Here is a 55830-nt window from a genome sequence, read left to right as displayed (position 1 = left end):
GTCGGTGTAGCGCAGGTTGGACGCCTGCGACTCGAACGACAGGTCGGGGCCGTTGATGATCCGGGTGGTGTCGTTGAGGCCCGTCACCGGCGAGACGCCGGAGTCGATGAGCGCCACGCCGACGCCCGTGCCGGCGATGTTCCGGCCGGTCGAGTCGAGCTTCTTCCATACGTCGAGGGCGCCGGTGGCGCGCACGACGCTGAACATCGAGTTGGAGTCGCCGTCGGCGCGCCATCGGGCGGCGGAGAGGGAGACCGTGCCGTCCACGGTCACCCCGCGCACGCCGGGCGCGGTCTTGAGTGCGGACAGTCGCTGACTTGGTACCTCGGCCACGAAACCGTTCACGACGGACAGCGGCCGCCCGACCTTGCCGCCGGCGCGGGAGACCGCGAGGGCGGCCGCGTCGGGATCGTCGTACTCGACGATGACGCGGATCAGGCCGGCGGCGGTGGCCGTCGGGGTGGTGGCTGCGACCGCCGGCCCGCCCGGCGCGAACGCTCCGGCCGCGATCGCGAGGATCGCGGCAGATGCGGCGCCCAGTGCGCTCCGGTATCTGCTCGGCATGCGGGCCCCTTCCATGGGTTCATGACTAGCCGTGATCCATGGTTGGGCAGCGCGTAGCGTTCCGTTGTCAACAGATCGGTCGTACTTCACGCACGGTGCGTGACACCGAGCACTAGACCTCAGCCGGCGTACGCCGGATCGCCCCCGGTCCCGGCCGCGGGACGACGTCGCGGGGAGCGACCTCGTGGTGCCCGGCCTCGCAGACGAGCGTGGCGTGCACGTGGGCGCCGCAGTCGCGATGGACGGTCTCGAGGGGCGGGCCGCCCGGGTCGGCGAGGTAGCGGTCGCCCCATTCGCGGACGGCGACGATCAGCGGGTAGAGGTCGAAGCCCTTCTCGGTGAGGCGGTATTCGTCGCGGGCCCGGGACCCGGGCTCGCGGTAGGGCACCCGGCGCAGGATCCCGTTGTCCACGAGCACGCCGAGCCGGTTGGTGAGCACCTGCCGGGGCATGCCGGTGCGCTCCCGCATGTCGTCGAAGCGGAAGATGCCGTTGAAGACCTCCCGGAGCACGACGAGCGTCCACCGCTCCCCGAGGATCGCCATCGCGCGCCCGATCGTGCAGTTCTCGACGGACCACTCGAGTGCCCTAGGTCTCATGCAGTCAGGCTAACCCGGGGCTGAGTCCTGTTGACAGACCTAGCCTCGGGCCGCGACGCTGGCTCCATGACCCAGACCGAGGGCGACCTCCGCAGCCGCACGTTCTCGTGGTCCGACCCGATGCTCAACGCGGAGCAGCTGGGCCGGCGCAGCGGGCTGGAGCTGTTGCAGGCGATGCAGCGCGGCGAGCTGCCGGCCCCGCCGATCATGCACCTGCTCGGCACCGGGCGCCTCGACGCCGAGGAGGGGCGCGTCACGGTGACGCTGGAGCCGCAGGAGTACCACTACAACCCCCTCGGCACCGTGCACGGCGGGGTGCTGGCCACCCTGCTGGACACCGCCACGGGCTGCGCGGTCCACACGACCCTGCCGGCGGGCGTGGGGTACACGACGCTCGACCTCACCACCAAGTTCCTGCGCCCGGCCTCGATCGCCTCCGGCGTGCTGACGTGCGAGGGAACGGTGCTGTCGAAGGGGCGGCGCACGGCCCTGGCCCAGGCCCAGATCACCGACGGCCGCGGCGCGCTGATCGCCCACGCCACCTCGACGTGCATGCTGTTCGACATGCCGTGATTTGCGACAAGTCGGGCGCTTCGCGCCGCGACTTATCGGACTTATACCCCGGTCGGGCATAAATGCGAAATGTCGCGGCGCGGAGCGCCCGACATTTCGGTCACGAGCGGGACGACGACACCGGGTCGCGGCGGCCGGCCGGGACCAGGCTCTGGCCGGGGGTGATCACGATCTGGCGGGGCTGGGCGATCTGGGCCACCAGCAGGGTGCCGACGAGGCCGAAGAGCGCATAGCCGCCGAGCACGATCGCCGCGCGCTGGACGCCGGCGCCGTCGAAGTACACGATGCCGCGGATCGCCTCGGTGCCGAGACCCGGCGGCAGCCACTGGCCGATCGCCCGCCAGAACGGCGGGAGCAGCGGGGCCGGGTAGGCGCCGCCCGCGCTCGGGTTGCCGAGGACCACGAAGAGCAGGACCGTCAGGCCGGTACCGACGAAGCCGAACGCCGCCTGCAGCGCCATCGTGCAGCAGCCCGCGGCGAACACCAGCAGCGCGCCGAACCACCACAGCTGCGCGAAGTGGCCGTCCAGGGCCCCGAACAGCGAGCCCGCGACGAGCGCGCCGCCGACGCCGGACACGGCCGAGTAGACCGCCAGGGACAGCAGCCGGACCAGGGCCCGGTGCGGGTTGGCGGGGCGGGCGCCCTTGCTCATGCTCACCGCGAGGGCGACCAGGTATCCGCCCACGACCCAGCCCAGCGCGAGGTAGAAGCCGGAGAGGCCGCGCGCGTCGCCGAGCAGGGCCGGGCGAGCGTCCTCGGTCGTGAAGGCGCGCTCCTGGGCGTCCTCGAGCGGCGTGATGATCTGCTCGAGCACGGTGGCCACGCTCGCGCCGGCGGCACTCGCGACGATGAGCCGATCGGTGGCGTCGGTGTTGGAGACGACGAACGCCCCGTACACCTCGCGCTGGTCGATCATCCGGCGTGCGGCGTCCTCGCTGAACGCGGGTCGCGCGTCCAGCGGCTCGCCGGGCAGCCGGTCGAGCTTGCCGACCAGGTCGTCGAGCGCCTCGGGGGGCGCGGCGACGGCCACAGGAATCCGGTGCGGGGTCGGCTCGTGGAACGCCCCGATGTAGCTGGCGATGAACGCCATCTGCAGGGCCAGGACCGCGAGGACCAGCGCACCCGCGCGCGGCGTGACGCCGTCGCGCACTTCATGAAGAAATCCCGCTTTCACCACATTTGACGGTATCGTACGGGCGACTCCGGCGTGTCAGACTTGATCACTTTTGTCGGGAAGCGCCGTGGCCGGCAGGCACGGTTCGTCAGGAAGCGCGGAAGACCCACACCCGCATCAGGATGAACCGCAGCAGCGTGGTGACCGCGTTCGCGACCAGCAGCACGGCGAGCTCGGCCGCGTGCGCGTGCCCCGGCGCGGCCATGTTCAGCGCGGCCAGCGCGGCCGCGTTGAGCGCCAGCCCGAGGGCGAAGAGCAGCAGGCCCTGGAGCTGGTGGCGGATCGCGCCCTCACTGCCGCGGATGGCGAACGTGAGCCGGCGGTTGAGCGCGGTGTTGGCGATCGCGGTGCTCAGCAGCGCCACGAAGTTGGCGGCCTGGGCCCCGAGCGCCGGGCGCAGGAGGGCGTAGAGGGCCAGGAACGCCACGGTGGAGAGCACGCCGATGCCGCCGAAGCGCAGCAGCTGCGGCAGCATCCCGGCGGGGACGCCCTCGACCAGCGGGGCCCGCCCGAGCCGGCTGCGCAGCGCGGCGACCGGCACCTTCCCGGTGACCAGCGCCCGGCCCAGCCGCACGATGCCCTTGAGGTCGGCGACGGCGGTCGCGGCGATGTCGACCCGGCTGTCGGGGTCGTTGATCCAGTCGACCGGCACCTCGTGGATGCGCAGTCCGGCGCGCTGGGCGAGCACGAGCAGCTCGGTGTCGAAGAACCAGCCGGTGTCCTCGACGAGCGGCAGGAGCTGCTCGGCGACCTCCCGGCGGATGGCCTTGAAGCCGCACTGGGCATCGGAGAAGCTGGCGCTCAGGGTGGTACGAAGGATGCGGTTGTAACTGCGGGAGATGAACTCGCGCTTGGGCCCCCGCACGACCCGCGACCCGCGCGCGAGGCGGGTGCCGATCGACACGTCGGAGTGGCCCGACAGCAGCGGCGCGACCAACGGCAGCAGCGCGTTGAGGTCGGTGCTGAGGTCGACGTCCATGTAGGCGAGCACGGGCGCGTCGGAGGCGGACCAGGCCTGCTTCAGCGCGCGGCCGCGGCCCTTCTCGGCGAGCCGGAGCACCTCGACGCCGTCCAGCTCCAGGCTGAGCGCCCGGGCGACGGCGGCCGTGGCGTCGGTGCTGGCGTTGTCGGCGACGGTGATGCGAAAGGGGTACGGGAAGCTGTCCGCCAGGTGCCGGTGCAGGCGGCGCACGCAGGGCCCGAGATCGGCCTCCTCGTTGTAGACCGGGATGACGACGTCGAGGACGGCGCCGGTGTTGCGGGCGCCCGCGCCGACCGCGCGAGGAAGCGTCACACTGCTCATGCCCCGAAGCCTCCGGTCCGCACCTTCCGGCAACGTCCGGCGAACCTGTGCCCCGGCTGTGAGTGTCCGGGCCCTACCCGCTCGTGGCCTGGGCGAACTCGTCCGGCATCGGGGCCTCCACGGTCACCCGCGCGCCGTTGTGGTCGAACGACAGGCGCCACGAGTGCAGGAAGGTGCGGCCGGCCGGGCTCTTCTCGAACAGCGGGTCACCCACGATCGGGTGACCGATCCAGGCCAGGTGCACGCGGATCTGGTGGCGGCGGCCGGTGTGCGGATACGCCTCCAGCAGCGCGCGCTGCGGGGTCTGGTCGCGCACGGTGAAGGTCGTCGTCGACGGGTACGTCGGCACGGTGTCGAACACCGCCGACGCCGGCACGCTCCAGGTGCCGTCGGTGAGCACGATGCTCTCCCGGGGCGCCGCGATCCGGACCCGGTTCTTGCGCCCGACGCTCAGCGGCAGCTCGACGCGGCCGGACGGCGGCAGGTCGCCCGGGGCCGTCACCGCCAGATACGCCTTCTCCACCGTGCGCTTGTTGAACTGCCGCGTCAGGCCCCCGTGCGCGGCCAGGTCCTTCGCGAACAGGATCACGCCCGAGGTGACCTTGTCGATGCGGTGCACCGGAAACAGCTGCTCGCCCGCGTCCGCGGCCATGCGGACCAGGTCGGACTCGTGCCGCTCGCCCATCACGGAGACGCCCACCGGCTTGTCCAGCACCAGGATCGCGTCGTCCTCCAGCAGCACGCGCTCACGAAACTCGGCCCACATCGTCCTAATCTCGCACGGAGGGAAGAGGGGGCTCGCATGGACCTGAGCGAAATCGAGCCGCACCGGCGGGAGCTGGAGCTGCACTGCTACCGGATGCTCGGCTCCTATCACGAGGCCGAGGACCTGGTGCAGGAGACGTTCCTGCGCGCCTGGAAGGGCTGGGACGCGTTCCAGGGGCGCTCGTCGGTGCGGGCGTGGCTCTACCGCATCGCCACCAACGCATGCCTCGACGTGCTCAAGAGCGCCCAGCGCCGCATCCTGCCGATGGACCTCGGGCCGCCGTCCGGCCCCGGCGACGACCGGCCCCCGCGCGCCGACGTCGCCTGGCTGGAGCCGCTGCCGGACCGGGTGCTCGACGCCGACCCGGAGACGCGCGCGGTCGCCCGGGAGACGGTGGAGCTCGCGTTCCTGGCCGCGTTGCAGCACCTGCCGCCGCGGCAGCGGGCCGTGCTCATCGCGCGGGACGTGCTCGGCTGGTCGGCGGCCGAGACCGCGCAGCTGCTCGACATCACGGCCCCGGCGGCCAACAGCGCCCTGCAACGGGCCCGGGCGACCCTCCGCGAGCGACTGCCGGAGCGCGGCGACGACTGGACGCCCGACCGCGCGCCCGACCCGGACGAGCAGGAGGTGCTGCGGCGCTACGTCGACGCGTTCCAGCGCGCCGACGTGCGGGCCATGGCGCGGCTGCTCGCCGACGAGGCGCGCGCGGTGATGCCGCCGCTGCCGATGTGGTACCTCGGCCGGGACGCCATCGCCGCCACGCTCGCGCAGAGCGTCCCGCCCGGCTCGCCGTTCCACGTCGGTCGGGTCCGCGCCGAGCTCACCCGCGCCAACCGCGACCCGGCGATGGTCGTCTACCACACGCCGCCGGGCGAGACGGTGGAGCGCCCCTTCGCCGTCGGGGTCATCCGCGTCGAGGGCGGCCTGATCACGGAGCTGACCGCCTTCCACGACCCGCGCGTGTTCGAGTCCTTCGTGGCCAAGGACGCACTGGGCCGCCTCCGGGGGTAGGGGAAACCCCCCTGCCGTTCGGCGGGTTGGCACCGCTGATTTCGCGGCCCCCGGACGGCAGGGTTGGTGGCATGGAAGCGATGGCCGGCTGGGCTTACCTGGTGATCTTCGTGCTGCTCGTGCTGGACTGCCTGATCCCGGCGGTACCGGCGGAGACGAGCGTGATCGCGGGCGGGGCGCTTGCCGCGAGCGGGCACCTGCACCTGGCCGTCGTGCTGCTCTCCTCGATCACCGCGGTGTTCGTCGGCGACGTGCTCATGCACGAGGTGGCCCGGCGCGGCGGGCGGCGCCTGGTCGAGCGGCTCCTGCGCGGCGAGCGCTCCTGGAAGGCCGTCGGCTGGGTCTCGCGGCTGCTCGACCGGCACGGCGGCGCGATCGTCGCCGGTGGCCGGTTCGTGCCCCTCGGGCGCACCACGGTCGCCCTGGTGAGCGGCTACGCGCAGTTCCCGCGGCGGCGCCTGCTGCCCGCCCTGGCCGTCGGTGCGGTGTTGTGGAGCGTGTACATCGCCGGCCTGGGCTATCTCGGCGGGAACGTCTTCACCGACAACCCGCTCGCGGCCGCGGGGCTGGGGATCGCGCTGTCGTTCACCGTGACGGGCGTGACGACGCTGGCGCGGCGGCTGCGTTTGCGGGCGCGCCAAGGCGGGCAACCAGTTATCAGCAAGGCGTGACCGGAAAACGTGGAAGGGATGTGCAATGAGTTTCACGGACAAGGTCGAGCACAAGGCCGACGAGTTCAAGGGTGCCGCCAAGGAGAAGTACGGCGACATGACCGACAACGAGCGACTTCAGGCCGAGGGCGCCGCTGAGCGCGCCGCCGCGAAGGCCAAGCAGGCCGGTGACCACGTGAAGGACGCCGGGCGCAACGTGGCCGACGCGTTCGACCGCTGATCGCACTCGCGACGGAGGATGGGCCGCCCCGACTCGGGGCGGCCCGCCTGCGTTTTCAGGAGCGTTCCTCGGGGCCGAACGCGGCACACGTGAGGATGAGCAGGCCCACGGCGACGTCGTTGGCGGCGGAGGCCGACCAGCCGAACCGCAGCACCAGCGGCGCGGCGAGCACCCAGCCGGCCAGCCCGCCGATGATCGGGGTGAACCCGGCCGCGCTCGGCTTGAGCAGCCGGATCAGGGTCGCGACGGCCAGCGCGATGCCGGTCACCGTGTCGCTCCAGAAGATGTCGTAGCGGCCCGCCCCGATGTAACCGAACGGCACCGCCGACACCACCAGCCACACCGCCGCCAGGAAGACGATGGTCAGCGGCAGGGTCCGCGTCGTGCGGGCGGCGGCGGGCCGCTCGGGCGCCGCGACCGGATCCAGGCGGATGTGCGCCGGCGTCGTGAAGTCCTGTTCCGAGATGAAGCTGCTCATGGCCGACAGCCTTCGGGGCGGCCGGATGAGCGGTGATCACCCCGCCGGAGGGCTTTCGTTCCAGGAGCGGTCGAGCGCGGTGACGCAGTACGTGCCCTTGGGGCCGGTGAACTCCCCGTCGCCGCCGCGCCGGGTGGCGACCAGTTTGGCCGCGCCGCCGTCGACCCGGTAGACCGCCGCGGAGACGCCCTGGCCCTTCCAGGTCAGCTTCACGTTGTCGCCGTCGGCCGCGGTGGACAGGGCGGGTGCGGCCGGGGCCTTGTTCGGCAGCCACTTCATGAGCGGCGGCAGCGCGGGCGTGTTGTAGAAGTCGCCGGCGTACTTCGAGACGGAGCCGAGCGCGTCCGCCCGCAGGTTCTTGGCGCTGAAGTGGACGCTGCCGGTGACCTGGGCGTACTTGCGGTTCAGGGCGAGCTGGCGGTCGAGTTCGGTGGGGTCGGACCACGGGCCGGCCTGCCCGACGCGGTAGTCGGCCTGCCCGATGTACAGCTGCACCCTCGTGTCCTTGACGACGTCGACCCACCAGGGCACGAGCTTCGCGTAGTCGGCGACGTCGAAGCCGATGTTCCAGTAGAGCTGCGGCACGATGTAGTCGAGCCACTGCTCGCGCACCCACTTGCGGGTGTCGGCGTAGATGTCGTCGTAGCTCTGCAGGCCGCGGGTCGGCGAACCGGCCGGGTCGGTGCCGTTGTTGCGCCAGATGCCGAAGGGGCTGATACCGAACTTCACCCACGGCTTGAGCTGCTTGATCCGCTGGCCCATCTCCTTGACCAGCAGGTTCACGTTCTCGCGGCGCCAGTCGGGCTTGCTCTTGCCGCCGCCGTACTGCCGGTACGCCGCGTCGTCGGGGTAGTCCTGCTTGCCGACCGGGTACTGGTAGAAGAAGTCGTCGAAGTGCACGCCGTCGACGTCGTACTTCTGCACCGCCTCCAGCATCGAGTCCTCGACGAACTTGCGCGCCTCGGGGATGCCCGGGTTGAAGTGCAGGCGGCTGCCGGTGGTGCCCACCGACGGGTAGACCACCGCCCACTCCGGGTGCTTGCGCAGCGGGTGGTCGGGGGCGAGCGCGTTGATGTCCGGGCCGGCTCCGGAGGGCGCGGGCTGGCTGCCCCGGTAGGGGTTGAACCAGGCGTGGAACTCGAGATCGCGCCGGTGCGTCTCGTCGATCATCCACTGCATCAGGTCGAAGCCGGGGCCCTGGCCGCGAACCCCGGTGATCCACTCCGACCAGGGCGCGAAGTCGGACGGCCACAGCGCGTCGCCGCTGGGCCGGACGTGCACGAAGACCGCGTTGAGGTTGCGCCGCTGGGCGAGGTCCAGCCAGCCGAGGTACTCCTGCTTGACCTGGTCCGCGGGCAGCCCCGGCCGGCTGGGCCAGTCGATGTTCTCGACCGTGGTGATCCAGACGCCGCGCAGCTCCCGGGGCGCGCTCAGCGGGACGCCGCCGCAGCGGGACGCGCGCGGGTCGGTGGCGCGGTCGGCCCGGTCCGCGGCGCGGTCGATCCGGTCCGTGGAGGGCGTGCCGGCCGAGGCGTTGATGGCGTCGTCCCAGACCATGCGGGCCAGCCCGACGCCGCCCAGGAGCACCAGGACGAGGCCGATGACGAGCGGCAGCACCGACGTGCGGGCGGGCAGGCGGTTCTGCACCGGCCCAGTCTGCCCGGAGGGCGGGGGCCGAAGGCAAGTCATCGGGGCAACTTCTGCCCTAACGGACCAGTCGGGACTGGTCCTCCAGTTCCGCCATCAACCGCTCGGTGGCCCGGCTCACAGCGGCGTCCATGAGCCGCCGCTCGGTCACCACGGTCTCGAGGCCTTCCCCGGCCAGGCCCTGCGCCCGGTCGGTGACCAGCAGCTCCTGCTCGTGACGGCGGGTCTCGGAGAGCTCCTTGCGCCGCGCCTCGCGGGCCTCGGTGCGCTCGTAGCCGTTGCCGTGCGAGACGAGCTTGAGCCAGACCGCGGCGCAGTCCAGGCAGACCAGCAGCGCGGCGACGCCGAGATAGAAGAAGCCGAAGCCCCAGAAGTCGCTGGTCACCAGGTGCCACATCGCGGTCGTGCGGGCCCCGAAGCCGGCCCCGGCCTCCACCGAGGTCCGGTTTGCCGTGCGCTGCTCGGCGATCTGCGCGAGCAGCGACTTCACCTGGTCGGCCCGGGACTGCCGGCCCGGCTCCTGACCGGCGCGCAGCGTCGCGGCCTCGCCGTCGAGGCGGGTGGCCTCGTCCATGAGCGTGCGGGACTGCTGCACGAGCGTGTCGCAGTAGCCGCCGGCCGGGCAGCCGGCCCGCCGGGTCACGCCGCCGGCGCGGGAGTCGGCCAGCGCCTGGTCGTAGATCGACGCGGACTCCTTGCGCTTGTCCGCGGCGAGCTGGTGCAGGTCGGCCACGGCCTTGTCGTCGGCGGCGTCCTGGGCCCGCAGCGCGTCGACCTGGCGCTGGAAGGTGGCGATGGCGCCGCTCTGCTCGAGCCGGGTGAGCTGCTGGTTGTGCACGGTGCCGAGGTACGCGTCGATCTCGCCCTTGTACCGGGCCAGCATGAGCGGCTCGGTGATCACCACGGCGAACAGCAGCGCGAGCAGGATGCGCCCGGCGTAGAGCCCGAACGTGCGCCGACGCAGCAGCTGGTGCGGGTCGGCCGAGTCCAGCTGTTCGAAGTTCACCGCGACGCGCCCGACCACGGCCCGGTCGTAGGCGATGACCGCCAGCGCGACCGGCGGCCCGACCAGCCACTGCCACCACGGGTGCGCGTAGTTCGTGGACGCGTCGACGAAGCTCGCCGCGCCGACGATCGCGTACACGCCGTACAGCAGGATGAAGACCCCGATGGAGCTGTAGAGCGCCCGATCGGTGTGGGTCCGCACGCTCGCCGGGTTGACGTTCGCGACTCTCAGAAGCGCGGATCCCCCTGCCATGCTAGCGACGGTACGCGAGGATAAGTCGCATTTATGGCCGTTTGACGAAACGGCAAGGTCACCTCCGACCCGATGGAGGTCGGCTACAACGCGGTCCACCGTCCGTGCGTCAGCTGCTCACGGCCTGAAGGCTCTTGATCATGATGAGGCAGGGTTCGGTACCGACACTGCGGACGCCCTCGTCGTCGTACTCGACGACGAGGGCGTTGATCCGGCCGCGGCCCCAGTCCGCGTATCCCAGCCGCTCGTAGCGGCTGTAGGCGGCCCGGTCGCCGGGCCGGACGCCGAGCACGATCCGGTGCCGCTGACGGGCGCGGGCCTCGGACTCGGCGGCCTGGATGATGGCGGTGCCCACGCCGTTGCCGCGATAGTCCGGCGCGACCTCCACGTGTGAGAGCACCGGCACCTTGGGCAGCCACTCACGAAGCTGCCACTCCTCGGCCGGGGCAAGGCGCAGGAACGCGCTGCCGACCACCGCCGCCGCGCGCTCCGCCACGAGCAGGATGCCCAGACCGGGCTGGCGGGCGAGGCGCTGGGCGAAGTAGTGGGACTGCTTGTGGACGGCGACGAGCCCGGGCAGGTCGTCGGGGCGAGCCGGGCGCACCAGCACGGCCCCCGCGTCGGCCGTCGCACCGCTCAACGCCGGACCCCACCTCAAGCGCCGTGGTTGCCAGTCGGCGCCGCTGCCTCAGGCGTATTGGAGGAGGCCAATCATAGTCCGCGATCTCTACCTGCGGGTAACCGCCAGCTTCCGCTCCCGGGCCTCGTCCGCGGCGTCGAGCCGCTTGCGCTGCTGGCGGAGCCGCGGCTCGCGCGGCGCCGGGCCCGTGCGGTTGAGCCTGATCGCGGCCGATCGACGGAGCCCGAAGTAGCCGACCGCGCCGTGGATTCCGAGGTCGACGCCGGTGTTGTCCATCGCCCGGCGCCAGACGGTCTGGTCGCGTTCCCAGGCGCGCAGGAAGCGGGCACACCCGTGCGGCTCGATGAGGAACGAGCGGCCCCGGGCGGCCTTGAGCGCGATGATCATGTTGTCGCGCCGCTCGCCCGGCTCGGTCGCCTCGGCCCGGCGCAGCAGGTCGGTGATGAGGCGGCGGCGGACCTGCAGGAAGTCGACCCAGTAGCCGGGGCGCAGCGCGTCTTCGAGCTTGCCGTGGCTCAGCGCGGCGAAGACCCCCTCGGCGAGGGTGTCGCCGAGCTCCTCGCCGCGCGCCCGGTCCGGGTTGACGAACGGGTCGTACCACTGCTGCAACGCCCGGCCCGTGCGCGCGACCGGGCGGATGCCGGCCTCGTCGAGCAGGAAGAACCAGTCCTCGTTGTAGATGTTGGGGAAGTACGCCCCGTCGTTGCGGTCCACGGGCACGAGCAGCGCCCCGCCGCCGACGAAGGTGCCCTGCTTGTCGCCGAGCTCGCGCCGGGCGTGGCAGACCACCGAGTTGTCCCACATGCCACCGATGTGCAGCCCGACGGCGGCGTGGGTGGGCAGCCGGTCGGCGGCCCGGCGCAGGTCGAGCGCGTCGGGCACGGTGATGTCGTCGTCGAGGAACATCACCTGCCGCCAGCCGATGGCCCGGGACAGCATGAGCGCGAGGTTGCGCTTCATGCTCACGTCGGTGCCCCGGCGGAACGGGGTGCGGTCGAGCAGGCCGGCGGTCTCCAGCGCCGGCATCCGCTTCGGCACGCTGTCGACGTCGATCGCCACGACGTCGGCGACGATGCCGTTGTCCTCGATCTCCCGGACGATCGCATCCGCGCGGGCCTTGCGGCTGGCCAGCACCATCAGCGGCGCGTTGAGCTCCTCGGCCAGGCCGGCGGCGTGCACGAGCGACGAGGGCGGGCGGGCGCTCGGCACCACGATCGCGTCGAGCCGCCGACCCCCGGGGCCGGGCGTGTCGCCGGTGGACAGCAGGCCCTCGTGGTCGAGGAGCTGCTCCTCGGTGGTTGCGCCCATCCCGTTCACCCCGCGTCCGGCCACTCGTGGAACCTGTTGCGCGCAACGGTCCAGTCAGGGGTCAAGGTCTCTCCCGCGAAAACGGTGACGCGGAACAGGAGGCTGTAGCTGACGGCCTCGCCGAAGCGCTTGGTGAGGTAGTCCTCGTTGCGGTTGCGGAAGCTGCGATCGGTCAGCGCGCGCACTGCCCCGTAGGTGCCACGGCCAAACATGCCGTTGCACAAGGTCACGGTGCGCTTGACGTTCATGGGGCTCGGGCCGCGGAAGAAGTAGGCCACGTCCTCGAGCAGTGTGCGGGCGCCGGTCTCCTCGTCGACCTCGACGACGGGCGCGTAGCGGCGGCCGCCGACCTCGAAGTAGCCGTTGTCCTCCTCGGCGCTGCGGGCGTGCTGACGCACGGGCAGGTCGGCGAAGGCCTGGACGAGCTCGCGGGTGACCGGGTTGAAGTCGATGCCGCCGAGCAGGACCAGGTGGCTGTGGTAGTCGTCGGCGAGCAGCCGGTCGTGGGTGCGGATGCGCACGTCGGCGGTGGGGTTGACGGCCCGGATGTGGCCGAACAGCTCGATCACGCTGTCGGCGTCGGCATACGTGTAGGCGCGCACGTAGTCCGGGTCGCTCTTGTGCGCGTAGGGCATCCGCTCGCGCAGGTCCTCGGGCAGCCGCGCGCACACGATGACGATGCGCTTGGCGTCGGGGCCGAAGTACCACGTCCCGCCGCCGATGGTGTCACCCGGGCCGAGCGGGATCTCGCCGCCGTCGCGGAGCACCGCCTGCGGGTTCGCCGCCGCGGGCGCCCCGGTGTCGCTGGGTTCCGGGGTGCGCAGCCGCGCGAGCGCCGCGTGGATGGCGTCCTCGTTACTGCGCTCCTCGTCGGTGAGCTCGTCCTCGTCGAGCAGCCGCGCGGGGTCGGAGTCGATCGAGCGGCGGGTGGCGAAGAAGCGCGCGTAGCCGGCGAGGCGGCCCTCGGGCGGTGTGACCGGAGTGCGCTCGTGCTCCCACGAGGAGATGACGGACAGACTCAGCGGCTTGGCGCCGCCCAGGGCTTCGGCGATCTGGCGCTGGGTGACCTGAAGTTGCGGCCAGTGGCGCTTGCGAAGGTCGCGAAGGTACCGCGCCAACGCGCGGTTCGGTGGGGTTTCGCTCGGCTGCACCGTCTCACCTTCATTCGCCGAACTTCGGTCGACTGATGAGTATACGGGGACCGCAAACCGGCGGGCCACGGGATAAGCCCGTCGTTTCGGATGGTGGGAGGCATACAGAGGGATCGCTTGAAAGCTTGTGCGGGGGATGCCCTGCGCCTACCGTGTCTGGTAGGGAGGTGAACTTCACCGAAGTGCAGAAGATCGGACGAAGTCCAGAAGAAGACACTCCACAGAAGACCAGGCTCGTGGCGCCCTCTCCCGGCAAGGACCAGGCACCACGGGCCCGTCGGAACCGATTCCTGAGGAGGAATGGCTCATGTCCAACCTAACGCGCCGCGAGCACCGAGTAAACAATCGCCGTGTTGCGATTGGGTTCTGGGCGTGCAACACCGTCCTGGCGCTCGGCGGCTGTGCGACCGACCCCGGCTCGGGCGCCGGCGGGGGCAACCCGGTCTACCCCGCGCTGACCGTGGTGGCCTTCGTGGCCGCGATCTACCTGCTCAAGAACTGGCTGACCTCGGCGCGGGAGGTGGCCCGCAACGAGTGGAACCTGGCCCTGGCCAAGGTGCGGGCGGCGGTGTGGTCGACCCTGCTCGGCGCGGTGCTCTTCGCCGGCGTGATCTTCCTGGTGCTGAGCACCCACTGAAGCGACGAACGAACTTCACCGAAGTCCAGGGCGGCCGTCCCCCGACGACCGCCCTTCCCAGGGACCCCGCCCGCTGGCGGCGCTGACCGGACAGGCAGGAGTAAAAAAGCGCGCATCGTGGTATGCCAGAGGGCACGGCTTCCCCACGCGGAGGTGCACCCCCATGGGCAAGGACGTCGAGTCGACCGTGTTCAGCCGGGAAGACCGGATGCGGTACCGCGACAAGGTCCGCCGCTGCCTGGACGCGTTCGCCCGGATGCTCGCCGAGAACCCGTTCGAGGCCGGCGAAGGCATGAGCGGCCTCGAGATCGAGCTCAACCTCGTCGACGAGCACTACGATCCCGCGCTGCGCAATCAGCGCGTGCTCGACACGCTCGCCGACCCGGCGTTCGTGACCGAGCTCGGCCAGTTCAACATCGAGATCAACGTGCCGCCGCAGCGGCTCGCCGGGGACGGGCTGGCCCGGTTCGAGGCTCAGGTGCGGGAGAGCCTCAACGCGGCCGAGGAGCATGCGGCCCAGGTCGACACCCGGCTCGCGATGATCGGGATCCTGCCGACGCTGCGCCGCGACCTGCTCACGCCCGACGTGCTGTCGGCCAATCCGCGGTACGCGCTGCTGAACGAGCAGATCTTCGCGGCCCGCGGCGAGGATCTCATGATCGCCATCGACGGGGTCGAGCGGCTGCACGTGCGGTGCGACTCGATCGCGCCCGAGGCGGCCTGCACCAGCGTGCAGTTCCATCTCCAGGTGGCGCCGCAGCAGTTCGCGTCGTACTGGAACGCGGCCCAGGCCATCGCGGCCGTGCAGGTGGCGCTCGGGGCGAACTCGCCCTACCTGTTCGGCCAGGAGCTGTGGCGCGAGACCCGCATCCCGCTGTTCGAGCAGGCCACCGACACGCGCGCGGAGGAGCTCAAGAGCCAGGGCGTGCGGCCGCGGGTCTGGTTCGGGGAGCGCTGGGTCACCTCGATCTTCGATCTGTTCGAGGAGAACGTGCGGTACTTCCCCGCCCTCCTGCCCATCTGCGAGGACGAGGACCCCCTCGACGCCCTCGAGCGCGGCGAGGCGCCGCGGCTGGGCGAGCTCAAGCTGCACAACGGCACGATCTACCGCTGGAACCGGCCCATCTACGACGTCGTCGACGGCCGGCCCCACGTGCGGGTCGAGAACCGGGTGCTCCCGGCGGGCCCGACGGTCGTGGACAGCATGGCCAACGCGGCGTTCTACTTCGGCCTCGTGCACCGGCTCGCGAGCCAGGACCGGCCGGTGTGGACCCAGATGTCGTTCGGCGCGGCCGAGGAGAACTTCCACACCGCCGCGCGCCTGGGCATCGAGTCCTCGGTGTTCTGGCCGGGCCTGGGCTCGGTCCCGGTGACCGAGCTCGTGCTGCGCCGGCTGCTGCCGCTGGCCTACGAGGGCCTCGACGACTGGGGCGTCGACCCGCACCACCGCGACCGGCTGCTCGGCATCATCGAGCACCGCTGCCTCGCCCAGCGCAACGGCGCCGCCTGGCTGGTCGAGGCCGCGCACGCGATCGAGGGCAGCGGCCCGGTGCAGCGGGACGACACCATGCGCAAGCTGCTCGCGGAGTACCTTCCGAGGATGCATTCGAACATCCCCGTGCACGAATGGTGAGCGGCGAGCTCGTCCTGACCCAGGACGGACCGCTCGCCACCCTCGTGATCACCAACCCGGCCAAGCGCAACGCGATGAGCGCCGCGATGTGGACCGCCCTGCCCGAGATCCTCGACACGCTCGCCAAGGACGACTCGGTGCGCGTGCTGGTGCTGGCCGGGGCCGGGGGCACGTTCTGCGCGGGAGCCGACCTCACCGAGGCCGCGGCGATCGCCCGGGCCGGCGACGACAGCGTGGCGGTCGCGGCCGAGCGGGCCCTCGCGGACTTCCCGCGGCCGACGATCGCGCGCATCGACGGCTTCTGCGTCGGCGGGGGCTGCCAGCTGGCCGTCGCCTGCGATCTGCGGGTCGCGGGCGAGTCGGCGCGCTTCGGGGTCACGCCGGCCAAGCTCGGCATCGTGTACCCGCCGGTGCCGACCCGCCGCCTGGCCGCGCTCGTCGGCCCGGCCCGCGCGAAGCTGCTGCTCTACACCGCGGACCTGTTCGACGCGCGGGCCGCCGAGCGCTGGGGCCTGGCCGACCTCGTGGTCCCGGACGGCACCCTGGCGGCGACCGTCGACGACCTCGCCGCGACGATCGCCTCCCGCTCCCGGCTCACCCTGCGCGCCGCGAAGGCCGTCCTGGGCGGTCTGCCGGTTCCGGAGCAGGACGAGGCCGAGATGGCGGAGGGCATCGGCGCCTTCCGGGAGCGCCGGGCGCCGAGCTGGACCTGACTCACAGCCGGCCCACAGCTTCTCCCCACGCCGCCGGAAGGGTCGGGCCGCAGCGTAAGGGGCATGACAACCACGCTGACCCCGCCGGCCGCGCCCCCGGCGCCCGCCGCGGCCCGGGCCGAGACGCGGGCCGGCGATCCCGTCTGGGTGCGGCCCGCGCTCGTGCTCCTGCTGCTCGCCACCGGCGGGCTGTACCTGTGGAACCTCAGCGCGTCCGGCTGGGGCAACGCGTTCTACGCGGCCGCGGCCCAGGCCGGCGGCGAGAGCTGGAAGGCGTGGTTCTTCGGCTCCTCGGACGCCTCGAACTTCATCACGGTCGACAAGACGCCGGCCGCCCTCTGGGTCACCGGTCTCGCGGTGCGGATCTTCGGGCTCAGCTCGTGGAGCGTCCTCGCCCCGCAGGCGCTGATCGGGGTCGCGACCGTCTGGCTGCTGTACCTCACCGTGCGCCGCTGGCACGGCCCGGCCGCCGGCCTGCTCGCCGGGGCGGTGCTCGCGACCACGCCGGTCGCCACCCTGATGTTCCGGTTCAACAACCCGGACGCGCTGCTCATGCTGCTGCTGGTCGCGGGCGTCTACGGCATGCTGCGGGCGATCGAGCGCGGCAGCACGTGGTGGCTGGTCTTCGCCGGCTCCGCGGTCGGCTTCGGGTTCCTGACGAAGATGCTGCAGGCGCTGCTCGTGGTGCCCGCGTTCGGCCTGGCCTATCTGCTCTTCGCCCCGACCGGGTGGGTGCGCCGGCTGGTGCAGCTGCTCGTGGCGGGCGCGGCGGTCATCGTCTCGGCGGGCTGGTGGGTGGCGGTCGTGTCGCTCACCCCGGCGTCGTGGCGGCCCTTCGTCGGCGGCTCGCAGACCAACTCGATTCTGGAGCTCACCCTCGGGTACAACGGCTTCGGCCGGCTCACCGGCAACGAGACCGGCAGCGTCGGTGGCGGTGGCGGCGGCGCCGGCGGCGGCTGGGGTGAGACCGGCTGGTCGCGCCTGCTCGACGGGCAGACCGGCGGCCAGGCGTCCTGGCTGCTCCCGGCGGCGCTGATCCTCACCGTCGCGGGCCTGGTCTGGTCGGCGCGCAAGGCCGCCTACGTGCTGTGGGGCGGCTGGCTGGTCACCACCGCGCTCGTGTTCAGCTACATGCAGGGCATCTTCCACGACTACTACACGGTGGCCCTGGCCCCGGCGATCGGCGCGCTGGTCGGCATGGGAGCGGCGACCCTGTGGCGGCGGCGCTCCGACCTGTACGCCCTGCTGGTGCTCGGCGCCTCCGTGGCGGTGACCGCCGTGTGGTCGTACATCCTGCTCAACCGCGCGACCGACTTCCACCCGTGGCTGCGCGTCGCCGTGCTCGCCACCGGGGCCCTGGGCGCGGCCGGCATCCTGCTCAGCCAGCAGCTCGGCCGCGGCCTGCGCCTGGCCGCCGCGGCCCTGGCCCTGTTCGCGGTCCTGGGCGGCCCGGTCGTCTACTCGCTGAACACGGCCGCGACCGCGCACACCGGCTCGATCGTCACCGCCGGCCCGGCGGTCGCGGGCGGCAACGGCTTCGGCGGCGGGGGCCGCGGCTTCCCCGGCGGCGGGGGCGGCACCTTCGGCGGTGGCTTCACCGGCGGGGGCCGCGGCATGGGCGGCGGCGGCATGGGCGGCCTGCTCAACGCCACGACCCCGAGCTCCGAGGTGGTCGCCGCGCTGCGGCAGGACAGCGCCAAGTACGCCTGGGTGGCCGCGGCGGTCGGCTCCAACAACGCCTCGGGCTACCAGCTGGCGACCGAGCTGCCGGTGATGGCGATCGGCGGGTTCAACGGCAGCGACCCGGCGCCGAGCCTCGCGCAGTTCCAGCAGTACGTGCGGGAGGGCAAGATCCACTACTTCATCGGCGGCTCGGGGCTCGGCGGGCGCAGCAACGGCGGGAGCAGCGTGAGCGCGGAGATCGCGGCCTGGGTCGAGGCCAACTACACCGCCACCACGATCGGCAACACCACCCTCTTCGACCTCACGAGCTGAACCCCCCTCCCAACCGCGAAGCCCCGCCGGGACCCCCGCCCGGCGGGGCTTCGCCTATCGGAGCACCGCGGCCAGCGCCAGCAGGATCGCGAGGCTGTTGGTGAGGCAGTGGGCGGCGATGCTGATCCGCACGCTGCGCACCCGCAGCATCACGGCGATGAGCAGGAGCTGGGCCGCGAAGACGAAGAGGAACCGCTCGGGCTGCCAGTAGTGCTGGGCCGCGAACAGGCCGGCCGAGGTGACGACCGCGAGGGCGCCGCGGACGGGGAGTCGCGGCAGGAGGTACGCGCGGAAGTACAGCTCCTCCACCGCCGGGTTCACGAGCCCGTCCACGGCCAGGGCGAACAGCAGCGTGGCGACCATGGTCGAGACCGGGAACGCGCCGGAGTCCGGGGGCGGCAGCCACGCCGCCGGGTAGACGTCGAGGATGCGGTGCTCCAGGGGCGCGAGCAGGATGACCAGGCCGAAGGCCATCGCGATCAGGCAGGGCAGGATCGTGAGGTACAGCCGCAGCGGCAGCCTCCGCCGGAACGCCAGGATGCCGGGCAGGCCGCGCCAGGACCAGCCGGCCGCGCGCAGCAGCAGGCCGAGCTCGATCGGGGTCAGCACGAACGCGAAGGCCAGGGTGAGCGCGAACTGCGGCGGCAGATGCCAGGCCCGCACGACCGGCCCGAGCGCGAGCGCGGCCGCGAAGGTCACGGCGGCCGGGAGCAGGTGCAACGCGAGGACCGCGGGCCAACTCAGCCTGGTCCGGGGTGCGGCCCCGGCTCGGGTCAGGACGGTCGTCGTCATAGACGTGACGCTATGGAATCGCGTGCGGCCGGCCCATCCCGCTGGGCGGAGTCTTCGGGGTAGTGCAGGCCCTACCGTCCGCTGTTGGTGACCGCCCAGTCGATCAGGGGCGTCAGCGAGTCCATGAGGGCCGCACCCCTCGGGCTCAGCCGGTACTCCACCGAGGGCGGCACGGTCGGGAACACCGTCCGCTCGACCAGCCCGTCGGCCTCGAGCGTCCGCAGGGTGCGCGTGAGCATCCGCTGGCTGATGCCCTCGATCGCCCGGTGCAGCTCGTTGAAGCGGTAGGCCCGCCGCGCCAGCAACGAGAGCACCAGCAGCGTCCAGCGCTCCCCCATGCGGCGCACGATGCCGGTCACCGGGCAGGCGTCGTACTCGGCCACGGGCACACGGGTGTGCGTATCCAACATTGAAGTGCCTCCTTACGCGCCTGCCGCCAGCGTACTGAGATGGAGGGCATGAGCCCGAAAACTGTGGTGGTCGCCGGTGGGACCGACGGGATGGGGCGGGCGACCGCGCTCGCCCGGCACGAGCGCGGCGATCGTGTCCTGGTCATCGGCAGCAACGCGGAGAAGGGGCGCACGCTGCCGTCCGGCGTCGAGTTCCTGCCGGCCGACCTGAGCTCGGGCGCGGCCGTGCGGGAGGTGCTCGGCGAGCTGAACGCGAGGCTGACGTCGCTCGACGCGCTCGTGTTGTGCGCCAACCGGGTCAGTCCGGCGCGGCGGGAGACGGCGGAGGGGCTCGAGTACACCTTCGCCCTGTACTTCCTGGCCCGCCATCGCCTCGCCGAGGGCCTGCGCCCGGTGCTGGAGGCGGCGCCGCGGCCGGTCATCGTGAACGTCGGCGGGGTCGGCGTGACCAAGGGCGAGATCGCTTGGAACGACCTGCAGCTGCGGGCCGGCTACTCGATGGTGCGCGCCCAGTTGCAGGCGGGCCGGCTCAACGACCTGCTCGGCGCCGGGTACTCGGGCAAGGCGCGCTATGTGCTGTACCACCCGGGCTTCACCGACAGCGGGGACCGCACCCCGCTGAGCGCGCCGCTGCGGGTCGCGCTCGGCCTGCTCGCCCGCGTGGCCGCCCGCCCGGTCGCCGAGTCGGCCGCCCCGATCGTGGCGCTCGTCGACGACCCGCCCGCGGCCCAGCTCACGGCGCTGGACCGCGGCAGGACGCTGCCGCCGTCGCTGCCGACCCTCGACCCGGCCGCGGCCGCGCGCCTGCGGGCGGTGGTGGACGGCCTCCACCGAACGGCCTGACCTTCGGGCCGTTCGCGCACCGTTCACGCGGGGTTAGCGCTGGTACCCGACGCTGCGCTCGTGCGCACCAAACTCCTCTTGCTCGCCGCGGCGCCGCTGCTGCTGATCGGCCTGAGCGTGTCCGCCGCCCAGGCCGCCGACGCGCCGACCGTCCACATCAACGAGGTCGAGTCCAGCGGCGGTACGCCGGGCGACTGGGTCGAGCTGGTCAACACCGGCCCCGCCGCCGTGGACCTGTCCGGCTGGATCGTCAAGGACAACGACGACACGCACGTCTTCACGATCGCCGCCGGGACCACGATCGGCCCGGGCGCCTTCCTGCCGGTCGACGTGGAGAGCTCGTTCGGGCTGGGGGCGGCCGACTCCGCGCGGCTGTACCTGCCGGACGGCACGACGCTCGTCGACTCCTACTCGTGGACCGCGCACGCGGCCACCACCTACGGCCGCTGCCCCGACGGGTCGGGCGCGTTCGTGACGACCGCCTCGTCGACGCGCGGCGCGGCCAACGACTGCCGCGAGCCCGGCACGGCGACCGTGCGCGTCAACGAGGTCGAGTCCAACGGCGGCACCCCCGGCGACTGGATCGAGCTCACGAACACCGGCTCCGCCGCGGTGGACCTCTCCGGCTGGGTGCTCAAGGACAACGACGACACCCACGTCTTCACCATCGGGGCCGTGTCGATCCAGGGCGGCGCCTTCGTCGCGTTCGACGTCGAATCGGCCTTCGGGCTGGGCAGCGCCGACTCCGCGCGGCTGTTCACGGCGAGCGGGGCGCTGGTCGACTCCTACTCCTGGACCGCGCACGCGGCCACGACCTTCGGCCGCTGCCCCGACGGCACCGGCGACTTCGCCACCACGACGGCGAGCACGAAGGGCGCCGCCAACGCGTGCGCGGGCCAGACGCCGGCGCTGCCCTGGCCGGGCGGCTCCGCGGTGACGACGGTCGACGCCGCCAACGTCCTCGGCGGCAACATGAGCGGCCTGGCCTACGACGGTGCCTCGCTCTGGGCCGTCAAGAACGGACCGGGCACGTTGTACCGCCTGAGCTGGGACGGCACCCAGTGGAACCCGGCCGCGAGCTACGTGCTGCACTACCCGAACGGCACCGGCGACCCCGACGCCGAGGGCGTCACCCTCGCGAACGGGGCCGTCTACATCTCCACCGAGCGCGACAACAGCAACGGCGGCGTCAGCCGGCCCGCCGTCGAGCGCTTCGACCCGGCGACGGGCGCGATCACCCGGGAGTGGAACCTGACCGCGGACCTGCCGCCGGTCGCCGCGAACAGCGGCCTGGAGGGCATCACCTTCGTCCCGGATTCGTACCTGACGGCGAAGGGCTTCCGCGACGAGCACACGGGCGCGGCGTACAACCCCGCGACCTACCCGAACCACGGCGGCGGGCTGTTCCTCGTCGGGCTCGAGGCGAACGGGTCCATCTACGCGTACGCGCTGTCGGACGACGGGTCGTACACCCGGATCGCCACGATCGCGAGCGGCTTCGTGAGCGTGATGGACCTGCAGTACGAGCCGGAGACGGGCCCGATCTGGGCCGTGTGCGACGACACCTGCGGCGGCCGCACGGCCACGCTCGACGTCGACGCCTCGGGCAAGCTCGCGGTCACGAAGGTCTACGAGCGCCCGGCGGGCATGCCGAACTACAACAACGAGGGCTTCCAGATCGCGCCGCAGTCGGAGTGCGTGGCCGGCCAGAAGCGCGTCTGGTGGTCGGACGACACCAACGACGAGGGCCACGCGCTGCGGGCCGGCACCATCGCCTGCACGGTGCTCGACCCCGACGCGGACGACGACGGCATCTACGACGCGGTCGACCCGCACCCGAACACCGCGGGCGACGACTTCGCCGGCGGGCGCATCCTCGACCGGGCGGGCCGCACGGTCACGGTGTCGCCGGGCCTGACCTTCACGGTGGGCGCCGGCACCGCTGCGCTGCTCGTGCGCCTCGACGGCAGTGCCGCGACGATCGCCCTGGGCGCCGGCGTCTACTCGCTCTCCTCGTTCACGGTCGCGGTGACCTCGGGCGAGCCGGCCGTCGTGACCGTCTCCGTGAAGTCGCAGCCGATCCTGCTCACGGTCGCGGCCGGGGGCTCGGTCACGTACAACGAAACGCTCACCGGCATCTCCTCCACCGGCCCGGTCCAGGTCCGGGCCGCGAGCCAGCCGGCCTCGGCCTGCGCGGGGATCGCGGTGCAGAACGTCATCGTCGGCGCCACGGGCAACGACCGCCTGGCCGGCACCGCGGGCAACGACCTCATCCTGGGCCGCGGCGGCAACGACGTGGTCGAGGGCAACGGCGGCACGGACTGCATCACGACCGGCCCGGGCAACGACACCATCACCACGGCCGACGGCAACGACTGGATCGACGCCGGCGGCGGCAACAACGTGGTGAACGCGGCCGGCGGCGACAACACGGTCCTGACCGAGTCGGGCAACGACACCATCACCACCGGCGCGGGCAACGACCACATCGACGCGGGCGGCGGCAACAACGTGATCCGCGCCGGCGACGGCGACAACACGGTCCTGACCGAGTCCGGCAACGACACCATCACGACCGGCTCGGGCCGCGACACGATCGACTCCGGCAACGGCAACAACGTGATCTCCGCGGGCGCGGGCGACGACACGGTGACGTCGGGCAGCGGCAACGACACCGTGGACTGCGGGACGGGCACGGACGCCGCCCACCCGGGCCGCGGCAACAACACCAATTCCGGCGCGCGCTGCGAGTCCTTCACCGGCTGAACGGCCGCGCGCCCGACATAGAGAAACGGCCTCCGACCGGGTGTCGGGGGCCGTTTCGTCATCCCACCGATATGTCGGGCGCTCCGCGCCACGACATATCGGATTTTTCTCCTGACAGGGTGTAAGTCCGAAAAGTCGTGGCACGGAGTGCCCCGACTTTTCGATCAAGACCGCAACCAGCGCAACCACGCCGAACTCTGACGCCGCTCTTCCGCAGCGCCGCCGTGGAAGTCGCACGCAGCAACAGCGCCGCACCCGCGATCGGCCCGCCTTCCGCCAGGCCCGCGACCCACGGCCGCGCCGCACCAATCGACGCGCTCCGCGCGGCCGGTGATCGCAGAAACGCCGGCCCGCCGCCGCAGCCATCGGCAAGCGCCCCCGGCACCCACCGCCCACGGCGCGAACGCCACCCGAGAGGTGCCGGTGGACGAAGCCGCTACCCGGGAGCGAGCGAAGCGCCCCTGGCGCCACCACCCCGCCCCGCGACGCGAGCACCGGCCCCGGGAGGTGCGCGAGGGTGTAGCCCCCGCTGAGGGCGAGCGAAGCGAGCGCGAAGAACCCCCGAAGCGCCCCTGGCGCGACCACCGCTGACGACGCGAACGCCGGCCCCGGGGGGTGCGGGTGGGCGGAGCCCCCCGCTGGGGAGCGAGCGAAGCGAGCGCGAAGCCCCACCGAAGCCCCCGGCAAGCGGCCCCCGCCGCGAAGCAGGGGCCGCCGAAGAGGTGGCCCCGGCGCGAATCGAACGCGCGACACCCGCTTTAGGAGAGCGGTGCTCTATCCCCTGAGCTACGAGGCCGTTGTGCTGCTGCTCCGAGTCTAGGGGAACCATGGCATCGACCGAAATCGCGTATCCGTGCAACCTTGCCCCGGCCCCGCTCGTTTCAGTCCGACCGATGGGGGAGGGCGATGCGCGGACAGGTGCGGGACGAGTACGTCGAGTACGTCACGGGGCGGATCGCGCCGCTGCGGAGGCTTGCGTTCCTGCTGTGCGGCGATGAGCACCACGCCGACGACATCGTGCAGCTCACGATCGAGAAGCTCTACCGCCGCTGGGCACGGGTCAGTGGGATGGAGCACGTCGACCAGTACGTGCGGCAGATGCTCGTGCGCACGTTCCTCGACGAGCGGCGGCGGCCCTGGGCCCGGGTGCGGCTGTTCGACCGGGCGCCCGAGCCGGCGCCGGTGCCGGTCGACGGCGAGTCCGAGACCGCGCTGGCCGTGCGGGCGGCGCTCGCTCGGGTGCCGAAGCGGCAGCAGGCGGTGCTCGTCCTGCGGTACCTCTGCGATCTGCCCGTCGACGAGGTGGCCACGATCCTGAACTGCTCCCCCGGCACGGTGAAGAGCCAGTGCTCGCGCGGGCTGGCGGCCATGCGCCGGCTCGTCGGTGACGACCTGCAGAGGACGGTGTGAGATGGATGACGACGACCGGTTCGGGACCGATTTGCTGGCGCCCCTGCGGGCGGAGCCGCGCGGCCCGTCGGCCGTGGACGTGCGCCGGGCGGTGGTCCGGGGCGAGCGGCGGCAGGCCACGATCCGCGCGGCGGGCGCGGCCGCGGCGGTGCTCGTGGCGCTCGGCGGCGGCTGGGTGCTGACCGGCCCGCGCGCGTCCGGGCCGGCCCCGGGGCCGGCGGCGACCCCGGCCGGGCCGCCGGTGCCCAGCGCCTGCGTGCCGAAGGCGCTCGGCACCCCGCCCGAGTTCACGAAGATCGCGCAGGTGGACGGCGGGGACCCGACCGGGCGGTATCAGGTCGGGCTCGTCGCCAACGGCCAGACCGGCATCTGGGTGCTGTGGGATCGGGGCGAGGCGCACCCGCTCGACCCGCGGGCGCTGTACGCGGCGGACGTCAACGCGAACGGGGCGGTGGTCGGCACCAGCTGGGCCGACGAGAACCAGAAGGACGGCGTCGCCTGGACCGAGCGCGACGGCCGGTTCCAGGAGCTGGCCGGGGCGCACGCGACCGCGGCGGGCATCAACGACCGTGGTCAGATCGCCGGCACCGTCGCCGGCAAGCCGGTGACCTGGGCGAGCGCGGACTCTCCCCCGGTCGAGCTCGAGGTGCCGGCCCCCTACGACACGCCCGCGCGGGTGAACGGCATCGACGAGGACGGCACGGTGGTCGGCGGGCTGTTCCGGAACGGCTTCTACGTGCCGGTCGTGTGGACCTCGGACGGACGGTTCCAGGCGCTCACCGTGCCGCGGGGCGACGGGGTGTTCCCGAACCTGACCGCCGACGGCATCCGCAACGGCTGGGTGATCGGCCGCAGCGGTGACAAGACGGTGCGGTGGGACCTCCGGTCGGGGGCCCGGCCGACGCTGGTCTCCGGCGGGTACAACGCGATGGGGCCGAACTCGTCGGGCTGGCTGGTGTGGCAGGTCTTCCCGGGCGCGGAGCTGCGGGCGGGCGACGCCCGGATCTCGTTGCGGATGCCCGCGCAGACCTCCGGGACCTCGCTGATCCAGCCGAAGACGATCAGCGACGACGGGCGGACGATCGCGGGCGAGGTGCCTAACGATCAGAGCGGTTCGACGGCATACCTGTGGACGTGCCGATAAGGGCACGGGCCCGGGCCACCTTCACCGCCTCGGTGAGGGTGGCCAGGTCGTAGGCGCCGTAGTGGCGCTGGCCGTTGATGAAGAACGTGGGCGTGCCGCCGACACCGCTCAGGTCGGCGGACTCGACGTCCTGCGCGATCCGGGCCGTGTGCGCGTGGCGGATGAGGTCCTTGTGGAAGCGCTCGCGGTCCAGGCCGAGCTGCTCGGCGTACGCCACCAGCGCCATCGGCTTGAGCTCGTCCTGGTGGTCGAGCAGCAGGTCGTGCATGGGCCAGAAGGCGCCCTGCGCGGCCGCCGCCTCGGACGCCTCGGCCGCCAGCTGGGCCTGCGGGTGCACGTCGGTCAAAGGCAGGTGCCGCCACACGTACCGCAGGTCGGCGTCGGAGAGCAGTTCGCGCACCACGGGCTCGGCCTGGCCGCAGTACGGGCACTGGAAGTCGCCGTACTCCACGATCGTCACGGACGCGCCGGCCGCCCCGCGCACGTGGTCGACGCTCACGTCCACCGGCGGGATGAGGTCCACGAGCACCTCGGCCTCGCCCAGCAGGGCCCGGGCCCGGCGGTGCTTGGGCATGAGCGCCGTCACGCGGTACACCACCCAGGTGAGCAGCGACGCGAGCACCGCCGCCGCGAGCACGCCCAGCTTCGCCTCGGCGAGCGTGTCGCCCGTGAACGCCAGGCTGGCGATCAGCAGCGACACCGTGAAGCCGATGCCCGCGATCGTGCCGCTGCCGAGCACCGCCGCCCACCCGGCCCCGGGCCGCACCCGGCCGCCGGACAGGCGCGTGACCAGCCACGACGTGCTGACCACGGCGACCGGCTTGCCGACCACGTAGCCGGCGAGCACGCCGAGCGTCACCGGCGAGGTGAACGCCTTCGCCAGGAACGCCCCGTCGATCGGGATGCCGGCGTTGGCCAGGCCGAAGAGCGGGACGATCAGGTAGCTGCTCCACGGGTGGTACATCCGCTGCAAGCGGTCGTTCGGCGACAGCGTGCGCGTCAGGCCCAGTGACGCCGAGCGGGCCAGCTCCGCCGTCGGCTGCTCGCGGAAGAGCTTGAACAGCCCGCTCGCCGCCTCCAGCGCGCCCCGGGCCGGGGTGTACGCGGTCGCGGTGAGGCCGATGGCCAGACCGGCGACGACGGGGTCGACGCCGGAGCGCAGCAGCAGGTACCACAGCACAATGCAGAACGGCGCGTAGACGGCCCCCGAACGCACCCCGAGGGCGCGCAGACCGAGCAGCGCACCGAACACCGCCACGGCCAGGACCAGCGGCATCGCCGAGATGTGCTCGGAGTACGCCACGGCGATGACGATCAGTGCGACGAGGTCGTCGACGACGAACACGGTCAGCAGGAAGACCCGGGCCTGCTCGGGCACGCCCCGGCCGACGAGCGCCAGCAGGCCCAGCGCCAGCGCGGTGTCGGTCGACATCGCCACGCCCCAGCCGTGCGCGCCCGCGCCGCCGGCGTTGAACGCGAGGTAGATGCCGACCGGCAGCACCATGCCCGCGACCCCGGCCGCGAACGGCAGCAGGAACCGGCGCCGGTCGCGCAGGTCGCCCAGGTCCAGCTCGCGCCGCGCCTCCAGGCCGACGACGAGGAAGAACAGGGTCATGAGCCCGCTGTTGACCCAGGTCCGCAGATCGTGGGCGAGCTCCCAGCCGCCGACCTTGAGCGCGAGCTCGGTGCGCCAGAACCGCTCGTACCCCTCCGCGTCGACGTTGGCCCAGACCAGCGCGGCGACGATGGCGGCCACGAGCACTCCCGCGCTGCCGGACTCGGTCGCGATGAAGCTGCGCAGCGGTGCGGCGATGTCGCTGCGCCAGAGGGACTTGCCGCCTTCGGACGACGGGTCGGCCATATCGGCAAAGTCTAGGCTCAATGATCGTGGGCATTCGGGTGGTGATCGCCGACGACCAGGCGATGGTGCGCGACGGGCTGCGGCGCATCCTCGGGGCCGCGGGCGACATCGAGGTCGTGGGCGAGGCCGCCGACGGGGTCGAGGCGCTGGAGCTGGTGCGCGCCGAGCGGCCCGACGTGGCACTGGTCGACATCCGGATGCCCCGCATGGACGGGCTCACCCTCACTCGCGAGCTGGCCGGCGGCCCCACCCGGGTCGTGGTCGTGACGACGTTCGACCTCGACGAGTACGTGTACGCGGCCCTGCGCAACGGGGCGGCCGGCTTCCTGCTCAAGCGCTCCGGCCCGGCCCTGCTCACCGAGGCCGTCCGGGCCGCCGTCTCCGGCGAGAGCCTGATCAGCCCCGCGATCACCGTCAAGCTGCTGCGGCACCTGTCCGGCCCGCGCCCGGAGTCGCCGGAGCCGCTGACCGAGCGCGAGCTGGAGATCGCCGCGCACGTCGGGGCGGGCCGCACCAACGCCGAGATCGGCGCGGAGCTGTTCATCTCGGCCGGCACCGTGAAGACGCACGTCGCCGCGGTCCAGCGCAAGCTCGGGGTCCGCAACCGGGTGGGCATCGCGGTCTGGGCCTGGAACCACGGGGTCGTCGCGCCGTGAGGGCGCTCTGGCTGCTGCTGCTGCTGATCGTCCCGGTGCTGTGCGGGCTGCCGTTCACCCGCGCCGACGGCGTGCTCGTGAGCGTCGCGGCCATGCTCGCCGTGGCGGCGGCCGTGCGCCCCTCCCTCGCGCTCTGGGCGGCCGCGGTCTCGATCGCCGTGACCGCGATCTATCGGGGTCCGCCGCAGCCGCCGGGCCTCTGGTTCATCTTCGAGTTCACCCCGCTGCTCATCCTGCTGACGCGCACCGCCCGGGCGGGCCGGTGGGTCGCGGCCCTCGCCGCGCTCGCCGTCACCGTCCTGCCGCTGCGGGTCACCCTCCACCAGCCCAACCACCGGCTCGACGGATCCGTGCTGGTGGTCGCCACCGCGTTCGCGTGCGCCGTGGCCGCCGCCGGGCTCGGGCTCTTCCTGCGCGCCGGGGACGCACGGCGCGCCCGCGCCCTGGCCGCGGCCAAGCGCTCGCAGCGGCTGGAGCTGGCCCGGGACCTGCACGACCTCGTGGCGCACGAGGTCACCGGGATCGTGCTCGAGGCGCAGGCGGCCCGGGTCGCGCCGGCCGCGGACTCCTACGAGCGGATCGAGGCCGCGGGGCAGCGGGCGCTCGCGGCGATGGACGACATGGTGGCGGCCCTGCGCGACGACGCCGCGCCCGCGCGCCTGCCCGGCCTGGCCGACCTGCCCGGGGTCGTCTCGCGCTTCGGCCCGGCGGCGACGCTGTCGATAGCCCCGGGCGTCGAGCTGTCCGAGGCGGCGGGCAACGCGGCCTACCACGTGGTGATCGAGGCCCTGACGAACGCGCGCCGACACGCCAATGGCCAGGTGGCCATAGCACTGAACGAGAACACCTTGCTAACCGTAATTTCTGATATGTCCGAGATGTCGGACACGCGCCCGGCTGGCGGCCACGGGCTCGACGGGCTGCGCGAGCGAGTCGAGGCCGTGGGCGGGACGTTCAGCGCGGGACCGCGAGACGGCAAGTGGGTAGTCCGCGCCGATCTCTCCCGTTCGGCAGATGTGCGGGAGCGGGAGCGCCAGCAGCCTTGAGGACATGCTCGAACTGCTCGACATCACGAAGATCTACAAGGGACAGAAGCGCGCCGTCGACGGGCTCACGCTGCGGCTCGAGCCGGGCCTGATCGGGCTCCTCGGGCCGAACGGGGCCGGCAAGTCCTCGCTGCTGCGCATCGCCGCCACGGTCACCCGGCCCACCGGCGGGCAGGTGCGCTTCGACGGGCAGGACGCGGTCGCCCGCCCCGACGGGCTGCGGCGCGCGCTCGGGTACCTGCCGCAGGACTTCGGCGTGTACCCGAACCTGTCCGCGGTCGAGTTCCTCACCTACCTCGCCGCGGTCAAGGGCCTCTCCGCACGCTCGGCGCGGGCCCGCATCGACGAGCTGCTGGAGCTGGTGAACCTCACCCACGCGGCGAAGCGGGCCCTGGGCGGCTACAGCGGGGGCATGCTGCGACGCGTCGGCATCGCGCAGACGCTGCTCGGGGATCCCCGCGTGCTCATCGTCGACGAGCCGACCGCCGGGCTCGACCCGGAGGAGCGGGTGCGGTTCCGCAACCTGCTCAGCGACCTCGCGGCCACCCGGGTAGTCCTGCTCTCCACGCACATCGTCGGCGACGTCGAGTCGGTCGCGGCCCGGATCGCGGTCGTGAAGGGCGGCCGGATCCGCCTCGACGGGGCGCCCGAGGACCTCCTGCGCAGCGTGGCCGGGCACGTGTGGGAGGCGACCGTCCCGCCCGCCGACGCCGCCGGGCTGCAGCAGCGGCTGCTCACGACCCGGGCGGTGCGCACGCCGCAGGGGGTGCGGCTGCGGATCCTCGCCGTGCACCGCCCGCTGCCCGAGGCCGTGCCGGTCGCCCCCGACCTCGAGGACGCCTACGTCGGGGCGGTGAACCGGTGATCGCGGCCGCGACGGCGGACTTCCGGGAGCGGGTCCGGCGGCCGGCGTACCTGCTGATGCTGATCTCCGCCATCGGGCTGGGGCTGCTCGCGGTGCCGGCCGTCGACGCGCACTGGTCGGTCCTCGTGATCGGGGGCTTCCGCGGGCGGTACACCAGCGGGTACGTCGGCCTGGTGACCGCGCTGACGAGCGCCCTCTGGCTGACGCTGGTCGGGTTCTACCTGGTGCGCGACGCCGTGGCCCGCGACGAGCGCACCGGCGTCGGACAGCTGATCGCGGCCTCGCCGATGCGCACGCCGGTGTACCTCGCGGCGAAGCTGCTGAGCAACGTCGCCGTGCTCGCCTCGATGACCGCGGTGCTGGCCGGCACCGCGCTCGTCCTGCAGCTGCTGCGGGGCGAGTCCCGCGCCGTCGACCCGGTGGCCCTGCTGCTGCCGTTCGTGCTCATCGCGCTGCCGATGCTGCTGGTCACGAGCGCGCTGGCGCTGCTGTTCGAGGCGACGCCGGTGCTGCGCGGCGGGGTCGGCAACGTGCTGTGGGTCTTCGTGTGGATGGTCGGCGCGATCGCCGGGCAGTCCCCGCGGGCGCCCTTCGGCGGGATCGGGCTGCAGCCGGTGGCCCTGCCCGCGGGGGCGTCGCAGGACGTCGGGCTGGGGCTCATGTACGTCGAGGAGCCGCTCGAGGTCTTCGACTGGCCCGGCCTGCGGCTCTCCCCCGCGTTCCTCGGCGGCCGCGTGGCCCTCGTGCTCGTGGCCCTCGCCATCGCACTGCTGCCCGCGCTGTGGTTCCACCGCTTCGACCGCCCCGCGCGCCCGGGCCGCTCGTTCGGGCCCGAGCCGCGCACCGTCTACGCGGGACTGCCGCGGACCGCTCCCCGCTACGGCCTCACGTTCCCGCGCCTGCTGGCCGGCGAGGTGCGCATCCTGGTCGCGGGGGCGCCGCTGTGGTGGTGGCTGGGCGCGGGCGCACTGTTCGTGGCGGTCTTCGTGGTGCCGCGCGGGGCCGCGCTCGCGGTCGCGTGGGTGTGGCCGATCCTGCTGTGGTCGCGGCTGGGCACGCAGCCGGCGCTGTCGGGGGTCGCGGCGCTGCTGGGCGCCTTTCCGTCACCGCGACGGCGGGTGCTGGCCGAGTACGGCGCGGGCGTGCTGCTGACGCTCGTCCTCGGGCTCGGTGCGATCGCGCACCCGGCGACGATCGCCGGAGCGTTCTTCATCCCGGCGCTGGCCCTGGTGCTGGGCACGCTGACCGGGGCGCCGCGGGTCTTCCAGGCCGTCTACACGCTGCTGTGGTACCTGATGATCAACGACCTCGACGCGCTGAACTTCATGGGCATCCTGCACGGCGGCCCGGGCCCGCTGTTCTGGGCCGGATCCGCGGCCGTCCTCGTAGCGGCCGCCCTCGCCTGGACGATGGTGCGGGAAGGCCGTCGCTAGCGGATGCAACAACCCTCCGCGGCCGGAGCGTCGTGCCGGGTATGAGGGCGGTGACGCGGTGATCGGCTTCGAGGAGTACGTGCGGTTGCGGGGCGAGCGCCTGGTGCGCCTGGCCCGCCTGCTGGTGCGCGACCGCCACCTGGCCGAGGACCTGGTGCAAGAGGTCCTCGGCCGCGCGTACGTGCGCTGGGACCGGGTGAGCCGGGCCGACGACATCGACGTGTACGTGCGCCGCATGCTCGTCAACCGCCATATCTCCTGGCGCCGCCGCCGCTCCTCGTCCGAGGTGGCGACGGACGCGTTCGGCGACCTCGCGGCGGCCACGGACATCGGCGCGGAGGCCGCGGAGCGCTCGGCCGCCTGGGCGCTCATCGCCGACCTGCCGCCGAAGCAGCGCGCCACGATCGTGCTGCGCTACTACGAGGATCTCGACGACGCCACGATCGCCTGCATCCTGGGCTGCTCCCAGGCGACCGTGCGCTCCCAGTCCATGCGCGCGCTGGCGACCCTCCGCCGGCAGCTGGCCGACCGCGAGGAGGTCCTCCCGTGAACGACCTCGACCCCCGCCTCACCACGGCGCTGCACGCGCGCGCCGACGGCGAGGTGCACATCGAGTCGCTCCTGGCCGCTTCGGTACGCCGCGGCGTGCGCCACCGCCGCAACCGCCGTCTGCTCATCGGCGGCGCCGCGGCCGCGACCGTGGCCGCGATCCTGGCCACGACCGCCCTGCTGCCCCGGGCCACCCATCCGCCCGCACCCGCCGGCACCCCGCCCCGGCCGTCCGCCGCCGCCTCCCCGGCCGTCGTCCTGCCCCGCCCGCCGGTGGCCGGCTCCGGGCGCTCGCTGCCGGCGGGCGCCCCGGTGGGCGACGCCTTCCAGATCCACCTGGACGTGACCGACCCGGACGTCCTGCACCTCTCGTACTCCTCCGCGGCGGGCCTCGAGTCGCTGCGCGTGACCCGGGGCAGCACGTCACCGAACGGCTACGACACGTATCGGTTGGCCCTGGGCGACTCTCCGGACCTCTGGACCGGCGAGGGCGCCGTGGCGCCCCTGCCCGAGGCGGGCCGCAAGGGCGAGATGAAGACCGGCGACGGCTGGGCGGCGCTGCGCTGGCAACCGATCGACGGCATCTGGGCGACCGCCCGCCTCGAGTTCCGGCAAACGGACCCGAGGCCGGCCCCGAACGCGCGCGGGGGCCTGCTGGAGATCGCGCGCTGGGTCCGCCTCGACCGCGTGCTGCGCTGCGCGGCCGACTTCCGCCTGGGCTGGGGCCCGGAGAACGCCCGGACGGTGAGCTGCGGCCTGGAGTGGTCCGGCCGGACCGGCCTCGTGAGCTTCGCGTTCGGCACCGCCGACGACGGCTCCCCCTTCTACCTCACCGAGATCACCCCCGGCGACGTGCACCCCAACGCCTCCTACGGCGGCGTCCCGTTCCAGTCCGGCCGCGACGGCTCGACGATCGAGGTCGGCGGCCGGGCCTTCGTGATCGAGGCCGGAACGTCCGGGGTGCCGAAGGACGTCCTGCAGCACATGCTGACGAGCATCCAGCCGAGCCCCGGAACGGTGGACCCGCTGACGCGGTAAGTCCGAAAGACGATCTCCACGGGCCGCAGCCGCGGCTATGGTGGCGACCGTGCGGCTGGACTTGCGGATTCTGGGCCCGCTGGAGGCTTGGACTCCGGACGGCGACGCCCTCGACCTCGGCGCGCGCAAGCAGCGCGCCGTCCTCGCGATGCTGCTGCTCGAGCCCGGCCGGGTCGTCTCCGTGGACCGGATCGTCGACGGGCTGTGGGCGGGGGACGCGCCCGCGAGCGCGTACGGGACCCTCCAGGCGTACATCTCCCAGCTCCGCCGCGTGCTCGAGCCCGACCGGGCGCCGCGCACGCCGCCGGCGGTCCTGCTCACGCGGGAGCCCGGCTACCTGCTCGCCGTCGACGACGACCAGGTCGACGCCGCCCGCTTCGCCGCCGGGGTCGAGACCGCCCGGGCCCGGCTCGCGCAGGGCGATCTCGCCGCGGCCGAGCAGGAGCTGAACGCGGCGCTGCGGGAGTGGCGGGGCGCGCCGCTGGCCGACTTCGCCGACGAGGCGTTCGCCGCGGCCGCCGTGGCCCGCCTCGAGGAGCTGCGCGACGGCGCGCTGGAGGACCTGGCCGAGGTGCGGCTCGGCACCGGGCGCACGGCCGCGGCCATCGCCGACGCCCAGGCGCTGCTGGAGCGCCGGCCGTTCCGCGAGCGGTCCTGGGGCCAGCTCATGCTCGGCCTGTACCGCGAGGGCCGGCAGGCCGACGCCCTCGCCGCGTTCCGCCGCGCCCGGGCGGTGCTCGACGAGGAGCTGGGGCTACCGCCGGGCCCGGAGCTGAGCGCGCTCGAGTCGGCGATCCTGCGCCAGGACCCGAAGCTGGCCCACCGCCCCGCGCCCCACCAGGAGCCGCGGCGGACCCGGCTCGTCGGGCGGGAGGCGGAGCAGCGGCGCATCGCCGCGCGCATCCAGCAGGCGCGCCAGGGCAACGGCGGGGTGCTGCTGGTCGTCGGCGAGGCCGGGCTGGGCAAGACCAGCCTCGCCGAGAGGGCCGTGGAGCTGGCCGGCGCCGACGTCACCACCGCGTGGAGCCGCTGCGTCGAGGCGAGCGCGACCCCCGCGTTCTGGCCCTGGCAGCAGGTGCTGCGCGCGCTGCCGGGCACCGCCGGCGTCCAGGACATGCTCGCCGGGAAGGCGACGACCCACGAGCGCGACCCGGCCACGGCCCTGTTCCACCTGCACGAGGCCGTGGGCGAGGCGCTGCACCGCGCCCCCGGCCCGCTGCTCATCGTGATCGACGACCTGCACGTGGCCGATCCCTCGTCGCTGCAGCTGCTCGCGCACCTGGCGCCGGCGCTGCCCGGGCGGCCGATCCTGGTGCTGGCCACCCTGCGCCCCGAGACGACCGACGCCGGCCCGGCGCTGCGGGAGACCCTCGCGCTGCTGGCCAACGAGCGCGGCGCGGAGCGACTGCGGCTGGCCGCGCTGACCGAGGGCGACGTCGCCGAGTTCGTCGAGCGCCCCGGCGCGGTCGCGCACGCGCTGCTGGAGCGGACCGGCGGCAACCCGTTCTACCTGCAGGAGCTGCTGCGACTGCTGGAGAGCGAGTACCCCGACGGCTGGGGCGACGCCCAGGCGGTCGCCGCGTCCGGGGTGCCCGAGAGCGTCCGCGACGTGATCACCCGGCGGCTGTCGCGGCTGCCGGAGCCCACCCGCGAGCTGCTGGAGACCGCCGCCGTCATCGGCCGCGACGTCGACCTGCTCCTGCTCGCGGCCGCCACCGACCGGCCGGACGAGGTGGTGATGGCCGGGCTCGAGCCGGCCGTCGGGGCGGGCGTGCTGCTCGAGCTGCCCGACGGCTGGGACTACCGCTTCTCGCACGCGCTCGTCCGGGACGCGGTTTACGGCGGGCTGAGCCGGCTGGAGCGGGCCCGCCTGCACCGCCGCGTCGGCGAGGCGCTCGAGGCGTTCGACCGGCCCGACGACCCTGACCTGCTCGGGCTCCTGGTGCACCACTTCACGATGGCCGCGCGGCTCGGGGTCGCCGACCGGGCGGTCCGCTACGCGACGCGGGCCGCCGAGCTGGCGATGGCGCAGCTGGCGTACGACGAGGCGGCGCGGTACCTCGAATCCGCCCTGGGGGCCCTGGACCCGACGCGACCGGGCGCGGCCCGGGCCCGGTGCCGGCTGCTGGTCCAGCTGGGCACGGCCCGGCGGGCGGCCGGCGACGTCGACGGCACCCGGGCCGTGCTCGACGAGGCCCTGACCCTGGCCCGGCAGATCGGCGACGACGGGCTGGCGATGGACGCCGCGACGCTCTTCGGCGGGGCGACGCTGTGGACCTGGCGGCCGTACCTCACCGTCGACGAACGCATGATCGCCACCCTTCGCGACCAGCTGGACCGGCTCGGCCCGCACGACGTCGAGCGCCGGGCGGTGCTGCTCGGCACGCTCGCCGTCGAGCTGTACCACCACCCCGACCGCGATCTCGGCGAGGCCCACGCGGCCGAGGCGGTGCGGCTCGCCCGCGGCCTCGGCGACCCCGAGCTGCTGGCCCGCACGCTGAACAACCACATGTGCGCGACCCTGGTGCCGCAGCGGCTGGCCGAGCGCCGGGCGAGCGCCGACGAGCTGCTGACCCTCCCGGGCCTGCCGCGCACGGCCGAGATCATGGCCCGGCTGCAGCGGATGATGACCGAGGTCAGCGCGGGGGACGCGGCCGGCTTCGACGCCGACCTGGCCCGCTGCGTCCGGCTCGCCGAGGGGATCCGCGCCCCGGTGCTGGCCGCGCAGGTGCGCTACGCGCAGGCGGGCCGGGCGATGCTGGCCGGGGACTGGGTGGCCGGGGAACGGCTGGTCGGCGAGGCGTTCGCGCTGCAGGAGCACACGACCCTGTGGGGTACGCAGTGGATCCGGCTCGCGCTGCTGTACACCAGCCGCCGCTTCCAGGGCCGCCCCGGCGAGCTGGTCGACGAGCTCGTGCACCGGGCGGACGAGCCGCACCTGCAGCTGCTGCGTCCGACCGCGGTGCTGGCCGCGTGCGAGTCGGGCGACGAGGCCCGCGCCCGCGCACTGGTCGAGCGGTGGGGCGCCGCCCGGGAGAAGTTCTGGTGCTGGGACTTCGTCGCGTTCCAGTGGGCGCTGGTCGCGGCCCGGCTGGGCACGCCCGACCCGCGCGAGCTCTACGCCGAGATCGCGCCCTGCGCCGACCGTTTTCCCCCGCTCGGCACCGGCGGCACCACCTGGGGCACGTTCGACTTCGCGCTGGCCGAGCTGGCCGCGGCGCTGGGCGAGCCCGAGCGCGCGCTCGGGCACGCGCGGGCCGCCCTGGAGGCCCACCGGCGCCTGGGGGCCGCCCATCTCATCGACATCTCCGCGGCTCAAGTCGCGGCACTAGTCGTCACCAAGTCCTGACCAACCGGCCGGGCGCACCGTAGGCCCATGACCACTGCTCTGACTTCTCTCCCGGCGGTCGCCGGGCCCGTCTTTGTTCCCGGCGACGAAGGATACGAGGCCGAAAAGCAGGCCTGGAACGTCGCCACCGTCCACGAGCCGCTCGCCGTCGTCGGCGCCACCTGCGCCCAGGACGTGGCCGAGACGGTGCGCTGGGCCGGCACCCTCGGGCTGCCGGTCGCGGTGCAGTCCACCGGTCACGGCGCCGTCCGCCCGGTCCGCGGCGGGGTGCTCATCACCACGAACCGGATGACCGAGCTGACCATCGACCCGGTGACCCGGACGGCGCGGGCCGCCGCCGGGGTGCACTGCGTGGAGGTGAACGCGGCGGGCGCCCCGCACGGGCTGGGCATGCTCAACGGCTCGGCGACGCAGGTCGGCGTCGTCGGGTACACCCTCGGCGGCGGCGTCGGCCCGCTCGGCCGCCGTTTCGGCTTCGCCGCCGACCACGTGCGCTCGGTGGAGATCGTCACGGCCGACGGCGCGCTGCGGACCGTCGACGCCGACCACGAGGCCGACCTGTTCTGGGCGGTTCGGGGCGGAAAGGGCAACTTCGGCATCGTCACCGCGATCGAGTTCGGCCTGGTCGAGGTGGCCGGCTTCTACGGCGGCGGGATCTACTTCCCGATGGAGCACGCCGGCGAGGTGCTGCACGCGTACCGCGAGTGGTCGGCCGGCCTGCCGGAGGAGATGAGCACGTCGGTGGCCCTGCTGCGGCTGCCCGACCTGCCGGCCCTGCCCCCGCCGCTGCGCGGGGCGAACGTGGCCCACCTGCGCGTCTTCTTCCTGGGCGACGCCGAGGCGGGCGACGCGCTGCTGGCCCCGATGCGCGCGGCGGCCCCGGCGATCATCGACGACGTGGCGATGCTGCCGTACCCGGCGGTCGACGCCGTGCACCGCGACCCGGTCGAGCCGATGCCGACCCGCGAGCGCGGCGTGCTGCTCGCCGAGCTCACCGCGGAGACGGTCGAGCACGTGCTGGCGGCGGCCGGGGCGGGCCTGGACCTTCCGCTGCCGATGGTCGAGATCCGCCAGCTCGGCGGGGCCCTGGGGCGCCCGGCGGCGGTGCCGAACGCGGTCAGCGGGCGCGGGGCGGCGTACTCGCTGTTCGTCATCGGCCTCGGCGTGCCCGGCCTGGAGGCGGCGGTGGACGCGGCCACCGACCGGGTGCTCGCGGTCGAGCGGTTCCCCGGCGGGTTGCTGAACTTCTCGGGCGGGGCCGACGCGGAGGCGATCCGGGCGAACTGGCCGGCCGCGGACCGGGACCGGCTGCTGCGGGTGAAGCACGCCTACGACCCGGCGAACGTGTTCTCCAGCGGGCAGCCGCTGGTGGGCTGAACTCCCGGCTTGCACCCGGTCCGCACTGTTGCGGGCCGGGTGCGGGCCGATGTCGGGGGCATGGCTCGACGGGACCCGATGTGGACGCTGGGGATCATGCTGGCCGTCGCGCTGCCCACGGTCGCGGCCGCCGCGTTCACCCCGATCCGGGTCGCCGGGTCGATGGCCGTGGTCGCGCTCCTCGGGATCGCGGCGCACGCGCTGCTGCGCCGGGCGCGGGACCGGCACCGGGCCCAGGCGGCCCTGTTGCACACGGTGCTGCGCCGGTTCCCCTCCCCCGTGCTGGTGACCGACCCGGACGGCAACGTGGTCCTGGCCAACCCCGCCGCGCAGGACCTGATCGGCGGCGAGCCGGCGCTCGAGACGTTCGACGGGCGCCCGGTCCGGCTGGCCGACCTGGCGCGCGAGGGCCGGGACACCTACGAGGCGCGGCTCACCCGCGCCGACGGCTCCACCAGCGACATCCACATCGAGGCGCTGCCGGTCGAGGGCGGGGCCGGCACCGTGTGGGCGCTGCAGGACATCAGCGCCCGGCGGGTCTACGAGGAGTCGCTGCACCACGCGGCCTACCACGACGCCCTCACCGGCCTGCCCAACCGCGCCCTGCTCTGGCAGCACCTGAGCTCGGCCGCCGCCGACGGGCGCCCCTACGCGGTGCTGGTGGTCGACGTCGACGACTTCCGGACCGTCAACGAGCTGCACGGCCGCGCGGTCGGGGACGAGGTGCTGACCGCGGTCGCGCACCGGCTCCGCGACGCCGCGTACGCGGGGACCCGCACGGCCCCGGCCCGCGCGGTGGTGGCCCGGCTCGGCGGCGACGAGTTCGCGGTGCTGCTGCCGGGCGCGGACGTGCGGGCGGCGCAGCGGCTCGCCCCCGAGCTGCGGGCCGCGTTCGACCGCCCGTTCCCGACCAGCGCGGGCCGCGTGACCGTCCGGGCCGCCATCGACGTGTCCACCACGATGCTGGCCGACGCCTAGATGCCCGCCAGATCCAGGGCCAGGGTGACCGCGCCGAACGCGACCAGCAGCCCGGTGACCAGGTTGACGCGGCCCTTCGAGCCCCCGGTCCGCCGCGCCGCGCGCCAGTAGAGGGCGGCCCCGACCACGATCAGCAGCGCCTCCACGACGGCGGTCAGGAGGTGGTACTGCCACAGCCCGAACCCCAGCCGGGGCAGATCGCCCGCGTTGCCCGGCAGCAGCGGCATGTCGGCCCGGTGGACGAGCAGGTCGAGCAGCCAGTGCGAGAAGACCACGGCGCCGATGACCGTCCCGCCCCGCCGGCCCCACCAGCGGGCGGCGACCAGGCCGGTGAGCGCGGCGATGACCAGGGCGCCGACCAGCGAGTGGGTCCAGTCGGCGTGAATGATCCCGTCGCCGTAGCCGCCGTCCGTGCCCGGCACCGGGTCGATGCGCTCGGCGCCGGTGAGGTACAGCGGAAGGAACACCATGTCGAGCCAGACCGTCGCGAGCATGAGCGACCACAGCGGGACCGGCCGCTCGACCGACTTCACGGCCGCGGCCAGGCCGAAGTGCCCGGTGATCACCGCGTCGACCGTTTCGGCCAGGGAAGCTTGGCGTCCAGCGCGCCGATGAGGCCGGCGAACAGGAGCACCCCCACGAAGTACGACATCTCGGACGCCCTCCACTAAGTGAACTCAAGTTGCGTTAGCCTGAGCATGACAGGACCCGGCCCGCTAACGCAACTGGAGTTGCATTGATGACGAGTCCCCGACCCGGCGGGCGCACGGCCCGGACCCGGGCCGCCGTGGCCGAGGCGGTGCAGGCCGAGCTGCTCGAGTTCGGGTACGCGGGCACCACCATGGAGCGCATCGCCCAGCGGGCGGGAGTGGCGAAGACCACGCTGTACCGCCGCTGGGGCTCCGTCGGCCAGCTCGTCGTCGACCTCTTCGGCGAGACGGCCGCGGCGCAGATCCCGCCGCCGGACACCGGCACGCTCGAGGGCGACCTGCGCGAGCTCGGCCGCGCGAGCATCGCGCTGCTGTCGGTGCCGCCGCTGCGGGCCGTGTTCGACGTCGTCGTGGGCGAGGCGGTGCACGACGCCGCGGCCCGGGCCGTGCTCACCGGCTTCTTCGCCACCCGGATCGCGCTCGCCGCGCCGCTGGTCGAGCGGGCGGTCGCGCGCGGGGAGGCCCCGGCCGGCACCGACGCGGCCGAGGTGATCCGGCTCGTGGGGGCGCCCTATTTCGCGCGGGCGTACATCACCGGCGACCCGCTCGACCCCGCCGTCGCCGACCGGACCGCCCGAATCCTGGCCCTGGCCGTGCGCGAGGGGCTACTCGCCGGCTGACGTGCGGAAGAGCATCGCGGCCTGCACGCGGTTCGCGCAGTCGAGCTTGGTGAGCACGCGGCTGACGTACGTCTTCACGCTCGGCTCGCTCATCCGCAGCCGGGCGCCGATGTCGGCGTTGGAGAGCCCCTCCGCGACCAGCCGCAGCACGTCGGTCTCCCGCGGGTTGAGCCGGGCCAGGCGGTCCCCGGCGGCCCGGCGCCGCTCGGCCCCGGCCGCGCCCGCGGGCCCGATGAGGCCGATGACCTGGCGGGCGACCGGCGGCGAGAGGTACGCGTCCCCGGCGTGCGCGGCCCGCACCGCGCGCAGGAGCTCCTCCGGCGTGCAGGTCTTCAGCACGTAGCCGGACGCGCCCAGCCGCAGCGCCCGCAGCACGCTCGGCTCGTCCCCGAACGACGTCAGCATCACGATCGCCACCCCGGGCGCCGCGGCCCGGATCGCGTCCACGGCGTCGAGGCCTCCGAGCAGCGGCATCCGCACGTCGAGCAGCGCCACATCCACCGGACCCCGCCCCGCCGCCGCCACGGCCGCGGCCCCGTCCTCGGCCACGGCGACGATCTCCAGGTCGGGCGCGGACTCGAGCACCGCCTGAATGCCCGCCAGCATCAGCGGCTCATCGTCGGCGATGAGCACGCGGATACGACTCATCACACGGCTCATCCCGCGACGCCGATGACCAGGCTGAGCGGTACGAGACCGAACATGAGGCCGGCGAGGGCCATCTCCAGCAGCGCGGGCGGGCGGCGCACCGGCTCGGCCGGGAAGACCGCCCAGAGCCGGAACTCGCCGCCGCCGACGCCGTGCCCGACGAGCCCGCCCGCGAGCTCGGCCCGCTCGGCCAGGCCCGCCAGCCCGCGCGCGGCGGCCGGCACGGTTCCGGGCGGCACCGGGTTGACGACCGAGAGCAGCAGCGCGTCGTCCTGCCACTCGGCCCGCACGGTGATCGGCGCGCCCGGGGCGTGCTTGCAGCCGTTGGTGAGCCCCTCCTGGACCAGCCGGAAGGCCTCCGGGGGCAGCTCCCGCTCGTGGCCGCCGCGCACCAGCTCGACCGGCACGCCCGCCGCCCGGGCCCGGTCCACGAGCTCGCCCAGCCCGGCCTGCGCCGCCCGCAGCCCGCCGAGCACGTCGTGCAGGTCCCCGGCGGCCCCGCGGGCGGACTCGGCCAGCCGGCGCACCGCCTCCCGCTGCGCCGCGGGCAGCCCGCCCACCTCCAGCGCCGCGGCCTGCATCGACACGAGGCTGAGCCGGTGGCCGAGCGCGTCGTGCATGTCGCGGGCGATCCGCAGCCGCTCCTGCCGGGCGAGCGCGGCCGCGTGCCGCGCCTGCTGGGCCAGGTGGGCGCCGACGAGCAGGGGCAGCAGCGCGAACACGACGGCCGCGACGACCACGGGCGCGACCGCCGGCGCCCGCCACGACTCCACCACCACGAACCCGGCGACCGCGGTGGCCAGCCAGGGCGACGAGCGCTTCCCGGCCCCGTAGGCGGTGTAGGGCAGCAGCGCCCCGGCCCCGCCGGTGACCAGCGCCGGGCCGAGGGCGAACAGGAACGCGAGGCCGGGGCGGCGGCGGGCCACGGAGAGGACGCCGGCCACGAGCAGGGCCCAGAGCGGCAGGAGCCACGGCCGGACCACGCCGGGGTGCGCGTAGGTGAGCAGCACGCTGTCGGCGCAGACGATGCCCGCAGGCGCGAGATATCGGCGCATGCCAGCAGGCTACCGCCGACGTTCGTCGCGGCGGCGGGACGACTTTCGGCGACTGTGGCCGCGGCCGGGCCGCCCTAGCGTCCGGGGGCGTGATCGTTGTCGAAGAGCTGACCAAGCGCTACGGGCCGACCGTCGCCGTCGACGGGCTGTCGTTCACCGTCCGGCCGGGGTGCGTGACGGGCTTTCTCGGGCCCAACGGGGCCGGGAAGTCCACCACCATGCGGATGATCCTCGGGCTCGACCGGCCCTCGAGCGGACGGGCGCTGGTCGACGGGCGGGCGTACGACACCCTGGACCGGCCGCTGCGCACCGTCGGGGCGATGCTGGAGGGGCGGTCCGCGCACCCGGGCCGGCGCGCCCGACACCACCTGCGCTACCTGGCGCGCAGCAACGGCATCCCGGACGCGCGCGTCGAGGAGGTGCTGGAGCTCGTCGGGCTGGCCGGGGACGCGCGGCGGCGGGCCGGCGGGTTCTCGCTCGGGATGGCCCAGCGCCTCGCCCTGGCCGCGGCGCTGCTCGGCGATCCCCCGATCCTGCTGCTCGACGAGCCGGTCAACGGGCTCGATCCCGAGGGCGTGCACTGGCTGCGGCAGCTGCTGCGGGGGTACGCCGCAAAGGGCCGCACCGTGCTGATCTCGAGCCACCTGATGGCCGAGACCGCACTCACCGCCGACCGGCTCGTGGTCGTCAACCGCGGCCGGCTCGTCGCGGACGCGACCGTGGCCGAGTTCGTCGCCGGCGCCCCCTCGCTGGAGGCGGCGTTCCTGCAGGCGGTGGCGCGATGAGCGCGTTCGCGGCCGAGTGGCTGAAGATCCGCACGCTGCGCTCGACCGCCTGGACGCCGGCGCTGACCGTCGTGGCCGGGGGCGGGCTCGCCTACCTCGTCGGGCTGAGCATGCGCAGGGCCGAGCCCGAGCACTTCGACGCGATGTTCGCCACCTTCTACTCGCTCAGCCTGGCCCAGCTCGCGCTCGTGGTGTTCGCGGTGCTGGCGGTCGGCGGGGAGTACGGCTCCGGCACCATCCGCCCGACGCTCGCCGCGGTGCCCCGGCGCGGGCGCTACTACCTGGCCAAGCTCGCCGCGGTCGCCGGGTGCGCGGCGGCCGTCTCGGTGCTGACCGTCGCCGCCGCCTGGGTGGCCGGGCAGGCCGGGCTCGGGCCGCGGCACACGGCGCTGACCGCCGGCGGGGTGCCGGGCACGGTCGCCGCGGCGCTGCTCTACCTCGTGCTCATCGCCCTGTTCGCGGCGGGCGTCGCCCAGCTGCTGCGCGGGTCGACGGCGGCCCTGGCCGTGCTGCTGCCGCTGCTGTTCCTCGGCTCGCAGGGGCTCGGCAATGTCCCGGTGCTGCGCAAGGTCACCCAGTTCCTGCCCGACCAGGCGGGCGCGGCGGCCCTGCACTTCTTCGGCAATCCGGACGGACCGGGCTACGACCGCGCGTTCGGCCCGTGGGGCGGTATCGCGATCATGGCGCTGTGGACGGCGGCGGCGCTGGCCGGCGGGTACGTCACCCTGCGCCGGCGAGACGCATGATCGCCTTAGAGCCGGTTTAGTTTCGACTTAGGGACCTTGAGAGAGCGCTCTCCCATGCATACGGTCTGGCCATGCCGCTCGACCCCCGGCTCAACCCGTACGTGGTGACGCCGAGCCGCCCGCCGAAACGGCGCCGGACCCTGCTCGCACTGCTGCTGGTGCCGATGGCGGGGGCCGTGGCGACCAGCCTCATCCTCACCACGACCGCCGGCGCCGGCGCCGAGCAGGTGGACACCGCGGGCATGGTGCAGGCCGAGGCGTGGAGCGCGCAGAGCGGGGCCCGCACCGAGAACACCGGCGACGTCGGCGGCGGCAAGAACGTCGGCTGGCTCGCCGACGGGGACTGGATGCGGTACGACAACGTCGACCTCGGCGGCCCGGGCTCGCTCACCGCGAGCGTCCGGGTCGCCGCGGCGAGCCGCACGGGCGGGACGATCGAGCTGCGGGCCGGCACCCGCGACGGCGAGCTGCTGGCGAGCTACCCGGTCGGGTACACCGGCGGCTGGCAGACCTGGACCACGAAGACCGCGGTGAGCGCGACCGGGCGCACCGGCCGGCAGACCGTGTTCCTGCTGCTCAAGAGCACGCAGGCCGGAGACTTCGTCAACATCAACTGGCTGCGGTTCAAGCGGACGCCGACGGCGACGATCCCGGGCTCACCCTCCGCCTCGGCCCCGTCGTCCCCGTCGCAGAGCCCGACGGCGGTCCCGGGCTGGCCCAGCGTCGACCCGGCCAAGCAGAAGGCCGACACCGCGGCGTTCTTCGCCCGGCGGCCCGCGCCGATCACCAACAACCCGGTGAAGGTGCCCGAGTTCCACGCCACCTGCACGGTGAGCCACCACGCCCCCGACGACCCGATCGTCTTCCCGGGGCTGGCCGGCGCCTCGCACGACCACACGTTCCTGGGCAACCGGTCGACGAACGCGAACTCCACGGCCGAGTCGTTGATCGCCGCGGGCACGAGCTGCACGCCGGCGCAGGATCACTCGGCGTACTGGATCCCCACGCTGTCGCAGAACGGCAAGGTCGTGGACCCGAAGGAGGTGACGGTCTACTACGGCTCCCGGCTCAAGGACCCGAGCAGGACCCAGCCGTTCCCGTTCGGGCTGCGGATGATCACCGGGGACGCCAAGAACCAGAGCGACACCCCCGACCACCAGGGCAACCATTTCTGGTGCGCGGGCGTCGGGGGCGAGGTCGGGCGCACCGCCAACGGCGAGTACCCGGTCTGCGCCAAGACCGCCGAGCTGGTCCGGCAGATCACGTTCCCGGACTGCTGGGACGGCGTGCACCTGGACAGCCCGGACCACAAGGCGCACATGGCCAACGGTGACCACACCGGCGCCTGCCCGGCCAGCCACCCGGTGCCGATCCCGTCGGTCTCCTTCGTCATCGCCTACCCGCTGAGCACCGACACGAACGGCATCACGCTCTCGTCGGGCAACGGCTACTCGATGCACGCCGACTTCTTCAACGCCTGGGAGCCCGACGCCCTCGCCCAGCGGGTGCGGGACTGCCTCGACCAGGGCTACAAGTGCAACGCGCAAGGAACGTTCTAGCCAAGGAACGTTCTAGCCAAGGAACGTTCTAGCCGCCGCCGAGAGCTGGAGGCCCACCCGCCGCCACGGGTGGGCCTCTTTTTTCCCGTTAACATCAAGGCGGCCCCACCCGCATCGGTGGCATGGTTACCGCATGACGATCCGCTGCGTCATCGTCGACGACTCGGAGCGTTTCCGGGTGAGTGCCCGGAGGCTCCTGACGGCGCAGGGCATCGCGGTGGTCGCAACCGCTTCGGACACCCAGCAGGCGCTGCTCGCCGTCGAGGAGCAGGAGCCGGATGTCGTACTGGTGGACGTCGGCCTGGGCGCGGAGAGCGGCTTCGATCTGGCCCACCGCATCCGCCGCGGCTTCGTGATCATGGTGTCGAGCCTCGACCCGGACGACCTGGCCGAACTGCTCGCCGAGAGCCCGGCGATCGGCTACCTGCCCAAGGACCAGCTGTCCGGCAGCGCGATCAGCTGCCTGTTGCAGAAGACGCCGCTTCGAGAAACGTGAGCACGGCGAGCACCCGCCGATGCGTCTCGTCCGTCTCGGGCAGGTCGAGCTTGGTCAGGATCGACCGGACGTGCTTCTCGATGGTGCCCTCGGTGACCCACAGCGCCTTGGCCACGCCCGCGTTCGAGCGCCCCTCGGCCATCAGGGCCAGGACCTCCCGCTCTCGCGGGCTGAGGCCGCCGAGCGGGTCGCGGCGGCGGTGCGCGGCCACCAGCTCCTGCACCACCGCGGGGTCGACGACGGTCCCGCCGTCGTGCACGCGGCGCAGGGTCTCCACGAACTCGTCGACGTCGGTGACGCGGCTCTTCAGCAGATAGCCGATGCGCTCCCCGCTGGCCAGCAGCTCGATCGCGTGCTCGACCTCCACGAAGGCGGACAGCACCAGGATCGCCACCGACGGGAAGCGGCGGCGGATTTCCCGCGCCGCGCCCAGCCCCTCCGTGGTGTGCGTGGGGGGCATGCGGATGTCGACCACGGCGATGTCGGGGGTCTTCTTCTCGACCAGCTCCAGCAGGTGCGGGCCGTCATCAGCCAGCCCGATGACGGCGAAGCCCTGCCGGTCGAGCAGGCTTGCGAGCCCCTCGCGCAGCAGTACGTCGTCGTCTGCGATCACAACCGACTCGAATGCCATTAACCCCAACATATCCCCGCGATCCGGGGTAGACACCTCCCCATGCACGGGGGGTTGACCGTCCGTCTCGCGTTGACCAGCGCGCTGTTCACCGTCCTGATCACGGCGGCGTTCGCGATGATCCTCGTGTCGGTGTACGAGCTTCGCGCCTCCGTCATGGTCGTCACCCAGGCCGAGCGGGCGGTCTCGGCCTGCAACACGCTGGAGCGGTTGGTGCTCGACGTGGAGGCGGGGCGGCGCGGCTACGCCCTCACCCACGACCGGACGCTGCTGGAGCCCTGGGTGGAGGCTCAGCAGCAGATCCCCCTGCGCCAGGAGGAGCTCGCCTCGTCGGTGTCGGGCAGCCCGGCCCAGGCCGCGCGGGTGGCCCGCCTGAACAGCGACGTCACGGCCTACCTCGAGAACTACGCCGACCCCGCGATCGCCAACGACCAGCGGGGCGAGCCGGCGAACATCGACACCAAGTCGATCATGGACGGCCAGAAACAGATCGCCGCCCTGCGCGCCGAGTTCGACGACTTCATCAACAACCAGCGGGTGAGCGTGGACCAGATGCACGCGGCCGCGAGCTGGGCCGGTCGGCAGGCGCTCATCGCCGGGCTCGCCGGGTTCGTGGTGGCCCTGATCGCGGTCGCGCTCCTCACCCGCTCGCTCGCGGTCATGGTCGTGCGGCCGCTGCACCGGATGGTCCTCGCGGCCGACCGGGTGGCGGGGGGCGACCTGCAGACACGGGTGCCGACCGACGCCCCCGTGGAGGTCGGGGCGTTGCAGCGGACCTTCAACGCGATGGTCGCCGCGCTCGACAGGAGCCGCACGATGCTCGGCGCGGCCGCGGCCGAGCAGGCGGCGCTGCGCCGGGTGGCCACCGTCGCCGCGCGCGGCCGCCCGGCCGAGGACGTGTTCGCCGCGGTGACCGAGGAGGCCGGCAAGCTCTTCGACGCCGACGCGGCGGTGCTGCTGCGCTTCGAGCCCGACGGCAGCGGCACCGTGGTGGCGAGCTGGAGCCAGGACCCCGCGCACCGCGTCGACCTAGGCCGCGTGCGCCTGGACGACGGCGGGGTGGCGGGCCAGGTGCTGCGCTCCGGCCGCCCGGTCCGCCTCTCCGGCCAGCACAGCGTCGACTTCCTGCGGCACGAGTTCGGCGACCTGACGATCCGCTCGGCGATCGGCGCCCCCGTCCTCGTGGCCGGCCGCACCTGGGGCGTCCTGAAGGCCCTGTCCACGTGCGCGTCGCCGCTGCAGCAGCAGGACGCCGAGCGGGCCGCCGAGTTCACCGAGCTGGTGGCGAGCGCGATCGCCAACTCCCAGGCGCGCGCCGACCTGACCGCCTCCCGCGCCCGCGTGGTGGCGGCGACCGACGAGAGCCGCCGGCGCATCGAGCGCGACCTGCACGACGGCACCCAGCAGCGGCTGATCGCCCTGCTGCTGGCCCTGCGCGCGACGGAGACCGAGGTGGACGGCGGGCTGCAGAGCCGCCTGCACGGCATCGGCAGCGACCTGTCCGAGGCCATCGACGAGCTGCGCGAGCTGGCCCGCGGCATCCACCCGTCGATCCTGTCCGAGGGCGGCCTGAGCCCGGCGATCCGCTCGCTGGCCCGCCGCTCCCCGGTCCCGGTGGAGGTGCGGCTGGACCTGCCGGCCCGGCTCGACGCCTCGGTGGAGATCGGGGTGTACTACGTCGTCGCCGAGGCCCTCACCAACGCGATCCGCCACGCGCACGCCACGCTGATCTCGGTGTCGGCATCGGCCACTGACGAGTCGCTGTCGCTGTCCGTCGAGGACGACGGGGTGGGCGGCGCCGATCCCGGGACCGGCACCGGCCTGACCGGCCTCGGCGACCGCGTCGCGGCACTGGGCGGCACCATGCAGATCGCCAGCCGCCCCGGCAGCGGCACCCGCCTCGCCATCATGATCCCCCTTTCGAAGGGTGCGAGCGGCTGAGGCGCCTATAGCAGCCAGCAGGTATAGCGGGGTCGGAAAACCCAGACCCGAGAAGCCCCGCTGGCCGCGACGCAACGGACAACCGTCCGGAGGCACGGTGGAACAGTCATTCACGCCCCCTTGAACAGGTGATCCACCATGACGACTCGTCCGGTCGACCCGGCACTGTGCATGGCACTGTTCGTGTCCGACACACCCTGCTACTCCCACCCCGACGCCGAGACGGTCCGCGAGACGGTGTCCTCGACCCTCAGCCGCCTCGGCAAGGACGAGTGCTACGCGCAGGCCGCCGAGGTCTTCGGCGACCGCCCGGACGTGGCCCTGAGCCGCATCCAGTGGGCGCGCGAGCTCTGCGAGGAAGCCCTGACCCCCGCCGGGGCCCGCTGACTCGCGGCTTCACTCAGGGCTGCATGCCCTGACCGGAGATGCACCCGATATGTCGCGGCGCGACGCGTCCGGCATATCGGCGCCACCCGTCAGGAGTCGAGCTTCGCGTCAGGATTCGAGCTTCGCGACCAATCGCGCCAGTTCGTCCAGCTCCTCCGGCGGCAGCGCCAGCATCTGCGGCGGCGGCTGGGTCAGGATCGCCTCGGCCCGAGCCGCCTCGCGACGGCCCAGGTCGGTCGTCGTCACGAGCTTGGCCCGCCGGTCCGACGGGTGCGGCTCCCGGCGCACGAGACCCCGCTTCTCCAGGTCGTCGACGACCAGCGTGGTGTACGGCGCATCCGTCTGCAGCCGCCCGGCGAGCTCCCGCATGGTCATCGGCTCGCCCGCCAGACGCCGCAGGGCCTTGATCCGCACGAAGCTCAGGTCCAGCGCCTCGCAGACCTCCTTGCGCCGGTCGTGCCGCTCGTGCACCAGCGCGAGCATGGCACGCCAGACCTCACCGGCGCGTTCCTGCGAATCAGGCATCGACGAGCTCCGCATCAGGGGTTCGGCTTTTCGCCCACGTACCGGTGGTGAGCGTACCGATGACCAGGATCGCGGCGCCGCACCCGGCGACGATCCACCAGCCCACGTGGCTCGCGGGGCTGAACCCGACGGGCATCGCGCGGCCGTGCAGCCCCGCGGTGACCACGGCGCCGAGGACCGCGATGCCCAGCACCGAGCCGAACTGGCGGCTGGTCGAGGCGAACGCCGCGGCCACCCCGGCCTGGGCCACCGGCAGACCCGAGACGGCGGTGACGGTGATCGGCGGGTTGACCATGGCGAAGCCGATGCCGAAGGCGACGTAGGCGGCCACGACCCACAGCAGCGGCGTGTGCGGGGTGAGCCCGGTGAGCAGCACCCCGCTGACCAGGATGCCGGCCCCGCCGACGAGCAGCGGCGCGCGCGGCCCGCGGGCGCCGACCATGCGGCCGGAGACCGGGCCGAGCACCAGCGTGATCGCGGCGATCGGCAGCGTGAGCAGACCTGCGTGCAGCGGGGAGAGGCCGCGCACCTCCTGCAGGTAGAGCGTGTTGAGCAGCAGGAACCCGGCCAGCGCGCCGAACGCGGCGACGGCGATCGCGGTGGCGCCGGCGAACGGCGGGCTGCGGAAGAGCGTGATGTCGATCAGCGGCTCGGGGCGGCGCGGCTCGACCAGCAGCAGGGCCACCAGCGCGACCACGGCCACGGCCCCGGCGATCGGCTCGTGCTCGATGATGGCGAAGGTCGCGCTGGCGAGGAGGACCAGCACGATGATCTGGCCCGGAACGTCGACCCGGCGCGGCCGGGGCGCCCGCGACTCGGGCACGAAGAGCGCGGTGAGCACGACCGCGGCGATGCCGATCGGCACGTTGATCCAGAAGATCGTGCGCCAGCCGACGGTCTGCACCAGCAGGCCACCGACGACCGGGCCGAGCGCCATGCTGATGCCGACGACGCCCGCCCACACGCCGATGGCCTGGGCGCGCTCGCGGCGGTCGGTGAAGACGTTGGTGATGATCGACATGGCGACCGGGTTGAGCATCGAGCCGCCGATCGCCTGGACCACGCGGAACGCGATCAGCCAGCCCAGCGTCGGGGCCAGCCCGCACAGCAGCGAGCCGAGCGCGAAGACCACCAGCCCGGTCTGGAAGATGCGGCGCCGGCCGAGGCGGTCCGCGGTCGAGCCGCCCATGATCAGGAGGCTGGCCAGCACGAGGGTGTACGCGTCGATCGCCCACTGCAGGCCGGAGAGGGGCGCGTCCAGGTCGCGCCCGATCGCCGGCACCGCGATGTTCACGATCGTGTTGTCGAGTCCGACGATCAGCAGGCTCATGCAGCAGATGCCGAGGATGAGCAGGCGCCGGCCACGTGCTTGTACGGCCATAACTATTATGTTCGTACAAGCAACGGGCCGGCGCCAACCTTCTGCGGCTCAGATCACTGCCGAGGCCGCTAGTTGGTGCCGTTGCCCTGCGGCGGGTTGCCGCCCGGCATGCCACCGTTCTGCGGGATGCCACCGTTCTGCTGGTTGCCGTTCTGCTGGTTGCCCGCGCCGGCCTGGTTCAGCGTCGCGTCGGTGATCGTCGTGGCCGTGGCGCTGGACCCGGCATCGGTGCCGTCCACGGTGCCGACGACGGTCACGGTGTCGCCGCTCTTGATGTCGGAGACCTGGTCGTTGCCGTTGTCGACGGTCGTGGACGAGCCGATGACGAACGTCGTCGTGTGCCCGTCGGCGCTCTTGGCCGTGATCGAGGTGGAGCTGATCGCGGTGACCGTTCCGGTCTGGAGGCGCTTCGTGACGTACCCGCCATTGCCGTCGGAGGCCGTGAAGTCCCCGTAGAGCGCGCCGGAGAGGCCGTTCGCCCCGCCGCCGCCCATGCCCCCGAAGCCGCCCCCGCCCGGCCCGTTGCCGCCCATGCCCCCGGGCCCGGCCTGCGCCGACGAGGACGAGGAGTCCCCGCTCGCGGCCTTGACGACGGCGAACCCGCCGCCGCCGATGACGAGGGCCGCGACCACTCCAACGACGATCGTCTTCACCTTCGAGGACTTCGCCGCGGGCGCCGGGGTCGCCGCCGGCGCGAGTCCGGCCGGCTCCTGGGGCTGGGCCGGGGTGGCCCAGACCGGGGCGGCGGCGGGCTGCTGGTCGGTGATCGGGCTGCTCATGGCGTGGCTCCCTGGGTCCGGCGGCCCGCTCCGGGGGAGCCGCTCACGAAGCAACCATCGCGGGAATCCCTGGCACGGAACCGTCCGGACCTTGGCAGCCACCTGTGAGTCAGGCACCCGTGCATCAGACCGCTTCGACTCACGCCGCTGTGACTCAGGCCGAGACCAACGCCGCTTCCGCATCCGCCTCCGCGGCCCGGGCGGGGCGGCGGCGCAGCGCGGCGAGCCCGGCCAGCAGCAGGCCCGCGGCCGCCCACGCGACGAGCACGAGCACGTGCGGTCCGGCGCCGGCCCCGTCGAAGAAGGCGGTACTGCGCAGCAGCGACCCGGCCGCGCCCGGCGGCAGGTACTGCCCGAACGCACCCCACCCCGACGGCAGCATCTCCGGCGCGCTGGACAGGCCCGAGAGCGGGTTGCCGAGCAGCATCATGGTCGCCGCCCCGATCGCGAGCCCGGCGGTGCCGAGCAGCGCCTCCAGGCCGAGGATGGTCAGCGCCGTGGCGGCGATGGACAGCGCGACGACACCGCTGTTGACCCAGTAGTCGCCGTTCAGGGAGCCCAGCCACTGCTGCAGGATCGCCACGAGCGCCAGCCCGCCGGTCACGGCGAAGGCGAGCGCGCCCGCGACCCGGCGTCCGGTGCCCGCGATCAGGCTGGTGAGCAGCCCCGCGGCGGCGATCCCGCCGAGCACCAGCGGCAGCGCCCCGGCCGCGAGCCCGGCCCCGCGCGGGTCGTCGGGCGGCAGCGGCACGAGGTCCCGCACGACCGTCCCGTCCGGGGTCGGCGCGAGCGCCTGGGCGACCTGCTGCAGGGCCTGCGCGACCGCCGGGCCGGCGGCGGAGGCGACGATGAGCTGGGGGCGGCCGCTCGTGAGGTCGATGGCGCCGTAGACCTCACGGTCCTTGATCAGCCGCTCGGCCGCGGCGGTGTCGGGCACCGTGCGCAGGTCGAACGCGCCGGGCCGCTTCGCCTCGAGCTGCTGCACGACCTGCGCGGCCGCGGGCGCGGGCCCGGCGACGGCGAGCGGGATGTCGTGCACGCCGGCCCGGGTCGCGGGCCAGGCGAACGCGACCATGATGAGGCTGAGCAGGGCGGTGAGCAGCAGCACGACGCCCGCGACCTTTCGCATGACCATCTCCCCTTAAAAGAACGTTCGTTCGCTCTTTTTCAGGGTGTACCGCCCGTGCCCGCCCGTCAAGAACGAACGTTCGCTTTTATCGGGAGACGCCGGTCACGGCCTTGGCCGCGGGGATGTACGTGGACGCGGGCGGCAGCGTGAAGGTGAACCGCGACCCGCCGCCCGGGTTGTCGTCGGCGCGGATCGTCCCGCCGTGCCGCTCCACGATGCGCTTGCAGATCGCGAGGCCGAGGCCCGTGCCCGCGTACCCGCTCGAGCGGTGCGCCCGGTGGAAATTGGTGAAGATGGCGTCGTGCTGGCCGGGCGGGATGCCGATGCCGTTGTCCGCCAGCTCGACCCGCACCAGCCCGTCACCGTCGAGCCCCGACGCGATGGCGATCCGGGGCGTCGTGCCCGGGGCCGTGTACTTCACCGCGTTGCCCACGAGGTTGTCCAGGAGCTGCCGCAGCAGCACGGGATCGGCGCGCACGTCGTCGAGGCGGCCCAGGGCGAACTCCGGCCGCGGGGTGCCCGCGGCCGCGGCCAGATCCGTGCGCGCGTTCGTCACCTCGGTCACCAGTTCGTCGAGCCCGACGTCGACGGGCGCGATGGCGGCGTTGCGGGCGGTGGTGTACGCCAGCAGGTCGTTGATGAGGTGGCGCATCCGGGCCGAGGCGCGCGTGATGCGCACCAGGCTGTCGCCGGCGTCGCGGACCGCGGGGTCGTCCGCGGGCATGGTGTGCAGCGTCTCGCCCAGGTTCTCGGCCCAGCCGTCGATGGTCGTGAGCGGGTTGAGCAGGTCGTGCGCGACCACGCCGGCGAAGGAGGAGAGCTCGTCGCGGTGCCGGCGCTCGGCGGTCACGTCGTGGAAGACGACGACCGCGCCGCCCTCGTCGGTCTCGTCGGACGGCAGGCGGGTCGCGCTCACCTGCAGGATGCGGCCCTCGGGCACCCCGGCGTTGCGGATGAGCACCTCCTGGCCGCGCACGTCGTGGCCGCCCAGCGCCTGGATGTGGGCCATCTCCCCGGGCGGCAGCGGGGTGCCGTCGGGGTGGAAGAGGCCGTAGTGATCGGGCCGGGCCACGGTGCCGTCACCGCTGGTCACGCCGCCCATGAGCGCTACGGCGGCCGGGTTGCGCATGATCCAGGAGTGATCGGGACGTACGACGGAAACGCCCTCGTTCATCGAGTTGACGATCGTGGTCATCAGCCGCGCCTGGGCCTCCGTCTCGTGGCCCGCGGCCGTCAGCCGCCCCATGAGCTCGGCCCGCTCGTCCCGGCCGAGCGCGATGGACAGCCCGACGACCGCGATCATGCCGACGAACGCCTGCGCGACCAGCGCCCGGGTCGCGTGCGAGGGGATCGAGGCGAAGGGGCCGTCGCCGTGCAGCGTGAACGACACGGCGAGGGCGCCCAGGCCGAGGTCGTGGAGCACGACGAACGTGGTGTGCAGGCGCAGCGCGGCCCACACGGTGACGGCGAGCAGCGGGAACGCCAGGGGCAGGTGGCTCACGCCGAACCCGACGCCGTAGGCGGTCAGCGAGCACACGACGAGCGCCGCGTACTCGGCCAGCCGCACCGCGCTCGGGCGCGTCCAACGCCAGCCTCGCGCGCGCTGGTGGCCCAGGCGCAGCCCGACGGCGACGATGAGCAGGATGCTCACCCCGTTGCGCAGGAACCACACGACGCCGTCGGTCCAGAGGAAGCGGTCGGTGGTAAGCCAGATGGCGGTCGGACCGACGAGCGCACCCGCGCCGGCCCCGGCGCACGTGGCGAGCAGCAGGCGCCACAGGTCGGCCGAGCGGGAGAGCTGCTCGTCGCCGCCGGCGCCCCACAGGTGCGGGCTCAGGCGGTGCAGCATCCGCGTGAAGACCGTCACCTGGGCCAGGTTCGCGACCACGAACCAGAGCGCGAGCAGCAGGGTGGCGCCCGTGGCCAGGTTCACGACGAGCGTGATGACGGTCAGCGCCACGGGGTCGGCCCAGCGCACGCGGGCCTTGCGCTGGGCGGCGAACCACAGCACCGACACGCCCGCGGCCGGCCAGACCAGGCTCAGGTTGGAGCCGTCCAAGATGGTCTTGCGGCCGGCGACGGTCGCCAGGAGGTACACCAGCGCCCACGCCGCGGTCCGCAGCAGCGAGGTGGTCATCCGGCGCCCCGCAGGGCCCGCTCCAGCCCGGCGCGCAGCGCGTCGGCGGTGAAGGGCTTGCGGACGTACTCCGCGCCGGTCTCCCGCGCCCGGGCGGCCACGGCGCCGTCCCACAGCACCGTGAGGAACATCGCCGGCAGGTCGGCCCGGGCGGCCCGCAGCCGGTGCAGCAGCTCGATGCCGTCCATGCCGGGCAGGTCGACATCGAGGATCGCGGCCTCGGGCAGCCCGTGCTCGGCCACGGTCGCGAGCGCGGCGGCCCCGTTCTCGGCGGCGAGGACGTCGTGGCCGTCGGCGGTCAGCCGCTTGACGATCAGGTCGCGGACGTCCGGCTCGTCGTCCACCACGAGCAACCGGGCCATTCGGCACCCCCCGCCTCTCCACCACCCAGATCGGCAGCGGAGAGACGGGCCTTAAGGCGCCTGCCCAGACTCGCGCGGAGCGCGGCGGCGGGCCGGCGGTGTGCTGCGGGCTACCGGGGCGAGCCGGGGACGATCCCCTGCAGGTGCCGGCCGTTCACGGCGGCGCGCCGGCCCGCGTCGGCCTCGGCCTTCCAGGTGCGCACGTAGTTGGAGGCGGTCAGCCGCTCCACGTCGTCGAGGTCGAGCAGGTCGCCGACCATGGTCGTCAGGGCCACCACGTCCCGGCGGTCGTTGGGCGGCACGTTGTCGTGCAGCAGCTGATGCACCTGGTTGCGCAGCGACCCCTCCCGCACCACCGTCGGCGGGGTGTACGTCGGCTCCTCGGCGATGTCGAGCACCTCGCCGGCGTCGTGCGCCACCGGGGCGGTCCGGCTGCGGGTCCGGCGCGGCGCGGGCGCGGCCGGGAGGATGCCCTCCAGGTCGGCGCGCAGCCCGCCCAGCGGCGAGGTCGCGATCACCGGCGCGGTCGCGATCACCGGCGCGGGCCCGGGCTCCGGCTCGGCGGCCGACTCCGCCGCCCTGGCCACGGCCTCCCGGGCCGCGCGGCGCTCGTCTTCCTCGCGGGCCGCCCGGGGCACCGGGATCGACTGCGGCGCCGTCGGCAGGGCCTGCTGCTCCTGGGTGTCGATGATCGGCAGCGGCTCCGGCGCGGGGGCCGGTTCCGGCGCCGGCCGGGGCGCGCTCTCGGTCATCGCGGCGAGCCGGGCCGGGGCCAGGTCGGCGGCGATGAGCGCGGTCAGGCCGTCGTAGTCGGCGCCGTCGGCGAGGCGGACCGCGATCTCGTCGAGGTCGTAGACGGCCACCGCGATGTCGGCGGTCGTCGGGTCGACCGCCGAGCGGATCTTGCGGTGCAGCACCTTGGCGATCGCCGCGGTCCGCTGCTCCTTGCGCTTCTCCGCCTTCGCCGCCGCGATCGAGGAGTAGAGCCCGAGCCGGGTATCGGCCTTCGCGAGGTTCTTGGCCCGCAGCGTCAGCCACGGGTGGCGGACCCAGTGCCCGACAACCTCGTAGGCGGGCGTGGT

General features: G+C 73.6%; 52 protein-coding genes, 1 tRNA gene and 1 pseudogene (1 of these 54 only partly in view). 28 read left to right on the top strand and 26 right to left on the bottom strand.

The window, feature by feature from the left end; translation table 11 throughout:
* Both ABT369_RS38130 and ABT369_RS38125 read right to left on the bottom strand, forming a co-directional pair.
* A protein-coding gene (locus ABT369_RS38130) for a S8 family serine peptidase (protein WP_350619751.1) crosses the window boundary here: on the bottom strand, positions 1-564 show its 5' portion. The gene continues 1242 nt to the left of window position 1, outside the view; the window shows 564 of its 1806 coding nt (coding positions 1-564); the start codon lies at positions 562-564; its stop codon lies beyond the left edge, outside the window.
* Between the two features lie 112 nt (positions 565-676).
* The gene (locus ABT369_RS38125) at positions 677-1162 is read right to left on the bottom strand and encodes a winged helix-turn-helix transcriptional regulator (RefSeq protein WP_350619749.1); all 486 of its coding nucleotides are present in this window, start codon (positions 1160-1162) and stop codon (positions 677-679) included.
* A gap of 66 nt (positions 1163-1228) precedes the next feature.
* Here ABT369_RS38125 and ABT369_RS38120 point away from each other — a divergent pair, with 66 nt between their 5' ends.
* Positions 1229-1735: a PaaI family thioesterase gene (locus ABT369_RS38120; protein WP_350619748.1), complete on the top strand. Its 507-nt coding sequence runs from the start codon at positions 1229-1231 to the stop codon at positions 1733-1735.
* 100 nt (positions 1736-1835) lie between these two features.
* On the opposite strand, the gene ABT369_RS38115 is transcribed toward ABT369_RS38120, so the two are convergent.
* From ABT369_RS38115 to ABT369_RS38105, 3 genes are all read right to left on the bottom strand, one after another.
* Positions 1836-2885, bottom strand: coding sequence for an ABC-2 transporter permease (locus tag ABT369_RS38115; protein WP_350619746.1), 1050 nt, complete (start codon positions 2883-2885; stop codon positions 1836-1838).
* Between the two features lie 112 nt (positions 2886-2997).
* Complete coding sequence (locus ABT369_RS38110) at positions 2998-4212, bottom strand: bifunctional glycosyltransferase family 2/GtrA family protein (protein WP_350619745.1); 1215 nt, start codon at positions 4210-4212, stop codon at positions 2998-3000.
* 73 nt (positions 4213-4285) lie between these two features.
* Entirely contained in the window at positions 4286-4978 is a 693-nt protein-coding gene (locus ABT369_RS38105) for an RluA family pseudouridine synthase (RefSeq protein ID WP_350619744.1), read from the bottom strand.
* A gap of 36 nt (positions 4979-5014) precedes the next feature.
* On the opposite strand from ABT369_RS38105, the gene ABT369_RS38100 reads away from it, so the two are divergent.
* The 3 genes from ABT369_RS38100 (at position 5015) to ABT369_RS38090 (ending at position 6880) form a co-directional block, all read left to right on the top strand.
* Positions 5015-5989 (top strand): sigma-70 family RNA polymerase sigma factor, encoded by a 975-nt coding sequence (locus ABT369_RS38100; protein WP_350619743.1) that lies wholly within the window; start codon positions 5015-5017, stop codon positions 5987-5989.
* A gap of 71 nt (positions 5990-6060) precedes the next feature.
* Positions 6061-6660: a DedA family protein gene (locus ABT369_RS38095; RefSeq protein ID WP_350619742.1), complete on the top strand. Its 600-nt coding sequence runs from the start codon at positions 6061-6063 to the stop codon at positions 6658-6660.
* 25 nt (positions 6661-6685) lie between these two features.
* Positions 6686-6880 (top strand): CsbD family protein, encoded by a 195-nt coding sequence (locus ABT369_RS38090; protein WP_350619741.1) that lies wholly within the window; start codon positions 6686-6688, stop codon positions 6878-6880.
* Positions 6881-6935: 55 nt separating this feature from the next.
* On the opposite strand, the gene ABT369_RS38085 is transcribed toward ABT369_RS38090, so the two are convergent.
* From ABT369_RS38085 to ABT369_RS38060, 6 genes are all read right to left on the bottom strand, one after another.
* The gene (locus ABT369_RS38085) at positions 6936-7358 is read right to left on the bottom strand and encodes an SPW repeat domain-containing protein (RefSeq protein WP_350619739.1); all 423 of its coding nucleotides are present in this window, start codon (positions 7356-7358) and stop codon (positions 6936-6938) included.
* Between the two features lie 36 nt (positions 7359-7394).
* The gene (locus ABT369_RS38080; protein ID WP_350619737.1) at positions 7395-9005 is read right to left on the bottom strand and encodes a glycoside hydrolase family 10-like protein; all 1611 of its coding nucleotides are present in this window, start codon (positions 9003-9005) and stop codon (positions 7395-7397) included.
* Between the two features lie 58 nt (positions 9006-9063).
* Positions 9064-10263: a DUF4407 domain-containing protein gene (locus ABT369_RS38075; protein WP_350619735.1), complete on the bottom strand. Its 1200-nt coding sequence runs from the start codon at positions 10261-10263 to the stop codon at positions 9064-9066.
* 109 nt (positions 10264-10372) lie between these two features.
* Complete coding sequence (locus ABT369_RS38070; RefSeq protein WP_350619733.1) at positions 10373-10903, bottom strand: GNAT family N-acetyltransferase; 531 nt, start codon at positions 10901-10903, stop codon at positions 10373-10375.
* 87 nt (positions 10904-10990) lie between these two features.
* Entirely contained in the window at positions 10991-12211 is a 1221-nt protein-coding gene (locus ABT369_RS38065; RefSeq protein ID WP_350619730.1) for a hypothetical protein, read from the bottom strand.
* 5 nt (positions 12212-12216) lie between these two features.
* Positions 12217-13362 carry a helix-turn-helix domain-containing protein gene (locus ABT369_RS38060; RefSeq protein ID WP_350619728.1) on the bottom strand — a complete coding sequence of 382 codons (1146 nt, stop codon included), beginning with the start codon at positions 13360-13362 and terminating at the stop codon, positions 12217-12219.
* Between the two features lie 307 nt (positions 13363-13669).
* Here ABT369_RS38060 and ABT369_RS38055 point away from each other — a divergent pair, with 307 nt between their 5' ends.
* The 4 genes from ABT369_RS38055 to ABT369_RS38040 all read left to right on the top strand — a co-directional run bounded on the left by ABT369_RS38055 (position 13670) and on the right by ABT369_RS38040 (position 18340).
* The gene (locus tag ABT369_RS38055; protein WP_350619726.1) at positions 13670-13999 is read left to right on the top strand and encodes a hypothetical protein; all 330 of its coding nucleotides are present in this window, start codon (positions 13670-13672) and stop codon (positions 13997-13999) included.
* 163 nt (positions 14000-14162) lie between these two features.
* Positions 14163-15632 (top strand): glutamate-cysteine ligase family protein, encoded by a 1470-nt coding sequence (locus tag ABT369_RS38050; RefSeq protein WP_350619723.1) that lies wholly within the window; start codon positions 14163-14165, stop codon positions 15630-15632.
* Positions 15626-16345, top strand: coding sequence for an enoyl-CoA hydratase/isomerase family protein (locus ABT369_RS38045; RefSeq protein WP_350619720.1), 720 nt, complete (start codon positions 15626-15628; stop codon positions 16343-16345). Before ABT369_RS38050 ends, ABT369_RS38045 begins: the two co-directional genes overlap by 7 nt.
* A 63-nt stretch (positions 16346-16408) precedes the next feature.
* Positions 16409-18340: an ArnT family glycosyltransferase gene (locus ABT369_RS38040; RefSeq protein WP_350619718.1), complete on the top strand. Its 1932-nt coding sequence runs from the start codon at positions 16409-16411 to the stop codon at positions 18338-18340.
* A gap of 54 nt (positions 18341-18394) precedes the next feature.
* On the opposite strand, the gene ABT369_RS38035 is transcribed toward ABT369_RS38040, so the two are convergent.
* Together ABT369_RS38035 and ABT369_RS38030 are read right to left on the bottom strand one after the other, a co-directional pair.
* The gene (locus ABT369_RS38035) at positions 18395-19132 is read right to left on the bottom strand and encodes a CPBP family intramembrane glutamic endopeptidase (protein WP_350619715.1); all 738 of its coding nucleotides are present in this window, start codon (positions 19130-19132) and stop codon (positions 18395-18397) included.
* Positions 19133-19203: 71 nt separating this feature from the next.
* Positions 19204-19542, bottom strand: a complete 339-nt coding sequence (locus ABT369_RS38030; RefSeq protein ID WP_350619713.1) for a winged helix-turn-helix transcriptional regulator — start codon at positions 19540-19542, stop codon at positions 19204-19206.
* 48 nt (positions 19543-19590) lie between these two features.
* On the opposite strand from ABT369_RS38030, the gene ABT369_RS38025 reads away from it, so the two are divergent.
* Both ABT369_RS38025 and ABT369_RS38020 read left to right on the top strand, forming a co-directional pair.
* Complete coding sequence (locus ABT369_RS38025) at positions 19591-20385, top strand: SDR family NAD(P)-dependent oxidoreductase (RefSeq protein WP_350619711.1); 795 nt, start codon at positions 19591-19593, stop codon at positions 20383-20385.
* Between the two features lie 60 nt (positions 20386-20445).
* Positions 20446-23151 (top strand): lamin tail domain-containing protein, encoded by a 2706-nt coding sequence (locus tag ABT369_RS38020; protein WP_350619709.1) that lies wholly within the window; start codon positions 20446-20448, stop codon positions 23149-23151.
* 723 nt (positions 23152-23874) lie between these two features.
* Here the strand turns inward: ABT369_RS38020 and ABT369_RS38015 are convergent.
* Positions 23875-23947, bottom strand: a tRNA-Arg gene (locus ABT369_RS38015).
* 110 nt (positions 23948-24057) lie between these two features.
* On the opposite strand from ABT369_RS38015, the gene ABT369_RS38010 reads away from it, so the two are divergent.
* Together ABT369_RS38010 and ABT369_RS38005 are read left to right on the top strand one after the other, a co-directional pair.
* On the top strand, positions 24058-24561 hold the full coding sequence (locus ABT369_RS38010; RefSeq protein WP_350619706.1) for a SigE family RNA polymerase sigma factor: 504 nt from the start codon (positions 24058-24060) through the stop codon (positions 24559-24561).
* 1 nt (position 24562) lies between these two features.
* On the top strand, positions 24563-25705 hold the full coding sequence (locus ABT369_RS38005; protein ID WP_350619704.1) for a hypothetical protein: 1143 nt from the start codon (positions 24563-24565) through the stop codon (positions 25703-25705).
* On the opposite strand, the gene nhaA is transcribed toward ABT369_RS38005, so the two are convergent.
* Positions 25659-27566, bottom strand: coding sequence for a Na+/H+ antiporter NhaA (gene nhaA / locus ABT369_RS38000; RefSeq protein ID WP_350619702.1), 1908 nt, complete (start codon positions 27564-27566; stop codon positions 25659-25661). The genes ABT369_RS38005 and nhaA overlap by 47 nt on opposite strands.
* A 26-nt stretch (positions 27567-27592) precedes the next feature.
* Between nhaA and ABT369_RS37995 the strand changes: the two genes are divergently transcribed.
* The 9 genes from ABT369_RS37995 (at position 27593) to ABT369_RS37955 (ending at position 38857) form a co-directional block, all read left to right on the top strand.
* A complete protein-coding gene (locus ABT369_RS37995; RefSeq protein ID WP_350619699.1) occupies positions 27593-28222 on the top strand; it encodes a response regulator in 630 nt (209 codons plus the stop codon).
* On the top strand, positions 28219-29268 hold the full coding sequence (locus tag ABT369_RS37990) for a sensor histidine kinase (protein ID WP_350619697.1): 1050 nt from the start codon (positions 28219-28221) through the stop codon (positions 29266-29268). The genes ABT369_RS37995 and ABT369_RS37990 overlap by 4 nt, the downstream gene beginning before the upstream one ends.
* A gap of 4 nt (positions 29269-29272) precedes the next feature.
* The gene (locus tag ABT369_RS37985) at positions 29273-30133 is read left to right on the top strand and encodes an ABC transporter ATP-binding protein (protein WP_350619695.1); all 861 of its coding nucleotides are present in this window, start codon (positions 29273-29275) and stop codon (positions 30131-30133) included.
* Entirely contained in the window at positions 30130-31566 is a 1437-nt protein-coding gene (locus tag ABT369_RS37980) for an ABC transporter permease (protein WP_350619693.1), read from the top strand. The genes ABT369_RS37985 and ABT369_RS37980 overlap by 4 nt, the downstream gene beginning before the upstream one ends.
* Positions 31567-31627: 61 nt before the next feature.
* The gene (locus ABT369_RS37975) at positions 31628-32116 is read left to right on the top strand and encodes a SigE family RNA polymerase sigma factor (protein ID WP_350619924.1); all 489 of its coding nucleotides are present in this window, start codon (positions 31628-31630) and stop codon (positions 32114-32116) included.
* Complete coding sequence (locus ABT369_RS37970) at positions 32113-33153, top strand: hypothetical protein (RefSeq protein ID WP_350619691.1); 1041 nt, start codon at positions 32113-32115, stop codon at positions 33151-33153. Before ABT369_RS37975 ends, ABT369_RS37970 begins: the two co-directional genes overlap by 4 nt.
* 49 nt (positions 33154-33202) lie before the next feature.
* Positions 33203-36502, top strand: coding sequence for an ATP-binding protein (locus tag ABT369_RS37965; RefSeq protein ID WP_350619689.1), 3300 nt, complete (start codon positions 33203-33205; stop codon positions 36500-36502).
* Between the two features lie 27 nt (positions 36503-36529).
* Positions 36530-37879, top strand: coding sequence for an FAD-binding oxidoreductase (locus ABT369_RS37960; protein ID WP_350619687.1), 1350 nt, complete (start codon positions 36530-36532; stop codon positions 37877-37879).
* 60 nt (positions 37880-37939) lie between these two features.
* Positions 37940-38857, top strand: a complete 918-nt coding sequence (locus tag ABT369_RS37955; RefSeq protein WP_350619685.1) for a diguanylate cyclase domain-containing protein — start codon at positions 37940-37942, stop codon at positions 38855-38857.
* On the opposite strand, the gene ABT369_RS37950 is transcribed toward ABT369_RS37955, so the two are convergent.
* Entirely contained in the window at positions 38854-39423 is a 570-nt protein-coding gene (locus tag ABT369_RS37950) for a permease (protein ID WP_350619683.1), read from the bottom strand. The two genes, ABT369_RS37955 and ABT369_RS37950, sit on opposite strands and share 4 nt — an antisense overlap.
* 173 nt (positions 39424-39596) lie before the next feature.
* On the opposite strand from ABT369_RS37950, the gene ABT369_RS37945 reads away from it, so the two are divergent.
* Positions 39597-40187: a TetR/AcrR family transcriptional regulator gene (locus tag ABT369_RS37945; protein WP_350619681.1), complete on the top strand. Its 591-nt coding sequence runs from the start codon at positions 39597-39599 to the stop codon at positions 40185-40187.
* Here ABT369_RS37945 and ABT369_RS37940 read toward each other — a convergent pair.
* Both ABT369_RS37940 and ABT369_RS37935 read right to left on the bottom strand, forming a co-directional pair.
* Positions 40173-40835: a response regulator gene (locus ABT369_RS37940; protein ID WP_350619679.1), complete on the bottom strand. Its 663-nt coding sequence runs from the start codon at positions 40833-40835 to the stop codon at positions 40173-40175. The genes ABT369_RS37945 and ABT369_RS37940 overlap by 15 nt on opposite strands.
* 8 nt (positions 40836-40843) lie before the next feature.
* Positions 40844-41890 carry a sensor histidine kinase gene (locus ABT369_RS37935; RefSeq protein ID WP_350619677.1) on the bottom strand — a complete coding sequence of 349 codons (1047 nt, stop codon included), beginning with the start codon at positions 41888-41890 and terminating at the stop codon, positions 40844-40846.
* 89 nt (positions 41891-41979) lie between these two features.
* On the opposite strand from ABT369_RS37935, the gene ABT369_RS37930 reads away from it, so the two are divergent.
* The 4 genes from ABT369_RS37930 to ABT369_RS37915 all read left to right on the top strand — a co-directional run bounded on the left by ABT369_RS37930 (position 41980) and on the right by ABT369_RS37915 (position 45476).
* Complete coding sequence (locus ABT369_RS37930; protein ID WP_350619675.1) at positions 41980-42675, top strand: ABC transporter ATP-binding protein; 696 nt, start codon at positions 41980-41982, stop codon at positions 42673-42675.
* Entirely contained in the window at positions 42672-43421 is a 750-nt protein-coding gene (locus ABT369_RS37925) for an ABC transporter permease (RefSeq protein WP_350619673.1), read from the top strand. Before ABT369_RS37930 ends, ABT369_RS37925 begins: the two co-directional genes overlap by 4 nt.
* 71 nt (positions 43422-43492) lie before the next feature.
* The gene (locus ABT369_RS37920) at positions 43493-44980 is read left to right on the top strand and encodes a DUF1996 domain-containing protein (protein WP_350619671.1); all 1488 of its coding nucleotides are present in this window, start codon (positions 43493-43495) and stop codon (positions 44978-44980) included.
* Between the two features lie 133 nt (positions 44981-45113).
* On the top strand, positions 45114-45476 hold the full coding sequence (locus ABT369_RS37915; RefSeq protein ID WP_350619669.1) for a response regulator: 363 nt from the start codon (positions 45114-45116) through the stop codon (positions 45474-45476).
* Here ABT369_RS37915 and ABT369_RS37910 read toward each other — a convergent pair.
* Positions 45436-46107, bottom strand: coding sequence for a response regulator transcription factor (locus ABT369_RS37910; protein WP_350619667.1), 672 nt, complete (start codon positions 46105-46107; stop codon positions 45436-45438). The two genes, ABT369_RS37915 and ABT369_RS37910, sit on opposite strands and share 41 nt — an antisense overlap.
* A 42-nt stretch (positions 46108-46149) precedes the next feature.
* Here ABT369_RS37910 and ABT369_RS37905 point away from each other — a divergent pair, with 42 nt between their 5' ends.
* Together ABT369_RS37905 and ABT369_RS37900 are read left to right on the top strand one after the other, a co-directional pair.
* A complete protein-coding gene (locus tag ABT369_RS37905; protein WP_350619665.1) occupies positions 46150-48048 on the top strand; it encodes a CHASE3 domain-containing protein in 1899 nt (632 codons plus the stop codon).
* Between the two features lie 138 nt (positions 48049-48186).
* Positions 48187-48435: a hypothetical protein gene (locus tag ABT369_RS37900; RefSeq protein WP_350619663.1), complete on the top strand. Its 249-nt coding sequence runs from the start codon at positions 48187-48189 to the stop codon at positions 48433-48435.
* Between the two features lie 108 nt (positions 48436-48543).
* On the opposite strand, the gene ABT369_RS37895 is transcribed toward ABT369_RS37900, so the two are convergent.
* The 7 genes and pseudogenes from ABT369_RS37895 to ABT369_RS37865 all read right to left on the bottom strand — a co-directional run.
* Complete coding sequence (locus tag ABT369_RS37895) at positions 48544-48960, bottom strand: MarR family winged helix-turn-helix transcriptional regulator (protein ID WP_350619661.1); 417 nt, start codon at positions 48958-48960, stop codon at positions 48544-48546.
* Complete coding sequence (locus ABT369_RS37890; RefSeq protein WP_350619659.1) at positions 48953-50341, bottom strand: MFS transporter; 1389 nt, start codon at positions 50339-50341, stop codon at positions 48953-48955. The genes ABT369_RS37895 and ABT369_RS37890 overlap by 8 nt, the downstream gene beginning before the upstream one ends.
* Positions 50342-50409: 68 nt before the next feature.
* Entirely contained in the window at positions 50410-51120 is a 711-nt protein-coding gene (locus tag ABT369_RS37885) for a hypothetical protein (RefSeq protein ID WP_350619657.1), read from the bottom strand.
* Between the two features lie 154 nt (positions 51121-51274).
* Positions 51275-52249, bottom strand: coding sequence for a hypothetical protein (locus ABT369_RS37880; RefSeq protein ID WP_350619655.1), 975 nt, complete (start codon positions 52247-52249; stop codon positions 51275-51277).
* Positions 52250-52334: 85 nt separating this feature from the next.
* Positions 52335-54386: a sensor histidine kinase gene (locus ABT369_RS37875; RefSeq protein ID WP_350619653.1), complete on the bottom strand. Its 2052-nt coding sequence runs from the start codon at positions 54384-54386 to the stop codon at positions 52335-52337.
* The gene (locus ABT369_RS37870) at positions 54383-54748 is read right to left on the bottom strand and encodes a response regulator transcription factor (protein WP_350619651.1); all 366 of its coding nucleotides are present in this window, start codon (positions 54746-54748) and stop codon (positions 54383-54385) included. Before ABT369_RS37870 ends, ABT369_RS37875 begins: the two co-directional genes overlap by 4 nt.
* Before the next feature lie 110 nt (positions 54749-54858).
* A pseudogene (locus ABT369_RS37865) lies at positions 54859-55830 on the bottom strand (hypothetical protein); the annotation flags it as partial.

It is taken from the genome of Dactylosporangium sp. NPDC000244 (assembly GCF_040300725.1).
Classification (GTDB): Bacteria; Actinomycetota; Actinomycetes; order Mycobacteriales; family Micromonosporaceae; genus Dactylosporangium.
The sequence above is the reverse complement of the archived record's forward strand: the minus strand, read 5'-3'. Positions and strand labels throughout refer to the sequence as shown.

Bases quoted from the DNA above. Each gene is read 5' to 3' on its own strand.
- ABT369_RS37870 (WP_350619651.1), bottom strand. From the start codon at position 54,748: ATGGCCCGGTTGCTCGTGGTGGACGACGAGCCGGACGTCCGCGACCTG.
- ABT369_RS37900 (WP_350619663.1), top strand. From the start codon at position 48,187: ATGACGACTCGTCCGGTCGACCCGGCACTGTGCATGGCACTGTTCGTG.
- ABT369_RS37945 (WP_350619681.1), top strand. From the start codon at position 39,597: ATGACGAGTCCCCGACCCGGCGGGCGCACGGCCCGGACCCGGGCCGCC.
- nhaA (WP_350619702.1), bottom strand. From the start codon at position 27,566: ATGGCCGACCCGTCGTCCGAAGGCGGCAAGTCCCTCTGGCGCAGCGAC.
- ABT369_RS37960 (WP_350619687.1), top strand. From the start codon at position 36,530: ATGACCACTGCTCTGACTTCTCTCCCGGCGGTCGCCGGGCCCGTCTTT.
- ABT369_RS37905 (WP_350619665.1), top strand. From the start codon at position 46,150: ATGCACGGGGGGTTGACCGTCCGTCTCGCGTTGACCAGCGCGCTGTTC.
- ABT369_RS38030 (WP_350619713.1), bottom strand. From the start codon at position 19,542: ATGTTGGATACGCACACCCGTGTGCCCGTGGCCGAGTACGACGCCTGC.
- ABT369_RS37895 (WP_350619661.1), bottom strand. From the start codon at position 48,960: ATGCCTGATTCGCAGGAACGCGCCGGTGAGGTCTGGCGTGCCATGCTC.
- ABT369_RS37915 (WP_350619669.1), top strand. From the start codon at position 45,114: ATGACGATCCGCTGCGTCATCGTCGACGACTCGGAGCGTTTCCGGGTG.
- ABT369_RS38095 (WP_350619742.1), top strand. From the start codon at position 6,061: ATGGAAGCGATGGCCGGCTGGGCTTACCTGGTGATCTTCGTGCTGCTC.
- ABT369_RS37935 (WP_350619677.1), bottom strand. From the start codon at position 41,890: ATGCGCCGATATCTCGCGCCTGCGGGCATCGTCTGCGCCGACAGCGTG.
- ABT369_RS38035 (WP_350619715.1), bottom strand. From the start codon at position 19,132: ATGACGACGACCGTCCTGACCCGAGCCGGGGCCGCACCCCGGACCAGG.
- ABT369_RS37955 (WP_350619685.1), top strand. From the start codon at position 37,940: ATGGCTCGACGGGACCCGATGTGGACGCTGGGGATCATGCTGGCCGTC.
- ABT369_RS38040 (WP_350619718.1), top strand. From the start codon at position 16,409: ATGACAACCACGCTGACCCCGCCGGCCGCGCCCCCGGCGCCCGCCGCG.
- ABT369_RS37925 (WP_350619673.1), top strand. From the start codon at position 42,672: ATGAGCGCGTTCGCGGCCGAGTGGCTGAAGATCCGCACGCTGCGCTCG.
- ABT369_RS38125 (WP_350619749.1), bottom strand. From the start codon at position 1,162: ATGAGACCTAGGGCACTCGAGTGGTCCGTCGAGAACTGCACGATCGGG.
- ABT369_RS37885 (WP_350619657.1), bottom strand. From the start codon at position 51,120: ATGAGCAGCCCGATCACCGACCAGCAGCCCGCCGCCGCCCCGGTCTGG.
- ABT369_RS38100 (WP_350619743.1), top strand. From the start codon at position 5,015: ATGGACCTGAGCGAAATCGAGCCGCACCGGCGGGAGCTGGAGCTGCAC.
- ABT369_RS38105 (WP_350619744.1), bottom strand. From the start codon at position 4,978: ATGTGGGCCGAGTTTCGTGAGCGCGTGCTGCTGGAGGACGACGCGATC.
- ABT369_RS37880 (WP_350619655.1), bottom strand. From the start codon at position 52,249: ATGCGAAAGGTCGCGGGCGTCGTGCTGCTGCTCACCGCCCTGCTCAGC.
- ABT369_RS38055 (WP_350619726.1), top strand. From the start codon at position 13,670: ATGTCCAACCTAACGCGCCGCGAGCACCGAGTAAACAATCGCCGTGTT.
- ABT369_RS37875 (WP_350619653.1), bottom strand. From the start codon at position 54,386: ATGACCACCTCGCTGCTGCGGACCGCGGCGTGGGCGCTGGTGTACCTC.
- ABT369_RS37940 (WP_350619679.1), bottom strand. From the start codon at position 40,835: ATGAGTCGTATCCGCGTGCTCATCGCCGACGATGAGCCGCTGATGCTG.
- ABT369_RS38075 (WP_350619735.1), bottom strand. From the start codon at position 10,263: ATGGCAGGGGGATCCGCGCTTCTGAGAGTCGCGAACGTCAACCCGGCG.
- ABT369_RS37890 (WP_350619659.1), bottom strand. From the start codon at position 50,341: ATGGCCGTACAAGCACGTGGCCGGCGCCTGCTCATCCTCGGCATCTGC.
- ABT369_RS38045 (WP_350619720.1), top strand. From the start codon at position 15,626: ATGGTGAGCGGCGAGCTCGTCCTGACCCAGGACGGACCGCTCGCCACC.
- ABT369_RS38110 (WP_350619745.1), bottom strand. From the start codon at position 4,212: ATGAGCAGTGTGACGCTTCCTCGCGCGGTCGGCGCGGGCGCCCGCAAC.
- ABT369_RS37910 (WP_350619667.1), bottom strand. From the start codon at position 46,107: ATGGCATTCGAGTCGGTTGTGATCGCAGACGACGACGTACTGCTGCGC.
- ABT369_RS38120 (WP_350619748.1), top strand. From the start codon at position 1,229: ATGACCCAGACCGAGGGCGACCTCCGCAGCCGCACGTTCTCGTGGTCC.
- ABT369_RS37920 (WP_350619671.1), top strand. From the start codon at position 43,493: ATGCCGCTCGACCCCCGGCTCAACCCGTACGTGGTGACGCCGAGCCGC.
- ABT369_RS38005 (WP_350619704.1), top strand. From the start codon at position 24,563: ATGGATGACGACGACCGGTTCGGGACCGATTTGCTGGCGCCCCTGCGG.
- ABT369_RS38010 (WP_350619706.1), top strand. From the start codon at position 24,058: ATGCGCGGACAGGTGCGGGACGAGTACGTCGAGTACGTCACGGGGCGG.
- ABT369_RS38085 (WP_350619739.1), bottom strand. From the start codon at position 7,358: ATGAGCAGCTTCATCTCGGAACAGGACTTCACGACGCCGGCGCACATC.
- ABT369_RS38090 (WP_350619741.1), top strand. From the start codon at position 6,686: ATGAGTTTCACGGACAAGGTCGAGCACAAGGCCGACGAGTTCAAGGGT.
- ABT369_RS37985 (WP_350619695.1), top strand. From the start codon at position 29,273: ATGCTCGAACTGCTCGACATCACGAAGATCTACAAGGGACAGAAGCGC.
- ABT369_RS38025 (WP_350619711.1), top strand. From the start codon at position 19,591: ATGAGCCCGAAAACTGTGGTGGTCGCCGGTGGGACCGACGGGATGGGG.
- ABT369_RS38065 (WP_350619730.1), bottom strand. From the start codon at position 12,211: ATGGGCGCAACCACCGAGGAGCAGCTCCTCGACCACGAGGGCCTGCTG.
- ABT369_RS38050 (WP_350619723.1), top strand. From the start codon at position 14,163: ATGGGCAAGGACGTCGAGTCGACCGTGTTCAGCCGGGAAGACCGGATG.